The organism is Alkalinema sp. FACHB-956 (assembly GCF_014697025.1).
Taxonomy (GTDB): Bacteria; Cyanobacteriota; Cyanobacteriia; order Leptolyngbyales; family Leptolyngbyaceae; genus Alkalinema.
Genome location: NZ_JACJRC010000023.1, coordinates 1 through 57,671 on the forward strand (window position 1 = coordinate 1; position 57,671 = coordinate 57,671).

Below are 57,671 nucleotides of genomic sequence, written 5' to 3' on the forward strand. Positions count from 1 at the left end.
TACCGAAATCGAGGACGGAGCCTGCGGCATAATGTCCTGATTTTGGCACCGTCTCTCACAGAACTCAGCCACTTTAGCAGGTTGGGCAATTTTCCTCTGCTTCTAATCCTTTAGTCCAAACTCCAGATTTAGATAGTCTACTGATATCAAATAGTCAAAAATAAATGGTAATCCACAAAACGTACAAAGAGTAGAGAGGATGAGAGACGTTGTTAATTATAGAAATTGCAATGGGTGTTAACTGCTTAGATAACGGTTAGGCTTAGAGGGAGTGTGCTCCGGTGCAATAAGAGCTTGTTGGAGAGTGCGTTGATTCTGGAGAAATTCTTCCGAAACTTGGAGATTAATGCCTGTCAGACCAAGTTGCTCGGATCGAAGTTCTTGGGCAATGAGTCCTGATAGACTGCCTATGGCTAATACATAGACACTGTTTCCCATAGAGTTTACCAAGTTATCCATCATGTAGAAAACAAGGACAATTGCAATTGCGGCGGCGGGTGCAATTTTGGGATGCAACCAAGTTTTAGCAGGGTAATAATAGGTCAACAACACAACGGGGAGGAGAATGACAGTAGTAACTGCGGTTAATCCAAACACTCCGGTTGTCCCAAAGGTCATTACCCAAAAGCTATCAGTCACGGAAACATCCAAGCCATATTCGTTATAAACCCGCGATCTCCCCCAACCGGCCCATCCAAATAACATTCGCTGACGGGCTTTAGTAATTAGATTTTTCTCGTTGTCGAACCTAAATTCCAGAGATTGAGCCCGTTCGGGGTTGATAGTACTGGAGACTAACTGCACTAACTGATCGCCATTGAACGCGCCGGTCGTTGCGACATATAGATAGGAAGCGATTGTAGCGACTAAGACTAGTACTAAAAGTGTAGTGCGTAAGAACCGGATAGTAATTAGAATTGCAAATGATAAAAGTAAATATAGCCAAGCTCCAGTGGACTGAATAATAATTACAACCGCCGTTAACCCCCCAATCAGATGGTGAATGGAAATTCTCCAGAGTCGAGTGAGGGTACCAGATTGCCACAGCCAAATACCAATAATAGTAACGAGTGCCATCCAGAGGGCAACGGACAAACCATGAACATTAAATAAAATGGGACGATATCCCCCTTTACGAATGGATTGCATGAATGCGTAGTCATTGACCGGAACCCCATAGAGCATTGTGTGGAGCTGGGGACTCATCCGGAATTCAAAAAGACACAGTGGTGCATAAACCACGCCTCCAGCCAACATCCCGATCGCGAGGGCTTTGAGACCTGCTAGATTACCTAAATAGAGTCGGCCAAAAAAGTAGGGGACCCCCCAATAGGCGATTTGCTCTGAGGCAGCTCGAAATCCATCATAAGCTCCCAGGCCGTTCATCATTGAGGACATAAAAGGGCAAGTACACCAGACCAACATGGGCAAATCGATCAGGCTGGGACGAAATAATTTCACGTAGTACCAATCTAGGAAAATAGCGGAGAATAAAACTGCATAGCAAGTGGCACTCATTTTTCCATAGGCAGGCAGCCCAGGAATGGGATAGGAGTAAACGGGTAAAAAGAGATAGGCGGTGACAAAACTAATAATGAGTGCTCTGTGGGGCGGTAAATGTTTAAACAGAAAAAAAACAATACCCAGCCAGCCAAATAGAACTATCGGAATGAGGATAAACATATAAAAATTAGAATGTGAATTTAAGACATTTCACTCAAAATTTTCCACATGGTATGAGCACGGCGTTCAGCAACTTTGTCATAGGTAAATTGTTGAGAATTTTTCCAGCCTGCTTGCCCCATTTGGTATCCTTGATTGAGATTGGCGGCTAAGGTGCGGAGTGCTTCAATCCAAGCATCCTGCTCATAGGGAGGTAAAACCCAACCGTCAATACCATTACGGACTCCAACCCCTGCTCCCATAGGAGACACTAAAACAGGAAGACCGTGGGCCATAGCTTCATAGGTGACCTGAGGATCCCCTTCTTCCAAGGTAGGAAAAGCAAAGACGTCGGCTTGCTGAAAAACCTCGGTGACATTGTAAGAGAAGGGTAAGCAAGTAATTTTTGGATGGTTCAACAAATCTCGACATGCTTCTGCGATCGCTGGCTCAATTTTACCGCAGAGAAGCAGTCGTCCCTCAATTCCTGACTTGAGAAAGGCTTCCATTAATAGGTGGACGCCTTTGCGTACACAAATTGAGCCCACAAACAAAACGGTAAAGGGACGATTAACAACAGGTTGATAGGGCGATTGTTTCAATAACTGGGCAAAGCGATCAGGACACCAACCATAGCTAGTGGCAACTAGTTTTTCGGCAGGAAACCCTGCTTTGAGAAAGGAGTCTTTAACAAAAGCTCCAGGACAAAATAGTAAGTCAGATAGCTCAACTTTTCTAATCTCATCCTGCACCATTTCGTCAGTAATGCCATGTTGAGGAATCAACCCTAAACGTTGATAGGCATCATCTAAAATCTCCTTGGAAAACCCTTGAAAGCAATTTACTCTTTCTAAGAAAATTGGCTTATTCTGTTTTCGAGCACGCAGAAATGTATTCACAGAAATTGCAGGCCAAATGTAGGCAGCATCATAGTTTTTGAGTTGCTTTAGGAAGTTCTTTTCCGTTACCTTTTGATCAATTCTTAAGCGATAGTATATTCCCTTAAAACGATCGGGAATGGAAGGACGAATGTTTTCTCTCAGAGCATCCTGTTCAGCTATCGCAGAAACAATCCCCGTAAACTCAATGGGAGCTTGCATTCTTGGGCGGCAGAGAGATAGAAAAATGTGGGAAATTCCCCAGTTAGAGAAATAAATTGGATAAGTTGCAGCGATATGGTACCGTTTCATAAATAAAACAAAAGTGATTTATAACTCAAAAATTTTCACCAACAGAAGGCAGATCAATTTTACAATGGTCTTTTCAAATTTTTGGATATTTAGAATACGTCTACAAAATTCAAGCTTAGAATTACACTGCACCATAGGAGTAAGCGATCTGCTCGACATTGAAACAGCCTATATATTCTGGGTAGAGAACAACCGCTCGAGCGGGAAACCTAGCCCAAGAGTATAGCGTAGCCAAACCAGACCAAACAAAGTTACTAAAAAGGTGAGGCTGATTGCCACATCTTGCCAAATGACGTTAAGATTTTCACGCACAAGACCGTAAGCAGTTGCTAGGTAAAGGGGAATATCATTTAAAGCAATCACTACAATTACACCTAGTATTCCCCAGTGTGCAAATCCAAAGGGTAAGCCAAAACCAGTCCAGAGCAATTTCCCAGTATTCCCCCAGGTTTGATACTGTGGCTTCCCAAGAGCAATCAAAATAGGGTGGCTAGATTGTGCTAAGACATTAGGCCACCATCCGAGTGCTAATATCGGTAGCATCCAAGCACCTTCAGCATATCGCTGATCGTACAAAATTAAAATTGGGAGATCCCCTAAGCAAACAAAGGCTGAAAACCCAACAGCAATCGTCAAAAGAAATCCGCGACGGTTTTTCAGAAGTTTTGTTCGTAGCTCCGTTCGTGGCAAACTCAATAACTGAGCAACAGCAGGAAAAATGACCTTATCGGATAGATTAGTAACAACATTTCGAGGAATATCTGAAATCGAAAGAGCTACACCATAGATTCCCAGAACTTGCCAGGAGAGTAGTTTTCCCAATAGGAAGCGATCGATTTGTCCAGCTCCGAATGTGAGAATTGTTGACAGCAGAATCCACTTGCCAAACGAGAGCAACTCTTTCAAATAGAACCGATTCCAGGCAAATCGATTCCGATAGTTAGGAATCAATAAATGGGAAGAAACGGTAAGAACTATCATGTTCAAAAGTTGGCTGAGTACTAATGCCCAAATGTTTCGAGTAAACCAAGCGATCGCAATACTCAACACCGTAACAATCAGTTGAGTCTGGAGGGAATAAAGAGAAAGACGACGAACTTCTAGGTGGCGTGTCAGAGTATAGATTGCTGTAGATCCTAAGCCATCTAGAATGCAACTCAAGCCCATGACTGGTAATAGCCAAACTAGTCGAGGTTCTTGATACAAAGTAGCAGCAGGTTGTGCTAAAAGACAACAGAATACCCAAAGGATACACCCACGCAGAATCTTCACAGTCCAAATGGTATTGAGTAATTCTGGATCGTCCCCCTGTTCATGCCGAACAACTGTTGCATTCGTGCCAAGATCCGAAAACAAAAATAGACCTACTATAATGGTCTGGACAAGACTCATTAAGCCGAACAATTCTGGAAAGAGCAACCGGGTCATTATCATGCTACTGATTAGCCGGATAATAGTGCTCAATCCGTATAGCCCAACACTCCAGAGTGCTCCTTGCAGGACGAGTTGCTTGAGGGAAGATGGTTGTTGGAGCAGAGTACGGATTTTGTCTGTGGCAGCCTTGAGGTAGGAGGTTGACATATCGATTCTTGAGAGTGCTGGGCGGTGATAGCGCGCTGTCAGAGCAAAAGGGCTACGATTAAAGGTAGGAAAACTAATGCTCAAAGCTTTGGAGACTTCGGGGGATCAGTAGTATCTAATTGGGGCAGGGGGGTTTGAAACAGCTGGATCAGATTTTGGGCAATCAATTTAATCTGATGTGCCGCGGCGACGCGGTCAAATCCGGCTTGCCCCATTTGGTGGAGTTGAGTAACTGAAATGGTCAGTGCAGCACGTAAAGCATTGACTAAGGCGGTTATAGATCCCGCCGGAATGAGCCAACCACAAACTTCAGGTTCCACTAATTCTGGAATACCTGCAATGTAAGTGCTAATGACCGGGCGGCCTAAGGCCAAGGCTTCCATGATGACTACGGGTAATCCTTCTGCAAAACTGGGTAACACTAACGCCCGCGACGATTGTAAGTACTGTTGCACCGTTGTACTGCTGGCCCATCCCGTAATCGTTATGGATGCTTGTAGACCATAGCGCTGAATTAAGCTTTCCAGTTGGGGTCGAAGTTCTCCATCCCCCACGAGTGTGAGGTGCAGAGAATAGCCCTCTGCCACTAATTGTCGTACTGCTTCTACCAGTAATAACTGACCTTTGGCAGCGCACAATCGACCTACGCAAACTAGATGGGGCGTTTCAGGAATTGGTGTGATAGCTTGACCCAAAAAATCGGGATCTAGGCCACAACGAATCACTTGAATTTTCGGCCATTGTTCTACAGAGCACCAACGGTAAAGTTGACTACGACTAAAGGAACTAATCGTTGCAACAAATTTGGCCCGCTTGACCTTCTCGGCTAACTTCATTGCCTGGGGTCGATCGAATTCATCGGGGCCATGTACCGTAAAACTATAGGGAGGGCCACCCAAAGCATGGCACAGACAGGCAACCGCTGTGGAATTTGACCCAAAATGGGCATGGACATGATCAATCTTGGCTGCCATCAACCATTGCAGCAGTGTGCAAGCTTCTAAAAGATAAATGAGGTGCCGCAACAGCCCTCGATCGGACTGCCAGCCCAACTGAATTGCAAGCTGTAATGCCTGCCAAAAGCGACCTGGATGACCTAGAAAAACCTGAAAACCTGCAATTAGAATACCCCAAAAACCTTGATTTAAAATGATTCGCGTTTTCTGTAGTTCTTCGAGATCAGCGGGATCAACTAGTTCATTCGCACAGGAACGGATAGAAAATCGCTGTACTTCTAGCCCTGTCGCTTCCACTGCGGCAATTTCCCGCCGAATAAAGCTATGACTCACCTTAGGATACTGATTAACCAAATAGGCAATTTTCATAGGACTTTCACTTCAAAGCAGCAATTGATTTCATAGCCAGCCCTAAAAATCCTTAAGACTTGAACCTCAGAGATGGGAAGAGGGGGCGACATCACTGGAGTCCCGTTGGGTGCGTATCCATTCTGACTGGGGGCGAATCAAGAATTGCAAATAAAGGGGAATTTTCCAAACCAGATAAAGCGGAACGGCCAATAACTGACGGAAAGAAACCATATCCCGACAAAATCGGTACCAGGCAACTAGAATACTTGCCATCAAGAGCCCCCCTCCAGTCCCTAGAACAACCGTTGGCAACCAGAAATTGCCCAACAAACCAGTCAGAACTGACAAAATCAATAAACCAGCCCAAACCATCACCAGGAGTGCCAAGGGTGGAATACTGAGATCGAGGGCGATCGCGGCGATTTCGAGACGGCGTTGACGTAGGGCTGCCTTCAAGAGTACCCAAACTTGCTTCTGCAATGTTTTTAAATGGCCATGCTCCCAGCGAGTTCTTTGGCTCTGGGCTGCACGGCCATCGGAGGGTAGAAATCCAGTGACTTTACTCTGCGAGGTAAACTTCGGTAAATGCCCCGAGATGGCCAAGTCAATGGCTAACTGCATATCCTCTACCAAGTTACCCCGATCGAGAAAGGCATTTTCAATAATGGCCCAGGGAAAGGCCATACCATTTCCTGTTAACAGACAGGGAAGACCCAACCGCGCTAGACCCTGGGGCCGCACCCAGTTCTTGACGGTAAAGGCAAAGGCGGAAATGGCATCCTTGGGTTTGGGGGGATGGTGGGGAGGGTAGAGAAGATAAAGCGCTTGAATGGGGCGATGGAAAGCAATCGTTTGATAGGCTAGCTGATCAATTGTGCCGGGATGGACTGTACAATCGGCATCAAAAATAATGACGGCTTCCGGTGGAGCCTTGGCCATTTCCTGCAAGCCATAATTTAAAGCATAGCCCTTACCTCGTCGTAGGAGATCATGGCGTTCTAGCACGATCGCCCCTTGGGTTCTCGCAATTGCGGCTGTGTCATCATCACAGTTATCTGCTACAACAATCAAGCGATCGCCAGGATAGAGTTGTGCTTGAATCGTCTGTAGGGTTGGGATCATTCCTTCCCCTTCATTATAAGCAGGAATTAAGATATCTAGGGAAGGACGCGATCCTTGCAAGATAGATGAACCCACGGGTTCAGGTAATGAATCCGGCAGAAGCGCTGTAAGACATTCCAGAAAAAGAATACCAATGGGAATGATAATTCCCACAGCACAGCCCAAGAAAATCCAACCTAAGAACTGAGCGACGGAAGGAATGGTCACCACAGATAACACGAAACTGGGGACATCATTTCCAATCAACGATGCCAGCAGCAGGGGACTGTCTACTAACAAAATGGGCTCTCCATATACTCAATTCTCCACTCTTCACTGTGAATGCTTTGCACAGACATCTTAATTTAATGATTCTGAATCCACGGAGTTAACTATCTAGCGAAGGACTTTTCGATCGACGATCGGAGACCCGTGGCTCCGAATGATAAATCGGTCTTTGGTAGCCGTAGGACATTCCCGAAACTGAACGAGGATGATTAGTCACGACACCTAAAACCGGCAACTGAAATTCTTGTAATGTTGTCAAGGCTTGCATAACGATCGATCGCTTGGACGCTCGAATTCCCACGACTAACAACAATCCATCAGCATAGGCCGTCAAAAAGCAGGAATCCGTGATGCCTAAAAGGTGGGGGGAATCGTAGATCACTAAATCAAACTGTTCACCCCAGTCATCAACCAGTTGCTTCATTTGTTGGGAAGCCAACTTACGGGGGGAATCCGCCGAAAAATGACCAGCGGTCACCACCATCAGATTCTTGCTATCCGGGGCCGGTTGGATGCAATCAGCAAGATCTTGTTTTTGTTCCAGAATATCTGCCAATCCTAGGTGATTATCCAATCCCAGGTGAGTATGAACCTGCGGTAGCCGAAAGTTGGCATCTACCAATAATACTTTTTGGCCGGCATCAGCGGCTGTCTGGGCGAGCTGAACAGCAACGGTCGTCTTCCCTTCACCAGGAGATGCGGAACTAATGACCAGCGATCGAATCGGCTGAGTCGCTCCGAGAAACCGTAAACCTGCCAGTAAATTATTAAAAGATTCACGGAATAACGTGTTGTGCATCACACTCAGATGAATGCGATGTAACCAGTTATAGGAATTATCCTCGCTCAGGCTGACCTGTCTGCTATAGGGAATAACCGACACCACAGGAACTTTGACCGCATCCTGCACATCCTCTGTGACATAGAAGATATTCCGGATTTTTTCGAGAAGCACTGCACAGATAATCCCCAGAATAATTCCTCCCACCGCCCCCATGGGTACCTTCTTCTTAATATCCCGGGGCATGGGTACGGGTTGCCCGTTCTTATCCAAGGGCAGAGCGGGTTTCGCTGCAAGTTGCCAAGGAACTTCTTTTTGGGCAGCCTCAACGCTCAAGGTATCGCGTTGAATCGTCAGTTGATTCAACGTCCGTGTTGCAATTTCCAATTCCCGTTGGTATTCGTTATATCGCCGGATAATTTGCGGAATTTGTTCGATTTTTTGACTGGCCTCCTGTTCTGTACTGGCCAAGGCGCGGCTGCGAACTTCCAAAACTTGAATTTGATTCGCTGCATCTGCCAGTTGTTTGATAAGATCCAAGCGAACTGAATTTTGGAAGGCTAGAACTTGGGGATTGTCGGTGTCGCGAGCTTGGGATCGTCCGACAATTCGTTGGGTTTCCTGGGCCAGCAAATTCGCTAAATTGCGTCGTTGATCCTGGAGTGCTAGTACAACAGGACTTTCTTCACTGTATCGAGCATCCTGAATGGCCAGTTGGCTATCAATTTGCTTGAGATCCGCCAGCAACTTCTGGTAGGTTGGATCTTGGCTCAGTACGGAGGCTGCGATCGCTTCCTGGGGCGATAGCTGCAGCTGATTTTGCAGCCTAGCATAGAGAATCCGCTGCTCCTGTAATTCTCGTAGTGCTTCTTCTTTTTGTGTTTTAACAGTCAAGGCTTGCTTGACCAAATCATCACCACTGCTGCTGGGATTGGTCAATTTGTACCGTTCCTGCAAACCTTGCATGGACTTTTGCAAAACCGTGACTCGCTGCTTTAAATCCGGTAACTGACCTTCAATAAATTCCACACCGCCACTAATCCGAGACTTGCGGGCTTCTAGACTATAGGCAAGATATTCCTGGGACAGGGCCTCTAACACTGCCTGGACTTGATAGGGATTATTGCCTTGGTAGGTCACATCAATCAATTTCGTGTTATCCAGCAGGTTGGTTCCAATGCGCTGCACCACTAACTGCTTGGAACCAATGGCTGTCACAAGAGCATCGGTCGTCACCAGAGGATAATCTTTCTTGACCCGTTCCGCTACTTTGGAGAGCAGGGTTGGACTTTGCAGGACTTGCAAAAGGGTTGGATAGTCTACACTAAATGCTGAGGCTTCCCCCCCGCGTGAGAGAACCGAAGGATCAGTGAGCTTGGCTTCTCCCGTAATAGGTTCTACCAAAAGGCGAAAGCCCCCGGAATAGGATCGTGGGGCTTTGAGACTCTTCATTGCGGTAAAAGCAGTTAAGGCTGCAGCAATTCCTGCTACTAGCAACAAATTACGTCGTACCGTTCTGCCTAAGGGACGAAGATTCAGACCGCGCTGGATGCGCTGTAAATCAGAGGGCTGATTGGAGTCATTGGAAATGACCAACTCTAACCGCCCCTTTCCCTCCTTGAGAGAGAGGACTGGTGCTGATTCTCTGAATTCTATGTTCTCCTCGCCCTTCACCATGACTGCCCCCCTTACATTGGATACTAAATTGTGATTTCTGCGTTTCTAGCAATGGACTTTCTACGACCCATGTCTGGCCACTTGCTTGTCACTTGCTTGTCATAACCAGGACTAGCATTCCCAACAGCCCTATAAGCCTAGTAGCTTAAACACGCCGAGTGCTCCCGTAAGTGGGCTGAGGAGAACACTCAGAAAATCAGATGTCCTAGCCAACGCATTGGGTTTGACGACAACGATATCATTGTTGCGCAAGGGTGGGTTTGCCTTATCATTAAGCCCCTCAGAAAAGTCGATCGCAACACTCGTTCGAGTCACAGTTCCATTTAAATTGAGTCGAATTAGCTCCACATCCCGTTTCCGAGCTCGTCCATCTTTAAATCCCCCTGCTGCTAAGATCGCTTGGTTCAAAGACGTATTGGGCGGAAGATTGAGGGATCCAGGTGTAGTCACCTCACCCACAACCCCAACTTTAATCAGTTCTGGAGAAAAGTTACTTTTGGCAACTTCCAATGCCTCCTGGGGCAGGAGGTCTTTTGCTTCAGGGATCAGAATCGAGTCTCCATCCCGCAGTGAAAGATCCTGTTGTTGTTCAGCGGCTTGCAAAAACTTCCATAGATCGACATTGAGCACTTCTTCTTGCCCGTGACGCTGCGATCGTCGCACTTCGATATTACGGATATTCGCCATTTGCGTTACGCCGCCGGCTGCTTGGATGGCTCGAGTGAGGGTTGGCCACTGGCTACCCACATCATTGCCTCCCTGGCGGGTGCTGAGATTGGCGGTGGAACTTTCATCCCCGATCGGTCGAATAATGTAGGAGCCTGGACGATTTACCTGGCCCAGGATGGCAATTTTGAGGGGACGGGGAGACACTGCATTGAGTGTAATAATAGGCTTTCGAATAAACCGAGCATAGCGTTGGGATAAAACCGCTGCTGCCTGGGGAAGTGTAAGTCCGGTCACCGACACTGTACCAACCCAAGGTAAATTCAGGGTACCATCCACCAAGACAGTGTAGCGATCTTCAAACTTAAGTTCTGGCGTATCAAAGCTGTCTATCCGAACCACATCCCCTGCCCCTAAAATGTAGGCATCTCCCACTCCAGGATTTGCATCCACCGGAACGATCGACTGGGTGGCTGGGGTTAAGGGAACGGTAACCGGAGGAAAATTAGGCGGTGCTTTTGGAAGGATACTGGGCCCCACCGGACTGGGCTGGGTATGGCCATAACCCGGCAGTGCTGTGAGGACGATCGCCATTACCCCACCGATCCCGATCGCAGACCGACTGCTGACCGCATTTTGAATCCCGAAAGGAGATCGACTTCGCATTATTTCCCCTATCTCTAATAAGAGCATCAATTAAAAAGACCTAGGAATAACTCCAGTTCCTTATTCATTACTAATTCCCCATTAATGTAGTCAAAAAACATCTGAGTAAACAACAATCTATAGATTCATTGCAAGATTTTCAGAGATTCGTTAAAATTAGCCGATTTTATCAATTTACGTAATCATTTCAAGCTCAAGTGATAAATTTGCCATTTTAAATTTAAAGTGAAAGATTTAAGGTGAAAATTCTCAAATTTAAACTCAGACTGGGTGATAGACCCTTTTTTATAGGAGAAAACTTCAGTTTATTGAAGTTCTACTATGACTTTGTATTCTGTTTTATTGTTTAAGGCATAGTCTAGGTCGTTGAGTAACCTAGGTTGTTTAGTAATCTAGGTCGTTTCATAACCGAGTGTGGCAATCCATGACTGATGAATGCTTGAGTTGGGGGGCAGACTTCTTCCTATCAATATATTCACTGAGAGTGATCTATTCGTTCAGGTTTGAATCTTTCAACATTATGTGGATCGCCCCATTGCCCAATGTTACAGACCACCTTGAGCATGGCGTGAGAGAAATTTTCCCACCCCTTTTCTGCGAAAAAATAGGTGGGAAAACAGTTCACACTGAATCATTGGGACAGGAAGGGGGCAAGGCGTAGACTTATCATTGGGTTGGCTTGAGGCTAGCCTAAGAGACCTTGGCGGATGCAGTGCCGGAGATGGTGTGCTAACGGTTGAACATTGGGATCCTTGAGAATTCCAATATGATCTCCCGGAATATCAAAGGCATCCACGCCTAGCTCCGCAAACCGATCCCAACCGAAGAGGGGATCAACTTCGATCGATTCAAACTCTCCGCGATCGAGGGCACGAAATAGGGTTACTTTTCCTGCATAGGCACTGGGTTGATAATTTTTGCCAATCTGTTGCCGAAATTGTTGCCGTAAATCATCAACCGAGGCAGCCGTCGAGTTCGTAGACCGATCCAGGGTAAGACCTGCATAGCCTACCTTCGACTTGAGTTTGGCCCCTACTTTTTCCAATAAGTAGGTGGGACCCTCTTGCACTAACTTCGCTAAATGCTGGGTCGCTCGTTGGGAACGAGACAGCTTGAGCGAACAGTCTGGAGCCAAAGTATCAAACATCGCTAGCAATGCGACAGTTTCTCCTTGGGCTTGCAGAAGTTGTGCCATTTCGTAGGCTACAATCCCGCCAAAGGATTCTCCCGCTAAGAGATAAGGCCCTGTGGGTTGAATCGTTCTAACTTTTTGAAGATACCGTTCGGCCACCTGTTGCACGGTGCCCAGTTGATCGGCGACTTCAAGGCCCTCCTGCCGCAATAGATCAACTTCTTCCTGCAAATACAACCCGTAGACCGTTTGATCTGCCCCGATCGCCTTGGCGAGATCGTGGTATAGCAAAATGCCATAGATACAGAACAACGGGGGGTTATCGGAAGTCCCTTGTTGCAGAGGGACTAGCCATTCCTGGGGAGGCGTAATGCCGTAGGTACGAATTAATTCCGCCTGTTGCTCAATCGTGGGAGCTTGTAGCAAGGTTGCTAAGGGTAACGCCGTTCCAAAGACGGTTTCAATTTTGCCAAACAGTTGCACAGCTAAGAGGGAATGGCCACCCAGGTCAAAGAAATTATCGCGAATGCCGATCGGGCGAATGCCTAATACCTCTTCCCACAATTGGGTCAATTGTAGTTCTAAATCATCCCGCGAACTGATGAGTGCAATCTGAGATTCTTGGCGCAGTTGGACATCTTCGACGATCGGCAATTGGGCAAAATCGTAATTACCCCGATCGGTCAGCGGCAACTTGGGTAACGTGACAAAGACAGACGGAATCCCGTAGCTAGGCAATTGTTCTTTGAGGAAAGCAACTAAATCGCTGCCTGTGACAGCCTGATCTAGATGGGGCACAAAGTATGTGACAAGATGTTGCTGCCCTTGTCCATCCAATTGTGCAACCACACAAACTTCTGCAATGGCTGGATGCTGGTGTAGCAAATGCTCAATCAAGTGTAGTTGGACAACAAAATCGCGAATCTTAACTTGCCGATCGTAATGTCCCAAGCGTTCCAGTGAACCATCCACCCCATAGCGAGCTAGGCTTGTCGTGCGATAGAGCCTAGCTGGAGCCTTTGGCTGGAAGCCATGAGAAATCACATCTTCCGATCCCCGATCGCCCACTGGAACAACACCCGGGAGTTCAAGGTACAGACGCCCGATCGCCCCTGCGGGCAACGGTTGGTGATGGGAATCCAGAACCATCTGATCTCGTACGCTGGTTCCCGATTCCTGGGAGAGGATCGATCCAGCCTGGGTCAGTGTGACCAAAGACCAATCCACAATCGGCCACTGGGTATTAGGAGCATCGCATCGACGGATTTGGCCGTGGGGTAGGATTTGTAAACACTGCTGCACCTGGGATGGAGTCAGAAAATCTCCCACAACCCAGAGTCGGCGTAGCGATCGCAGCGCTGTAGTAGATGGAGGCAGACTGCTCCATTGGGTCATCCATTGATGGAAACAAGGAGTCGTCATCCAGAGGTCAGAGACGCCAGCTTGATTGATCCATTGGGCAACTTGGGCCGGGTCAGTCTTCAGGGTTAAGTTCTGAGGCAGAACGATCGTTTGACCTTGGACTAAACTGCCCCATAGTTCATGCCAGACTAGACCAGAATCGAGCGGCGACAGGGAAAGCACGATTGCGCTTTCGGTGGATTCCGCCATGGGAGCTAGTAGCAGGGTAAGCAAGCCTTCGTGGGAGAGAGCTATCCCTTGGCAGATGTCCACAATGCAGGCTAGACTGTCCGCTGCGAAATCGAGATCAAGATTACTGGAGGCGTAGGAGGCTAGATCGACTTGCAGGCTATCTAGAGTGAGGGTGGGAACAGGAATTGAGTCCGTGAGGGTATCAGCGGATTGAGTTAACAACCATTGGATATCCGTTGATTGAATATCCGTTAAAGGTTGAGACGGATTGGTCAATGGCTGATTAGGATGCAGCCACAGGAATGCGGCCCCCAGTTTGAGTACCGCAAGGCTGGTAACCATGAGATCGATTGATCGTGGGCATGCCACAGCCACTCGATCGCCTGCCTGCACACCGATTTCCTGTAAGTGACGAGCCCGTTGATTCGCCTGTTGATTCAGTTGACTGTAAGTCAGCGAGATTGCCTTTGCGTCTTCTACGATCGCGATGGCTTGGGGGTAACGTTCTGCCTGAAGTTCAATTTGACGATGGAGTAGGGCTGGTTGCTTAGATGGGGCCAAGGCCGCCGAGTTTAAGTCACAAGCCTGGGTTACCAGGGCTAACCGTTGGGCTTGTTCCTCCGGTGTGAGCAATGGCAACTCTGAAATTAGTCGATCGGGATTCGCCACGATCTGTTCTAACAGGGTTTGGAAATGCCCCAACATTTGGGCGATCGTAGCCGCATCAAACAGTTCTGCGTTGTAGTCAAAGACTGCCCCCAACCCTTCATCCTGTTCCCGCATCACCAAGATCAGGTCATACTTGGTTTGACCATGATAGATGTAGCCAAACAACGAAGTGATTGTTAAATCGGGTAGCTGGACAGATGCCATACCACGCCCATTCGACCAAGGTGGATTCAGGGCAAATTTCACCTGAAACAAGGACAGTAAATTTTGTCCCTCGGGCTTGAGTTCTTCAATGATTTTTTCAAAGGGAACATCCTGATGGGCATAGGCTTTTAACGTCGCTTGGCGCACTCGATCGAATAATTCACGGAACGTGGGATTACCGCCGCACTGGGCTCGCAAAATCAACGTATTGGAGAAGAAGCCCAGCAGTCGCTCGGTTTCTACCTGGCTACGCCCACCGCTGGCAAAGCTAATCAGCATTTCCTCTTGCTGGGCATAGCGATAGAGTAATAATTCAAACGCTGCCAGCAACACCATGAATAATGTGCCACCCAACCGTTGGCTCAGGGCTGTTAACTGGTCGTTCAGTTCCTTTGGTAACATCCGAGCACTGCGATCGCCCTTATAAGTCCGAATGATGGGGGGACGTAGTTGGTTATAGGGAAGATTCGCAATGGGTAAACTGCCTGACAGTTGCTGTTTCCAGTAGCTCAATTGCCGATCGAGCACTTCACCCTGGAGCCAGTTGCGTTGCCAATGGGCAAAATCGGCATACTGAATCGGGAGCGGGGCTAATGGAGAAGGTTGTCCCGCAATCAAGGCACCGTAAATTGTGGTGAGATCTTGATAAAACACATCGGAGGATGCACCATCACAGACTAAACAATGCAAATTCCACAGTAAAAGATGCTCATCCGTACTCAACCGCAACAACAACAGCCGCAACATGGGACCATTATTTAAATCGATCGGGTAATGGGCTTCATGGGTGGCGAGGCGATGGGCTTCGGCAGTTCGTTGCTCCTTCGGTAGATGTTGGAGATCCACGATCGGCAGCTTGATCTGCACCTCTGGATGAATCACCAAAGTCGGCTGACCCTTGACTGCCGGAAAAGTTGCCCGCAGAACTTCATGGCGGTTGACCACTTCCTGAAGACTCTGCTCCAACACCGCAACATTTAAATGACCGGTGAACCGTACCACCACGGGCATGTTATTGGACGAGCTCTGCGGCTCAAACTGTTGCAACATCCAGAAGCGTTGCTGGGCAAAGGAGAGCGGTAAGGGTTGCGATCGATCCAGGGTTGCGATCGTAGGCAAATGCGCATTTGCGCTAGCGATCGCCTGTTGTAAAAACTCGATCAGTTCCGCTTTGCGAGCTTTCATTGCCGCTAACAGATCTGCTGACAGGACATCCTTGGCAGCACGATAGCGTAGCCGATCGCCCTCCAGCCACAATTGCACCTCCCGTTGACGTAACTCCGATAGGAGTTGATCTAGCGTTGCAAGTCCCATAGTTTCAAATCTTCCCCTTAGCTAATGACCTAAAGTAACGAACGAACTGCGGCTGTAACGAATGGCCATTCTGCTACAGTTCGCCCTCTTCATAGTCTTCAGCACCGTCTGCGATCGATGCATTATCTGACTGAGTAGCCCAACGCAAGGCTTCTACTCGATTGGCTAGCTCGGCCACCGTGGGTAAATCAAACAAACTAGGTAAGGGAATTTCAACTTGGAGCGCAGGACGCAAGCGGGACACAATCTGAATGGCTAAGAGGGAATACCCGCCCAACTCAAAGAAGTTATCGTGAATCCCCACCCGATCAAGACTCAAGACATTGGCCCAAATTTCCGCGATTGTTTGTTCCACCGGTGTGCGAGGTGCAACATAACTTTCGATCAAATCACGACGGGTCGCATCTGGCGCGGGTAAGGCTTTGCAATCGACCTTGCCATTGGGGGTGAGGGGTAGGGCATCCAGTACCATAAAGGCATTGGGCACCATATAGTCTGGCAGCTTCCCCTTGAGGAACTGGCGCAGGGTTGCCGTGAGATCCGTGCTGCCTGCCTGGGGCACCACATAGCCTACCAAGGTTTTTTCCCCGGAGGTTTCTTCGCGTACCGTGACAACGGCTTCCTTTACCCCTGCCGATTGCAGCATGGTTGATTCAATTTCCCCCAATTCAATGCGGAAGCCCCGCACTTTGACTTGGTTATCAATGCGTTGTAAATATTCCAAATTGCCATTGGGCAGCAGTCGCACTAAATCCCCAGTCCGGTAGAGACGGGCGGGCGGGGTACTCAGAAGATCGGGGATAAACCGTTCCGCGGTCAACTCAGGCCGATTCCAATAGCCTCGTACAACGCCTGTGCCGCCAATATACAGCTCGCCAGGGACGCCGATCGGCACTGGCTGTTGTAATTCATCCAGCACATAGACCTGGGTATTGGCGATCGGGCGACCAATTAAAACATGGGTGGCATCTTGGGGCACAGGATAACAGGTAGACCAAATCGTAGTTTCCGTTGGCCCGTACATGTTCCAGACTTCTTTTACCCGCTGGGTAAGTTCCTGGGCTAAGGGTAAGGTGAGAGCTTCCCCACCGCAGAGAATTTTCAGATTGGGGGCGCTTGTCCACCCCGATGCCAAAAGTAATCGCCAAGTGGCAGGGGTGGCCTGCATAATCGTGGCCTGCGATCGCACCAAGGTTTGCAACAGGGCTTCCCCATTCATAGCCGTGGCACGACTGACTAGGACGGTACTGGCACCGACGGTGAGCGGTAACAGCAATTCCAGCACCGCAATATCAAAGGACAATGTGGTGACGGAGAGGAGAACATCCTGGGCCTGGATACCCGGTTGTTGTGCCATGCTTTGTAGGAAGTTGACGACTCCTCGGTGGGGGACCTGTACGCCCTTAGGTTTACCCGTGGAGCCAGAGGTGTAGATGACGTAGGCCAAATGATCGGGCGTGACTGGAGAAACAGGTGCTGCACTGGATTGTTGAGCGATCGTGGGCCAATCGCGATCGAGTTGCAGGGTGGGAATATCACCGGATGGAACCTGATGGGCCACGGTGCCCTGGGTGAGCAATAGGGTTAACTGGGCATCAGTCATCATGTAGGCGAGCCGATCGGTCGGATAGCTGGGATCGAGGGGGACGTAGGCTCCTCCTGCTTTCAGAACACCCAGCATCGCTACTAAGAGATCCGGCGATCGCTCTAGACTAATGCCCACCAACGTATCCGGCCCCACCCCCTGGGATTGCAGATAGTGGGCTAGTTGATTGGCACGACGATCCAGATCGCCATAGGACAGGCGCTGCTCTTCATACACCACTGCCGTGGCCTCTGGCGTGGCCGCAGCCTGCTGGGCTACTAGGTGGTGAATGCAGGCATCGGACGCATAGGACGCTTGGGTTTGGTTCCATTGCTGGATCTGTTGCCACTCGTACTCAGGCAGCAGGGGCAACTGCCCGATCGCTTGGTCGGGATTTTGCACGATCGCGCTCAGTAGCGTTTCCAGTTCCGCCATCCGTTGCCGAATTGTTGCACCGTCAAATAAATTCGTGTTGTATTGGCATTCTAGGGTCAGCCGACCATTCAATTCCGTTGCATTGACAAACAGTTCAAAGTTCTCATAGGCGCGAGGATTGGAGAAAAACTCGACGGTTAACCCATTGAAGGGCAATTGACTACTGTCTAACCCTTGGTCAATGTTCAGCAAAATCGGTGCAAGGGGGATGCGGCTGGGATCCCGGGGAATGCGCAGCTTCTGCACCAGGCTACCGTAGGTAAATTGTTGGTGATCGTAGGCATCGAGAATGGTGGATTTCCGAGCCGCTAAATAATCCCGAAAGGATTGCTGGCTGTCCACCCGACTGCGCATTGGCAAGAGGCTCACACAATGACCCACAAGGTTATATAACCCGCTGGCTGCTTGGCCTGCCGCCAACACCCCGACCACGACATCAGCCTGTTGCGTCAGTCGAGCTAACCAAGCTTCAAACCCTGCAAGCAGGACGGACATAAAACTACAGCCTGCGGTTTTGCCTAATTGCTTCAGATCGGCGACCAATTGCGGCGAGAGTTCATAGTCTTCCCGATCGGCGTTGAAGGTGCGGAAGGATGGGCGCGTTCGATCCGTCGGAAAATCCACAACCGGTACGGAATCCGCAAATAGTTTGAGCCAATATTGCTCAGAGGCTTGAGCGTCTGGACTCGTAGCTTGATCGGCTACCTGCTGAGCATAGTCGCTAAAGCGATCGACCGGTTCAAGGTCTGGAGGGGTTCCTGTTTTATGGGCTGAATAGAGTTGTCCCAGATCATTCATCAAAACTGCCCAAGACCAGCCATCGCAAATAATGTGATGGGCCGTAACGATCGCAAAATGCTCCTCTGGTTGCAAACGATATAGTTCCACCCGAACCAAGGGGCCATGTTCCAAATCAAACGGCTCTTTGACAGCCTGCTGGCGGCGTTGGGCCATCTGATCGGCTCGATCGGCCTCTGACAAGTTCGACCAATCTGCTCCTGTGATCTCCAGAACCAGATCATCGTTGATGCAGAGATGTTGACCATCAGGACTCAGGGTCGATCTCAATGATTCATGGCGCAATACTAGAGACTGAACCGCTTGTTCAAAGGCTTTGCGATCGAACAGTCCCTGCAACCGCAAGGATTGGGATTCGTTATAAGCACAGTTGGCTTCCTGGCCCATCCGCACGGAAGCCCAGATTTCCTTTTGAGCTTCCGTGGCAGGTGCAGTTAACAGAACTTCTCCACTAGCAAAGGGGTCAAAGTCAACCGCATTCACTGTGGGATTGAGGTTAGGATATGCTGAAACCATAATTGAATGATGCAATGACAGGAGGAATGAATTGGCGAAGTCGATGGCAACAGGTTTATCTAGCTCAGAACGAACTGTGAATAACAATAAACGGATCTTGCAGACAGCTTGCTGAGTGTATACTGATCAGTTTAGAAATATGAACTGAAAAGGTAAAGCCAAAGATTAACAACAAAGTTGTTGAAAGATGATTGCAAATTTAAGTTTCATAATTGCGGCAATTCTCATCTCTGTAAAGTAAATGGTTCAAAGTTTAAGTGAATCAGAGGCTTTTGCAAAAAATGTGAAAGTATGGGCCATCTTGGTCGCTATCCCACGCAAGCGACGAATTCCTGAATAGAGAACATCACTTTTGGTTTTGGGAGAGCGATCGCTGAATAAACCAATCAATTTGATTTTAAGCGAATCTTTGAATGCCGATTGACCAGGAGGTGTGGGCTTTAAGCCTAATTTACGTAAATAGTAATTTGCTTGATGAACTCTTGCTCGTAGATCGTCGGATTTGAAATCAAAATGTATCCCTAGGGCGATGGAATATTGTTCTCTATTCTGATACCAATGGGGAGCGCAAACGGGATGGTGAACCCCTTTTCCTGCCGTGATGGGATAGACGTAGGCTTTGGCTTGCTTTGCATCGCTATAGGTTGCTGCGGTTAAATCACCGATGTAGAAGTTTTCTAATTCTTCGTCTGTTAAAATGCTGCGATCGTTGCCATCGAAAAGATTAGAAGTCCGATCGCCATGCATTTGCATGAGGAAAGTGGATTCGTGGTCAATGTGGTAGGACGTTACAGCGCAGGGAGACGCAATAAAAATATAGGCATCCATCCAAGACATTTCCTGCCGCAGGGGTTGCCCCGTCAACTGTTCCAGTTCATCAATGATTTGGTCTACTAGAGCACGATATTCCGGATCGCGCTGTACGCTGTAGAGTAATAGCCAAGATTCGGAATGCTCAATGTTAGCAATAAATTCCGGCAACTTTTCCTGCAAATCCTCCTTAAGCGTGGCATCCGTCCATTTCAGATGTTTTGGCATTTTGCTGGCCTGACAACGGATGCTTCCTGGGCCATACTGAATCAAGGTATTCGCCAACTCCACTAAACGGGGCAATTGCATCAAAGGATGATCCGCCAAATAGTGGGAATACATAAAGGGCAAGCGATTAAACTTATCCCGAAAATCCGGTGACGGTTCAAAAATTCGATCAGGTCGTAATACAGATTGCGATGCAGATTGCGATGTAGAGGGGGTATCTGTTTGAGTCAATGACATGGCAATTCTCCCAAAATACAGGTGCATTTATTGATGCAAGTTGATGCAAGGGTTAGTGATGCATAGTTACGCAAGGGCTACCAAACGGCTACTTATGCAAATGATCCCTAGCCTGCGATCGCCTGACGGAAATAAAATCCTTGGTAAGCCTCGACAAAGCGATCGGGATGAAAGGGAATCGTACAGGTGCGATCGATGCACCAGCGATCGACGAGTTGATAGCCTAAGGCTGCCAAGTCCGCCACAAACTCCCCCTCGTTCTGAATCTTATAAGGCGCGTAGGAACCCCAAAGATTTTGCAGCGTGATGTATTGAGCACCGCGATAGAACGGAACGTGATTAATAATCAAATGGCGGGGTTTGACAGCTAAGGGACGCAAAATATCCGCCAGGGATGGTTCCAAATATTGCAACGTACCGCAGGTCAGCAGAATTTCCTGTCCGTCGGCTGCTTCAAAGCCACTGGTGTAACTCAGTCCAGGGCTAGGAATCCGCTGGATTAACCCCTGGCCCACCTTGACCTTTTCTGGTACATCGCAGACCTGCCACTGTAACCCTGCGGGGTAGGGAATTAAGCGGCGGTAAGCATAGTAGCTTTGCCCTAAATTCCCGCCCAAATCAAACACCGTCTTGCTATCGGTAAAGGCATCCCGTAACCAGACTAAGACCGGATAATCGATCGGCTGAAAGGTGTTTAAATCCTCTAGCTTCAACGTTTGAGCCTGATCAACCCCATGTAACGAGGCATGGTTATAGCCTGCTTGTATGGTTTTAGGAATCGCCTGCGTTGCCTCGGCAAAGGAGGAAAAGACCCCCCGATAGGCATTGGCGGTTCTGGGAAATACCCGGTGGTAAGCATAATAGTCCGCCACGATCGGGAGCTTACTCACTAAGGTTTGCAGCGCCGCCTTGACCGAAAAGGTTCGACGATGGGAATAGTGGGCGCGAGGCTGCCCCGGTACTGAGCCAACGGTCATGATTACACCCCTTGTAATTGCAGATATTTACCAGGCCGCTCCGGATCGGGCACAAACCAGGCCGGATTGCCCTGGGGATCGCGGCCTAGGCGCGCACCGGGCTGAGGCGGTTGGTTGCGATCGCCTTGCACGCCTGTTGTTCCCGGTAAAAGCCCTGCCGCTTGCAGTTCCGCAATACTGTCCTTAAAGGCACGGGTCACAAATTCGATCTCTTCATCGGTGTGGGCCAGGGTGAAGAAGCAGGGCCGATGTTCCCAAATGTGCACACCCCGTTCCCGCAGTAGGTAGAACAACAAACTACCGTAGGTGGCTTCGGGGGCGTAGGTGACGTAGAAGAACGAGCTAAAGTGGGCAATTTTAATCGGAGCTTGGACGCGATCGCAGTATTGTTGCAGATGGGTTGCAAAGCGATCGACCTTCGCTGCCAGCCCCTGTTGCAAACTGGGACCTGCTGCTTGCAGCCGTTGCAGCACGACTTCCGCCGCCGCCAACGCCATGGGGTGCCGCACAAAGGTTCCCGCAAAGAACGTCACACCCACTTCCGGGAAGGAAGCATCGCCAAACTGCCATTGCCCCCCATCCAATGCATCCATAAATTGCGATTTACCCGCCACGACGCCAATGGGTAGCCCACCGCCAATCACTTTGCCATAGGTCGCTAAGTCCGCCCGAATGTCAAAGTAGGCTTGGGCACCACCGGGATGCACTCGGAACCCTGTCACCACTTCATCAAAAATCAATGCTGTCTCCGATGCCTCCGTCAGCACGCGCAAATCCTTGAGAAATTCTCGGGGTTGCAGTTCAGGGCGACGGCTCTGCACGGGTTCCACTAGAATCGCAGCCAAATCATCGGCCCGATCGCGGAGGATTTGTAAGGATTCCGGGGTGCCGTAATCGAGCACCAGAACATTTTCAAACATCGAGGGCAGAATCCCAGGAGCCGCAGGCAGCGATCGCAGTTTTGGCCCACTGCGAACAATCACTTCATCAAAGGTGCCATGGTAGCCCCCCGCAAACATGGCGATCGTGCTGCGTCCGGTGACAGTACGGGACAACCGCATCGCCGCCATCACCGCTTCCGACCCGGTGTTACAAAAGGCCACCCGCTCCATGCCCGTGATTTCTGTGACCATCTTGGCCACCCTACCCGCCAGCGGCGTTTGCGGGCCAATTTCAATCCCGGCATCCATTTGCGCTTTGACGGCATCGGCCACAAAGTCCGGTGACCAGCCAAAGAAGTTCAACCCAAAGCCATTGGTCAAATCAATATATTCGTTACCATCCACATCCCAGAGCTTGGAACCCTTGGAACGATCGGTGACGATGGGATAGACAATTTCCTTCAACAGTGGCATAAAACCGGAAACCGTACGCGGGTCGGCTAAATAACGACGATGTTCTTGGGTTTGTCGTTTGGATTCCACGGTACGACGAACATAGCGCTGGATGATGCGATCGAGGGCGGCCTGCTGCTCGGCAGTAAGGGTATGATGACTGGTTTTTTCGATTTTGGCCCCTGGCCCAAAGTTTTTCTTGGGTGGTGCTGTCTCTGCTGCTGCGTCTTGGCCATTAGCAGATCCCTGGGTAGCAGCTTGGGGGAGAACAGCGTTTACATGCCCGTTAGAGGTTCCATTGGGACTCCCATTCGTCCTGCCGTTGGTCGCATTTTTCCCAGAGTCATGACTCGCGCCATTCGTTATCCCAAGGGGCGAGGAAATTGCCCCATTCGTGACTGGCCCATTCGTGACTGGTCCATTGCTGACGGGAGGTTGAGCGATCGCACCCGCACTGCCTACTCCATTTAAAATGTGCAATTGCTGCGCCATGATTTGTAACTGTTGGGCAATCACCGCTTCGATCGCGCGGGTTTGTTCCGGAGAGGTCGCCGCGCTCGGGCTGTAGGAACCATTGCCGTTACCATGACCATTACCGTTGCCATTGCCATTGCTAGGGTTGACCACAGGGGCAAAAGAAGTGATTGGTAATCCAGGAACCATCACTGGCGCGGATGGAACTGCAGGAGCCAGGGTCGGTGTTGGGGTCGGTTCCTCAACCGTCGTCGGAGCCGGGAAAGCATCCACAGATAAGAAGCGATCGAGGTGTTCCGATAGACGAGCTAAGTTGGGGTAATCCTCGAGTAGGTTGCGGAAGGTCAGTTTGACTTTGAACTTTTTCTGCACCGCCAACGCCACCTGGGTCAAGGTCAACGAATCCATACCCAAATCTAGGAAGGTACTCGTCAAATCTTCGCTATCCAATTCAAACCCAGAGGTTTCTTCAAAAACTTCTTGTAACAAAGGAATCAAACGTTTAACACGGGGTTCAGCCATAGTAGAAATCACCTCAGGTGGGACGGCAGGAGAACTCAATAGAGAAACTACAGGCAAAGCGTCTATGCCAAACTCGGCGGCAGCCAGCATTGGCTCCGGCCCGATCTCAGCGGGGGAATCCACGGGAACGGCTGGTTTGGGATCAATCCAGTAGCGTTGCCGCTCAAAGGGATAGGTGGGCAGAGGCACCCGGTGACGGTACTCATCGGTATAGAAAGCAGCCCAATCGATCGCCACCCCCGATAACCACAAATGCCCGATCGCTTGCATTAAGCTGACCCATTCCCCCTCATCGTCGGCACTGCTGCCCAGGGAGGGAATGGCGATCTGCCGCTTGAGATCCTTGGCCTGCTGGCGAGCCAGGGTGGTTGCCGTCGTCCGGGGACCCACTTCCAGCAACACCCGTTCTGGCTGTTGCCACAGGGTTTGCACCCCCTCCGTAAACCGCACCGTTTCCCGTAGGTGGCTAGCCCAGTAGAGCGGATCGGTGGCTTGCTCATCCCGAATCCAATCCGTCGTCACCGTGGACACAAAGGGAATCTGGGGCGGGGAAAGCTGGATTTGTTTGACCAGTTCTGCAAAGGGCGCAACCACTGGCTCCATCATGGGGGAATGGAAGGCGTGGGAGGTGTGCAAGGGTTTACAGATAACGTCCTCCGCTTCCAATTCCGCTTGCAATTTCGCCACCGCTTCCGTCGGCCCTGATACCACACAGAGGGCGGGGCCATTAATCGCCGCGATCGCCATGTCTGCCGTCAACCGAGGTGCAACTGTTTCCGCTGGCAGCCTGACCGAGAGCATGGTTCCCGGCGGCAACTCCCACATCATCTGGCCTCGGGTGGCTACCAGCTTCAGTCCATCCTCTAGGGAAAACACCCCCGCTAGACAAGCTGCCACAAATTCACCAATGCTATGACCGATCAAGGCGGCTGGCTGTACCCCCCAACTAATCCACAGTTGGGCCAGGGCGTATTCGATCGTGAATAGGGCCGGTTGGGTGTACAGGGTTTGTTTGAGCCGTGCCGCTGCCATTTCCGCGTCAGCTTCGGCGGGGTAGAGGATTGCCCGCAGGTCGCAGCCCAGCAAGGGTTGGAGAATGGCAGCACAGCGATCGACCGTTGCCTGAAAGACGGGTTCCCGCTGGTACAGATTTGCGCCCATGTGCAAATATTGCGAGCCTTGGCCGGGGAACATGAACACGACTTCCGGTGGAGATGGCTGTGGGCTACGGGTGGCCGGACGCTGGGTTTCGCTGGGTGTTAAGGCCGCGATCGCCGATGCTACATCACGACCGATGACGAAGCGCCGATGCTTCCAGCCTTTGCGTCCCTGTTGCAGCGTATAGGCCACATCCGCCAAGTTGACTGCCAAGTTCAATTCGGTCGCTTGCGAGAGAAAGTCCCGCAGGTTGTCCGTTGCCCGATCGAGGGCCGTGGGCGTTTTGGCGGACAGGAGCAACAGTTGCACCGGACGGGAGGGGCCAGAGGGCGGTACGATCGGGGCTTCCTCCACAATCACATGGGCATTGGTGCCGCCCACCCCAAAGGAACTGACGCCGGCCCGCCGGGGTGACTCACTGCGCAGCCAAGCTTGGTTGTGGGCATTAACGTAAAACGGGCTCTGGGCAAAATCAATTTGCGGGTTGGGGGCCGTAAAATTCAGGCTGGCGGGTAGTTGCTCGTGGTAAAGGGCCAGCGCCGTTTTCATCAACCCGGCCACCCCTGCCGCTGCCACCGCATGGCCAATGTTACTTTTAATCGACCCGATCGCGCAGAATTGCTGCCGTTGGGTTTGCCGTTGGAAGGCTTGGGTCAGGGCTTCTACTTCGATCGGGTCACCTAAGGGTGTTGCCGTGCCGTGGGTTTCCACATAGCTAATGCTTTCCGGATTCACCCCCGCCATGGTTTGGGCCTGGACGATCGCCCTAGCCTGCCCTTGGACACTGGGGGCGGTAAAGCTGACCTTATCGCTGCCGTCGTTATTCAGCCCCACACCTTTGATTACCGCATAGATGAGATCGCCCGCTTCCAAGGCATCGGCCAACCGCTTCAGCACGACAATGCCCGCCCCGCTATTGAACATTGTCCCCTGGGCCTCGGCATCAAAGGGGCGACACCGGCCATCGGGGGAGAGCATACTGCCTTCCTGGTAAAGATAGCCCGTATTCTGTGGCGTGGTGATGGAAACGCCGCCTGCCAAGGCCAAGTCGCACTGGTGACTCAGTAATCCCTGTACCGCCTGTCCCACGGCCACCAGGGAGGTGGAACAAGCCGTATTGATGCTGACGCTGGGACCTTGCAGATTGAGTTTGTAGGCAATGCGGGTGGTGACAAAGTCCTTTTCATTGGCCAGCATGGTCTGGAATGCCCCGATGCGATCGATGATTTCTGGCCGCCCGCAGAGATGCCGTTCAAAGTAGGTATTCTGACCAGACCCAGCATAGAGACCGATCGAGCCGGAATAGGTATCGGGATGATAACCAGCGGTTTCCAGAGCTTCGTAGGCCAGTTCCAGGAAGACCCGTGCCTGAGGATCCATCACTTCCGCTTCCCGGGGGCTAATGCCAAAGAACGCTGCATCAAAGTCTTCCGCGCCAGAGATCGTCCCCCTAGCCCGGACGTAGTTGGGATCATGGCGTAGTTCGGGGTCAACACTGGGGTCGATCTCGTCTGGACTAAAGAAGGTAGTCGATTCAACGTTATTAACAAGGTTTTGCCAAAACTCCGCGATCGAATTGGCACCCGGAAACCGTCCGACCATCCCCACGATCGCAATGCCTTCGACTGCGGTTGAGAGGGATGACGGGCGCTGTCCTTGGGGCGATCGTTGCAGGGGATGCTCCCAAGGGCTGCCCGACTTCTGTTGCAGTTGCACCAAATACGCCGCTAGTGACCGTATCGTTGGGTATTGGTATAGTTTGACCGCACGCAGATCAAGATTAAATTGCTTCTGAATACGGGTCACCAGTTGTAGTCCTAGGAGCGACGTGCCACCCAGATCGCAGAAATTTTCATCCACGCTGACTTGGGACAGTCCTAGAATTTCGCTCCACAATTCCACCAGCTGCTGTTCCGTAACATTTTTCGCACGCACCAGAGAGGACACAGGGGTCGATCGCTCCGGTTTGGGAAGAGCCCTGCGATCGGCTTTCCCGTTGGGTGTCAGGGGAATTTTATCGAGAATTACGATTGCCCCTGGAACCATGTAGTCTGCTAACTGGTTTTGCAGGGCTGCTCGGATGGTTGGGATCTCTAATATTTGCTGGGGCTGCGCCGTCAGGTAGGCAACTAGTTGTTTATCACCGGGTCGATCCTCCCGTACCAGCACGATCGCATCCCGCACCCCCGGTTGCTGACTGAGTACCGTTTCAATTTCCCCTAGTTCAATGCGGTAGCCACGAATTTTGACTTGGTGATCAGTCCGACCGATAAACTCCAAATTACCGTCAGATAGATGGCGTACCAGATCGCCAGTTTTATAGAGTTTGGCTTGGGGATCAGCCTGGAATGGATTAGGAACAAAGCGCTCTGTAGTCAGGTCAGGTCGGTTGAGATAGCCGCGCGCTAAGCCATCACCGCCGATGTACAACTCACCGACCGCCCCCATTGCCACCGGCTGCATTTGGTCATCCAAAACATAGACCTGGGTATTGCCGATCGGGGTCCCGATCGGGATGGAAGTCCAAGCGGGATCAAGGGGGCGAGGAATACGGTAGCAGCAGGTAAACGTCGTACTTTCCGTGGGGCCGTAACCGTTGATTAGCTGGGTGTCCGGCAGCAAAGTTTGGGCTTGGCGAATGTGGGCAACGGATAGGGCTTCCCCTCCGGTCAGTAGTTCCTTCACCCCTTGCAAGGTTTCCGGCGCTTCCGTGACGATCGTATTAAACAAGGCTGCCGTTAACCACATTGTTGTAATGCGATAGTCTCGAATGATCTGCCCTAACGTCTGGGGATCGGGCAGACCATTTTCGGGATAGAGCACACAGCGACTCCCGTGGAGCAGCGCTCCCCAAATTTCCAACGTTGCCGCATCAAAGGACACAGGAGCCAATTGCAGGAACGTTTGCTGGCCATCTAGGGGCGTATAGGTTGCACCGAATACTAACCGCAACACGGCGCGATGGGGAATGGCAACGCCCTTGGGTCGGCCTGTGGAACCAGATGTGTAATTAACGTAGGCTAGATTTTCAGCGGCGATCGGGACTTCTGGAGCTTGGGAATTGGGGGGTGCATCAACTCCCCAGCCAGCATCCAGACAGAAGATCTGAGCCTGGGTCGGAGGGAGCCGATCTCGCAAATGGGATTGGGTCAGCAGCACTGGAGCCTGACTGTCTTCCAGCATGAAGGCCAAGCGATCGGTGGGGTAGGCGGGATCGAGCGGTACATACACCCCTCCTGCTTTCAGGACACCCAAAATTGCCACCATTAATTCGATCGATCGATCCATTGCGATCGCTACAAAGGTTTCGGTTGTCACACCTAATACTTGTAGTTGTTGTGCTAAACAATTGGCACGATCGTTCAGTTCACGATAACTTAAATGGATCTCATCTGATTCTGTAGAGGATGGTAAGATGACTGCAACAGCATCGGGTTGGTGTCCGACCTGAGATTGAAAAACATGATGAATACAGCTATTGGAGGGATAGTCAATATTCGTCTGGTTCCAAGGGAAAGAAGCGCATGAATAGCTGGATTCCAAAAGATTTCCCATGTTCACTGTCCTAAAAAAAATCTTGAGCAACTAATTGGCTAATATTCAATTGAGTGATTAACGGGTATAGAGCAAGCAGTACCAAATATTACTGGTGATTTTGTTCTACATAAAACAGTGTGAACTATAAAAATAGAATGTGATTGTTTTCACAAATCACTATGTCGCAAGCCGATAGCAGTTTGGCTGATGGTGGTTTGATTGATCCTGAAGTTAGAGAGGATTCTACTTCATCCATCTCTCAACCGTGTTCCACCTATATTTTTAATATCAATTTATATATCCATACAGCGACGTTAGTGCAGTATTGTTGACGTCTTGTTATCTAGTTGTCATTCAATGATGTCAACGTAATGCCATCGGTGTAATTGTGCTAATGCTATGCCATTAATGTGATACAGTCAATTTCATTTATAGATATCTGTCTACGCGATTCAACCGAATTGTACTTAACCCATGTATAGATGCGGATTGGCTAATAATGCGAATAAATTGACATCAACGACATCTAAACCATGGATATATGTCTTAACGCTAAAAGACGCTCCCAAGGCTAATGATTAGTCATTTAGGAGATGCAATCACTCATGGATGCCATAGTTCTCCGTTGGATTACAATCATCACTTAAAAAATCCTTCGTTGCAGAGTTAATCCTCGCAAAATCTATCATCATAGAGTGCTTGATAAATCAGTATCTAGGTTTTTTCGACTAAAAAACAATCTCCTTCTTTTTATCTTTTTATCTTTCAAGTAATTAAAAGATAGTGGATATTAATCAATGTGAGTCAACATCCTCTAGATAGATCAGCGATATACTCTATGCAATAGCCAACTAAAAAAGAGAAATTTCCTTGGAGAAAGTCAGGAACAAACTAGGTATCTCTCATGTCTACAGTGAAAGATATGGATACCAAAGAAAAGTTGGTTTAAAGTTTCATCCTTCAGAATCAATCAATCAAGATAACCAAATTGAGCAGGAAAGCAGGAGCAAAACTATTAGACTCAGGAAGAATTCTAATAGTAGTAAGAAAATAACATTCTTGCTCCTATCTTTGTAGCGGTCTCTTAGAGAGATTCATCTAATCTTCATGCACCTTTGGACACACTCAATCAAGTTCAACAACCAAATTTATTCAAAAAACGCTCTATTTTAGGAAATTATCCCGTTTCAAAGCCCTATCATCTGTACTTTTTGAATGATTATCCTGAAAATAAAATCAACTCAAAGTTAACTCTTTTTTTACTCGCTAATAGAAGAATATGAATTTATGTTTGTCAAATTTTTGATGCTCTCTTGACTCCATCTCGAGGGTGATTTTTTGTTTCTATCTATCCCCAGGAAGATGTAAAAAATAAATTTTGAATCGAAATTTTGAATTCATAATCATAGATTTGATACCTCTTGTCATCAGCTTAACTGGGCTGTCCTCCACGTGATTTCTAGTCCTGATGTGAAGAATTAATCTGACAAGTTAAAGGGGTATAGCTACAGCAATCCAATCTGATTCATGAGCCTATTCTGGCTCAAAGTATTGCAGTTTCTGGAGGATTCACCCACAATTTTTGTCGGATATCTGATGCTAAATGAATTTTGATAGATCACGCTGAAATTCTAGCAAGGTGTACATCATCCTAAGGGCATAAATTAAAATTGAGCAAACCAATCTAAATCAATTTCTATAAATTTTTGTTCATTGATTCAGTAATTTTCCCCTTGTCATTTAGATTTGTCCCTAAATAGCGGTAAAAGAATGGTGGTCGAAGTGGAACCCATTACAGTTCCACTATCAACTCTTTCTGCCTCAGACAACGAAAAGAATACTATCGCTGGACGACGTACTCCTGTGACAGACCTTCTGGGGCTGCATACACCTGTTGGTAATAACGCTGATAATCCTCCGATAACAGCGGTTGCCACCAGTCACGATTGTGTAAGTACCACTCGATCGTGTGTCGCAATCCCTGTTCAACGGTCACTTGGGGCATCCAACCCAACTCTCGCTGAATTTTGCTGGCATTGATGGCATACCGTCGATCGTGCCCTGGGCGATCTTGGACAAAGGTAATCAAGTTTTCCGCAGGGCTGACGGGTAAATCAGGGCCCCGTTCATCCATGACTTGACAGATCAAGCGTACCAGTTCGATGTTTTTCACCTCATTGTTGCCACCAATGTTGTAAGTCTCGCCCGGTTGTCCCGCATGAATGACCCGATCGAGTGCCGAGCAGTGATCCCCCACGTACAGCCAATCCCGTACATTCTGACCATCGCCATATACAGGTAACGGTTTACCGAGCAAAATATTGATGCACATCAACGGAATCAACTTTTCGGGGAAGTGGTATGGCCCGTAGTTATTGGAGCAATTGGTAATCAGCGTCGGCATCCCATAGGTGTGGAAATAAGCACGGGCAAGGTGGTCGCTGCCTGCTTTGGAGGCCGAATAGGGACTATTGGGTGCGTAGGGTGTGGTTTCACAAAAGGCGGGATCTTCTGGGGCAAGGCTACCGTACACTTCATCAGTGGAAACATGCAAAAAGCGATAGCGATCGCGCCCCACTTGGGCTACATCGGTTTGCCAGTGGTGCCGAAATGCTTCTAATAACGTAAACGTCCCCACCACATTGGTTTGGATAAAGCTGCCTGGGTTGAGGATCGATCGATCGACGTGGGATTCCGCTGCAAAATGGGCCACGGTATCGATCGCTTCTTCCTGCAACAGGTTTTGTACCAATACTGCATCGCAGATATTACCCTGAACAAAGCGAAACTGCGGTTGATTTTGTAAAGCAGCTAGATTATTGAGATTCCCCGCATAGGTTAATGCATCCAGTACCACCACGCGATCGTTGGGATATCGCTTACACCAATGATGCACAAAATTAGAGCCAATAAAGCCTGCCCCTCCAGTGATCAAAATCCGGCGATCGCGATGGGAAGAAGATTGAGAAGCAAGGGGTTCCTTTGACATAGCAGACTCCAGGTCACAGACTCCAGTAACAGACTTCAAGTAACAGGCTTTATTACAAGTAACAGGCTTCAAGTAACAGGCTTCAAGTAACAGGCTTTATTACAAGTAACAGGCTTCAAGTAACAGGCCCTAGGACTATACCAACTCCACATGGGAATCATCGCCAATCATAAAACGCAGCGCTTTGGGACGGGATGGCGCTTCCGTTAGCTTGGCTCGCTGCCCAATCACACTATCCACAATCCGTTGATGAATGCCCTCCACCTTAGCGCCTTGAAGTAACATACTATGTTCCAAGTCTACCTCCCGTAGGATGACGTTATCGGCAATGCTACTGTAAGGGCCAATAAAACTATTTTCGATATGGCAATTTGCACCAATGGCAACGGGGCCGCGAATGGTGGAGTTAATAATACGGGTACCTTCGCCGATCTGCACTCGACCTAGGACTTGGCTACGATCGTCTACGATCCCGTTCACGACCTTTGTTAAGCGGGTATCTAAGAGAATCCGATTGGCTTCCAGCAAATCATCTTTTTTTCCAGTATCCAACCACCAGCCTTGGAGTTGCCGCGCTTCGATCGATCGCTGGTGGTCAATCAGGTCTTGGATGGCATCGGTAATTTCCAATTCACCCCGAGCCGAGGGTTGAATCCGCGCGATCGCCTCATGCACGGCTGCGCTGAAGAAATAGATGCCCACCAGTGCCAAGTTAGAAGGTGGGTTTTTCGGCTTTTCCACTAATTTCAGGACGCGCCCTGCACCATCGACCTGCGCCACCCCAAAAGCTGTGGGATCACTAACTGCCCGCAGCAAAATTAAGGCATCTAAGCTACGTTCCTTGAATACATTGGCAAAGTCATGGAGCGGATCGGGAATCAGGTTATCCCCCAAATACATAACAAAGGCTGAATCACCGAGGAAAGGCTGAGCGGTTTTCACTGCGTGGGCCAGTCCTGCTGCTTGCTCCTGGAGAATGTAGGTGATATTGGCCCCAAAACGATCGCCGTTGCCCGTTTTTGTCCGCACTTCCTCGCCGGTTTCGGGGCTGATGATAATGCCAATGTCCGTAATGCCTGCAGCCACGATCGCTTCGATGCCGTACCAAAGCACAGGTTTGTTAGCAACGGGAACCAGTTGTTTTGCCCCCGTATAGGTGAGCGGACGCAGACGAGTGCCTTTACCACCGGATAAAATTAGGGCTTTCATAGGGTCTCCAAAATGGGATAACAAATCGGTTTAGGCGTCAGATGAGGAATCAGAAGATGCGGTCGGGGCTGCAATCATCAAGGAATACTGCTGGAGCATCGATCGCAGGGCCTGTCGCCAGTGACGAGGGGGACATCCTAGAATGGGCCACAATGGGCGGTGATCGAGCACCGAATAGGCAGGACGACGGGCAGACGTGGGGAAATCCGCAGTAGTAATAGGTAGAATACGCTTGGTCAGAACCGGCAAGCCTAGGGCCTCAGCCTCTTCCAGAATCGCTACGGTAAAGTCATACCAACTGGCGACCCCGCTATTGGTGAAATGGAAAGTCCCTTGAACTACAGGTCGATCGTATTCAGGTGCGCCAGTTCTGTTTTCTGCGCTAGGGCTAGCTCTGTCCCGATCCCAGGTAATCAATTGACCTAAGGTCTGGGCAATATCTGTGGCCCAAGTGGGGCTGCCAATCTGATCGGCCACAATACGCAACTCTTCTTGGGTTGAACCAAGGCGTAGCATCGTTTTAACAAAGTTAGTTTTACCATGAACCCCGTAGACCCAAGCGGTGCGCAGGATCACATGACGATCGCCCACTTGCCGAATTCCCATTTCGCCAGCTAGTTTCGATTGACCATATACGCTCAACGGCTGTGTCGAATCCTCCACGCGATAGGGGCGATAACTATATCCATCAAATACATAGTCGGTGGAGAGATGTAGGAGCAATGCATTGAGTGCTTGGGCTTCTTGTGCAATTACTGTTGGCGCGATCGCGTTAATTTGGTTGGCTAATTCCGGCTCACTTTCTGCTCGATCGACCGCTGTGTAGGCTGCAGCGTTGACAATATAGTGGGGTTGCCATTGACGAATACTTTGCCGAATCTGCTCGACTTGGGTGAGATCGAGAGTCTGGCGATCGAGGGAAATCATTTCCCCGAGGTTAGGCAATATTGCTTGTAGTTCCTGTCCGACTTGTCCTGCTGCGCCGATCAACAGAATTCGGGTCATGTATCCACCTCTTCTGCGTAGACGTCTGCGGATTGAAAGGACTGACCTGCTTGATCTTTAGCAGATAAGATCGGATCTCCAGAAAAAGGCCACTCGATCCCAATCTCCGGATCATTCCACAGAAGGCTGCGCTCATGCTGTGGTGCATAGTAATCTGTTGCTTTGTAGAGCACTTCGGCCACTTCAGACAGCACCACAAAGCCATGGGCAAACCCAGGGGGTACCCAGAGTTGGCGGTAATTGTTTGCACTTAAATGACAACCGACCCACTGGCCAAAGGTAGCTGACAATTTTCGCAAGTCCACCGCCACATCATAAATTTCCCCCACTACAGCCCGAACTAATTTACCTTGGGGTTGTTGAATTTGGTAATGCAATCCTCGTAGGACGTGTTTTCCTGATCGCGAGTGGTTATCCTGTACAAACCGGGTCTGAATCCCGGTTGCTTCATGGAAGACTCGTTCGTTATAGCTTTCTAAAAAAAAGCCGCGATCGTCACCAAAGACTTTAGGTTCTAGAATCAGAACCTCAGGAATCATTGTCGGAATCACCTGCATAAAGTATTCACACTAAAAAAAAGACCCAGAAAGTAGGAAAACACATAAGTCAAGTGCAAGAAGCAAGTTCAATCGGCAAGTGCATCTGACTTTCCCATTGTTAGGAAGGTGTCTAACCCAACGCCTCTAACGCAATCAGACTACAATTTTTTTTTACTCAATTGTTCAAATCTAAGTTTTTAAATTCAATTTTTTACACTCTTTGGCATCCAAATGATTTGATAGATAAAATCTTGGACATTATTTTGATTGGCAATCATCCTGTCTAGTTTGATTTATGCAAATCATCTATCGTATGACATAAGTTAATGGGCTTTATTGAAAATTTGTAGATCCCCTAGATTGACTGACGCTTTCATGCCTGGGGCTTGCAATTGCGATCGTGGGCAGAATCATATTTTGGCTAAGGCATGTCTTGCAACAATCATGTCTTAGCCAAGTTATGTCTTAGCCAAGCCATGTCTTAGTCAAGTCATGTCTTAGCTAAGTCATGCTGACGATCGGCCAAAACCCATGGGCGGTCAGCCAATCTTGGAAAAAGAATTCCCACGATCGTCCGTCTCCCGTTGGCCGTCATCCACCCATAGATTCCCCCTAAAATTGCCCCTTCACACAATTGCGCAAGGACATTGGGCATTATGCTGGTTGTCAGTCCATCTGCGACCAGCGCCCCTAGCATCCATCCCACACTACTCCAGATAATCCACCAGCGCAGCTGTCGCAAGAATTTCCAGGAACGTCGGACGGAGATGATTTGAGTCATCGCTAGAATGGCACCCATGAATGCGCCGGCGATTGCATCTGCACTATAACGACTCATTCCCCAAACGACAGCTAGCGGAAGATAGGGAAATCCAGCAAGATTGATTGCACCATATATCCAATGGCAGAGAAGTAACGAAATTCCACTAGCCAGTAGCCAGCCGAAGGCGGTCCCTAGCATCCAACGTAGCCAAGCACTTACTCTAAAACGACTGGGAGGCTGGCTAAGCGAGGGCAATCGATCTCGCTTACCTCCTTGAGATAGCGCCCAGCCTTGCATCCCCCCTAGGCAGAGTCCTGTGATAGTTGTTCCCCCTAGCCAACCCAATAACCAAAACCAACTCGTTCCTCCCAAATCTCCGATCGTGCGATGGAACATCTGCCCTAAGGGTAAACCCATCGCCAAGGCCATCATGCAGGCTACACTCCATGGGAGTAATTGGGGCGATCGTGACTGTATCTGTTGATTCATACTTGAGGCACTCCGAAGAACATATAGAGCATTTCCGGGAAATATCTGGGAAATATCTGGAGAATCTTGGAAAAATACCAGAGGAATTAAGAGAAAACACAGGGAACGCATAAGTGGCAACACTGTGGAAGCTGTTGCAGCAAGCAATCATCGCTCTAGGACTCTTTGTAGGCATGGGCAGGCAAGTTGATTGATGTTGCCTGGGGCTGAGTCTGGGGATCAAACACAACAGTGGCTAAGGGATCACCCAGAACAATATCGCGCCACCCGATAAACCGAATCGATCGGTAAAACGCTGTGGCCAAATTTGCACCGGAAAAATACGCCTGAAACAACACTGTGGGGGAGCCGATCCCTTGGCGTTCCGGTTCATCGACGTAGCCCCGTGCGCCCGTCAGGCCCTGGGAGTCCCGCAGCAAATCGCCAATCAACGACTGTCCAGTTCGGGTCGGAAAAAATGTACGTCCGCTGCTGGACACTAACGTATCCGCGATCGCCCCCGATCGAAACTTGAGACTCTGGTAGTTCTGGCGATCGAAGGATTCATCATTAGTCCCCCAGGAGGCGTAGCCCAGCAAATTTTCCCCCGTGATAAAGGACTGCTGAGGGGCCATGGTGACTTGCAGTTGGGGAAACTGCTGTTGAATCTGGATTTTTGCTAACTGGAGATCGTTATTGTAATCCTTGTCAAAGGATTCCCAACTGCCCTTCGGCTGCAATTGGCACTGGGTCGGACGATCGAATCCGCAGGACTGGGGATCGAAAATATCAATGACGTTGGACTCCCCTGTACTTTGGTTATGTCCGTTGGGATCTAGCAAAACAGTGCCATTCAATGCAGGGCGGGATTGCAAAGCGCGATCGACCAAAGCCAGCGCATCTTCCTCCCGATAGCCATCCAGCCGAGTCACTAAATACCCACCGGTTAGCCGATGCTCAAAGGAATAATTTTGTCGCCAATATAGATTCGGGGTCAATAAACCGAAAATGGTTTTACCCGTTAATTGTCGGTATTCTGTATCTCGAAATTCGATCGGGGGAATTTTGTAATCCAACGCCGCGATCGTTGAGTCGAGGGATTGATTTTGGCGAAGAAACTGACCTTCTACTTCTCGGTAAGGCACCTCTTTAATTCGTAGCGGGACTCCCTTGGTTAACACAATGTACCGAATTTGATCCTGCCAATGCCTCCGTGCCAAAAATTGTCGCAGTGGGACTTCGACTTTTTGTTGGTAGGTTGCGTGACTAATGGATTCAAACACCGGCAAAAGGGTGCTATCAGGTAAATCTAGGGTCAGGAGATGATCGCGAGGAATCCGTCGCCGATGCATATAGTACTGAGCCACGCGCAAGGATGTGGGACTATTGCGATTCGCTACGACCATCACCCGATCGACCTCTGGATGGATCCACCCCATGGGATTCGCCCTAGACTGCGCAATGCCCAACCACAGTAATCCCATCCCTAAAACAAGGCATCCCAACAGACTGCCTAAAGCTGCGACGATGCGCCGAAGACGTAAATAAGCCATCTGAATCACTCATTCAAAAGTAGAAAAAACAAAGGTAAAAATCAGTTGGACAGTGACCGCCCTGCTTTAATCCATTCGCTAGGGCAACCCATTGACTGACCCGCCGTCCAATCCTGGATTAGGGAGTGCAGTTGCTTTCAGCCAAGCCGCTACAAAATCGCTCGCTAGGGCTGAGGGCTCTAGGGGAATCGTTGTGAGCCAGAAGCTCCAAGCTACGCGATCGGCTGCGGTCAATGGCTGCGCCATCACAACATTGGTCAACCAACTATTGAGGGATTGACCCGCCGTTGGGAGTTCGGAGCTGCGTTGGTTCAACCATTGCCGACTCCAATCCACAACCCATTGAGAAAAATCAGTGGGATCGACTGGCGGTGGGGTGGGAGGCGCAGCGAAAACGAAGGAGCCGATCGTGGCCGCAGCAACAAAGTTGTTCTGACGATCGCTGACTTGTTGAGGATTGATGCGAATATTGTAGGTACCCACCGCCGCTGCATTCCACAGTCCGGCTGGAGCCGTAATGCGGTAGATCCCGGTCACTACTTTATTGTCAGGACTGGGCACAATACTCACCACGTTTGCTAACTGTGTAAAGTTATTGGGCCCTGTTACTGTAATATCTTGATTTTCGATCGAGCTCAATAAAATCCCGCTCGCATCCCGATAGGTCACGGCAAAGCTGTAATCCTGAGTACCCAATTCGATCGCCGAAGTCAAGAGTTTTAAGGTCGCGGTTGGAGCAGTCAGATCAACCTGTAAAGCCCCCAGGGCGATCGCTCCCACCCGGTTTCCCAGCACATCACTGACTTGATTAGCTTGTAGATTCAACCAATACTGACCTGAATCGGCCTCATCCCAGGTGCCGCCGGGTGCATCCCAACGGTATGTTGCGACTAGCGGACTACCATCAGTCGCTGAACTCACACTAATGAGCTTTGCCGGTTGCAGATCTCCCTGCGGCCCCGTCACGACAATATTCCGATCGCCCAAGGTCGTTCGACTCACCCCGGTCGCATCCCGATAGGTCACCGTAAATTGGTAACTAGTACTCCCAGCGCTGACAGCAGCCAAGGGATCTAATTGAACCGTGGGTGGCAGAAAGTCTACGGAGAAATTGGCCAATGTTCCAGGACTGGTAAAGTTACGATCGAGATCGCTCAAGGTTTGGGGTTGCAGCACGATCGCATAATTCCCGGAGTCGGCCATGTCCCAACTGCCCCCTGGCGCTAGGATGCGATAGGTCGCTGTAATGGTTTCGGCATCCCGATCGCGACGGAAGCTTAGCCACTGTACAGGAATGGTTGTGTTATTGGGGCCAGTGACAAGCAATGCCTCATAGAGCGAGCTTTGCTTAACGGCCAAGTTGTCCCGATAGGTCACGGCAAAGCGATAGTCATTCCCCCCTGCAACGATAGGGGCTAACCCATTGACCTGTGCCGTCGGAGGCGCAAAATCAACACGAAAAGTTCCTAGGGCACCCGCCGGAATGAAGTTACGATCAATATCACTGACTTGATTGGCTTGTAGGTTCAGGAAATAGATACCTGTATCAGCCTCATCCCACAAACCACCAGGTGCATCTATACTGTAAGTCGCAACGAGGATCCCACCCGTGGCGTCTTGGCTCAGATTGACGACCTTGGCTGTTTGAGCGTAATTATTTGGCCCTGTTACAACAAGGTTATCATCGCCAATTGTGCTGCGCTTGACTGCTGTCGCATCTCGGTAGGTCACACTAAAGCGATAGTCGCGATCCCCAAGTTGAGTGATGCTTGCTAAGTCGGTAGAAGCAGTAGGAGCGGTTACATCGGGGAGTAAGAAATTGGATTGCGGAATAATGTCCTTGGCTTGGGTCGGACTAGACCACAACAATTGTACGATCGCCCCACCAAAATTTTCATAATACTCTAGGCGGATATCATACTTTTGTCCTGCAACCAGTGTAATAGTTCCCTGATCTTCTGTTAGGGCGTGTTCCGTCCAATTGTTAATTAACAGTTGACCATTCACCCACAACCGAATTCCATCATCGGATTTTGTATAAAAGGTATAAGTCTCGGAGCTGTTAGCAATCACTGAACCTGACCAACGCACTGAAAACAAGTCGGTCGCCAACGCTGAATCCGGAGAGCCTCCCCCCCAATCAAAATTAACGGTAGAATCCGATCGCGTTAACTTCAGTTGCTCAAAGTTAGATCCGGCATAATACTGTCCTAGCAATCCACTCAAAGGAAGAGATTCTGAGGCCAAAATGGATGCATTGGCGGAAAGGCTAGGCGATAGGCTGGATGATAGTGGTGGGCCTAATAGCGGTAAAGATAATGTTGTTAATCCCTCATTGCTGCTGGATGAATTACCGAAAGAACTGGAATTCAAAAAAAATCCGTTTGTGGAAAAATCCCGATCGCTACTCACCATAGTTCAATCTCTTTTGGAATGAATCCTTTGTAATTTGTGCATACTCTGGAGATGCCCTGAGCATTCATTAAATTCAAAAAAATCTATCTCAAGATTGAGGAATTTTTCAGAAAAACATCCAACTAAATAGGTTTAACAGACTTTATTTCGAAGATGGATTGATGCATCTCTGCTAATTCAAATAAATGAAATAAAGTCAATAATTCTAGCTGGTGATTTCCGGGTTTGGTAGCTAACAAATCTAATGGTTTCAAGCACGTTTTTAGAATACTGTATTTTGAATAAATTCGAACTGCTTTCATGTTTAAAATATTCTATTGCTATTTTGAAAGATGCCATTTTGAATGCGGATCTATTTGAATGCGGATCTGCAACCGCCTAACAGATTTGTTGGATGAGCTGATACAAGTGTCTTGTACTACGATCGGGTTGCAATCAAAGTTAAAAATCGAGAATCGAATCTAATGTAGTACAAGACGGATGAAGTGGAACCGTATATTGGAAATTATTGGAAATAGTTGAATGCTCTCTGCAACAACAAAGCTCGTAACACCGCAAATCTCAGCCAATTACGATAGAGCAAGATTAATATAGAGGCTGACGCATAGCCTCAATACTCCCATGGAGCAGCACCGATCCCAACTTCTCTCCTTCAGACTGCCCTGCTTCCTCAGCCTAGGTTGTTTAGTCCCTCTAGGTTGTTTGATCCCTACTGTCTTGTTTAATCCCGCTCCTGCGATCGCCCAGGTTTGTCCGGTGCAATTGGATAGCCAGGTAAAATCCGTCCTAGGACGCATTCCCAATGGACGGTGGGGAATTCTCGTACAGACCCAAGCCCCCGCAGGCCAGCGGCGCAACCTGGTCAACCTCAATGCCAGCACGCAACTAATTCCTGCATCCAACGCCAAAATCTTGACGACTGCCGCGGCCTTACATCGTTTGGGGGCAGACTATCGCATTCAAACCATTGCAACCGGCAACGCGATCGGCCCTAACTTAGCAACACTACGAATTATGGGCCAAGGCGATCCAAGCCTGACAACCCAGCAATTATCCGCTCTGGTAACCCAGCTTCAGCAGAAGGGCATTCGGCAAGTGGATCGACTGATTGGAGATGAAACTTATTTTCAAGGACCAACGATCAACCCAAATTGGGATGCAGAGGATATCGGTGAAGCCTATGCCGTTGCCACTAACGCCCTGATTTTAAATCAGAATGCGATTAACCTTACCCTATTTCCCCAAAAAGTGGGGCAGCCTTTACAGGTGCAGTGGGAAGATATCACCGATCGCTCGGATTGGACGTTGGTCAATCGATCGAAAACCGTCGGAGCCAATGCCGGTGAGTTTGCCAATGCTTACCGCAAGGGGTCTAGCATCGTCATTGATGCAGCGTTACGTGTGGGGTCTGACTCAGAATGGGTTGGGATTGCCATTCCTAATCCTGGGAACTATTTAGTCCGCAAGTTTCGGAATTTGTTAACGCAGGCGGGCATTCAAGTGAAAAGCTCCACGTTGGTGCAACGGAAAATGGCACCTCCCGGCGAAGTTACCTTGGCAACAGTCTCTTCTCCGCCCCTCTCAGAACTGCTCTATGAAACGAATCAGGAAAGCAATAATACCTATGCGGAAGCGCTGCTGAAAACCCTAGGAAAACAAAGCCATGCTAGTTCTAGAACAATTTCCGGTAATGCAACGCAGGATGGTATTGCAGCAGTCAAGACAAGTCTTACGGCCTTGGGGGTAAATGCTAATCGATATAGCTTAGTGGATGGTTCAGGATTAGCTAGGGGAAATCGAGTCAGTCCCGAAGCCTTGGTCCAAACCTTACAGGCGATCGCACAGTTACCCACAGCGGAGATTTACAAACGATCGCTCCCCATGGCAGGCATGACTGGTACCCTAAAAAATCGCTTTCGAGGGACCCCAGCCCAAGGGGTTGTACTGGCTAAAACCGGAACGATCTCCGGTGCAGTTTCGCTCTCAGGCTATATCACGCCCAAAAACCATCCCCCTCTGGTTTTTAGCATCCTTGTCAATTCCGCTGCCGCACCTGCCACGGTACGTCAAGCGATCGATGATGTAGTTGTCCAATTATCTCAGTTAACGACCTGCGATCGCTGATGACAATTGCTAATCACAATTGCTAATCACAATCGCGGGTCGTCATTTCTGATCATAAGTACCGATCACAAGTACTGATCACAAATACTGATCAAGAGAGGCATGATCGATCGATTGAGATAAGTGCTCAATGATCGATATGATTCAACCTTCTATCAGCAGCATTTCTACAGCAATAGAGATGCAATCTCAGAATTAGTAGGGACGAATGTTAAACAACCGATAATTTACAAAATAAATTAACGAGTTTGACTTCCTCCAGGGTAGAACACATCGTTTGAGCTAAGAACGGACTCCCCACGACTAGGGATAAACATTGAGCACGGGAGATGGCTACATTTAAGCGGTGCCGATTGAGCAAAAACTCCAAGCCACGGGGAATGAGATTGCCCCGACTGGCACACATCGACACAATCAAGACGGGGGCTTCTTGGCCTTGAAACTTGTCTACAGTGCCAATTCTAGCCCGATCGCGTAGCCGACTTTGGAGCTTCCGTACCTGCAAATTATAGGGCGCAACGACCAAAATATCCTCCGGCTGAAGGGTGTGCTGCCGTTTCCCCCGATCGCTGACAAACGATCGACCCAGTAATTGATTAATCACTTGCTCAATGACTTGGATTTCTTCCTCACTCGCCTGTTGATTGCCTTCATGTTCCACGGGGATAAACAAAATCCCATGGCGCTGCGGCTGGATGATTGGATTTACGCCTTGGCCCAGTAACCAGTCCTCCACTTGATGGGATTGGGTTTGTCGATCGGCCTTTAGGCGACCTTCGTAAACCGCATCGGAAATGAATCGACAAATGCTCGGATGCATCCGATAACTCGTATCTAGAAAAATGCCTAAATCATGGGGAATCGTCGCACGACCATTGAGAAAATAGTTTAAGGCTGAGAGACCACTTTCGCCGGGATGGGTGCCTTGGGTGGGTTGCTCTAATTGCATCGGATCGCCCATTAAAATGAGATTATCCGCACAACGGGCGATCGCGACCAAATTGGCTAACGATAGCTGCCCCGCTTCATCGATAAATAGGTAATCAAACTGACCGATCGCCGCTTCACGGCTCAATTGGTAGGCCGTTGCTCCCACCAGTTGATACTCCGGCGGCAGGGTGGTATCAACCTTTTCTTGAAACCGAATCGAGGCCGCTTGAAAAACCTCATCGGTGCGATCTCCACCAATTTTGGCCCCTTGCAACAGCAGCCCCTCCGCTTCCGCCAGTTTTGCCACTCGTGCCAGGAGATTGGTGATGACTTTATGGCTATTGGCACAGATCGCGATCGATTTACCCAAGGCCAGTAGCTTGACAATCACCTGGGCAGCGGTATAGGTCTTGCCACTGCCGGGGGGGCCTTGAATACAGAGGGTGCTGCTTTGTAGGGTGGTCGCAATCCGCAGCGTCCCTTGGAGTAAAGTTTCATCGGAACGCAGAAGGGGTTGACCCAGAATATGACCTGGAATACGCGGCGGTTGACGCTGGAGAAAATGCTGCAATGCAGGCGGCAGTTGCTTAGAGTTAGCCCATTGTTGAACAGTTTGCAAAACCGACTGGCTTAAGATAGTGGAATCGATAAAGTTACAGTCGATAAGACTGGTGCGCTGCGGTGGACTCCAACCAGGGGCAGACTGTTCCAACTCCTTCAAGCGTTTTTCTGAAATGCTAATGGTTGCAATCCCGGTTTCCCGACCGAGGCTTTCTAACTTACAGTTCCGCAAGGCTTGCTCCGGCGCAAACCAACAGGTTCCTGATTCTAGTTTAGTTTCCTGATTAGGATCAAAGCGATATTCATAGGCCAGCGATCGACTGCGTGGGCTGGGTTTAAAGGGTGGGCGATCGGTGCGTTCGAGTCCGGCTAAGCAATCCAGCTCATCATATAAATCAGCTTCATCGGCCACCAGCCAACTAAACCGTTGCCACCAGAAGGGTTTGCCTTCCCGTTGATGAAATTGCAGCAAGTGTGCCAGTAGTCTCTGAATGCAAGCTTCTTCTGAATCATCCTCATCCGATAGCTGGGATAATAACGACTCTGCCAACTCAGCGGCTGTAGCTCCGCGATCGTTGGGGTTTTCAGCTTCTTTTGGAAGACTTTGATTTTGATTGTTCACATAACTAATTTGCTGTTGATTTTGCAGTTCTCGTAACCAATCTACTAAGTATTTAGTCGATTCACAATCCGTCCGGTTGTAGTCACGAATGTCCTGCAAAATCTTGGAGTCATCTGGGGTATGACCATCCTGGCTCTGCGTCCAATAAAAATACTGGAGAACCGAGTCATTGGCGGTTTGCACTTCTCCCGATCGCTGACAGTGATAGAGGGGCTCTAACTTTTTAATGGAATAGCTGGGCTGACCCACGCGGAGACTTTGGCGCACAATCTGATACAGATCAACGAAAACGCCCGATCGTAATAAATCATCGACTTGCGCTTCACGGGTCGCATATTTTCCCATTAAGCGTTTGAGGGCGATCGTTTCGTAGGCGGCATAGTGATAAATATGCATGGACGCATCCCGTTGCCAGCGATCGTACACCCAATCGATGAATCCTTCAAAGGCTTGCTTTTCCTGGAAATTGTTATGCGCCCACCAGTCATAGAACTGAAGTGTTACCTCCGCAGGGTGGGCTCCACAGGTATCCGCATGACTGGCTGCGGGGTTTGCTTCGACACACACTGCGCCGAATAAATATTCCAATCCACCGGGTGCTAAGGGATATCCCTCCATGTCAAAATACACATCCAATGGACTTTGGGGGGGCAGCAAGGCCAGTCCTTGATTGGGTTGATCGGGTTGGGGCTGAACTAAACAATATTGGACTTGACCTATTTTTAACGTGGCTTTCTGTAATTGTGCTTGTGTAACTAGACGCGATAATGCGAGTGGATCTAAATTAGTGATTCTTTGCGTCTGATCTAGGTTAGCCAGTTGTTCGACAGTGGTAATGCCTGCCGCTTCTAGTTTACGAATTTGACTACCAGTAATATTTGCCACGAGGGATAGATGATCTCGATCGTGCAGGATGTGTTCTGCATAGTCTTGCCATCGGCCATGGCGATCGTCCCCCGGTTCGGGAATGGGCGGTTGGTCTGGGTTAAATCCATCCATAAATTGCAGGAAGGATTGCCTCACCCGTTTGTAGTAGTAGAAAAATTGTTCTGTGGGATAGGAGGCAATTTCGCCACTGCCTAACAACAGTCGAAATTCCTGGGGGCGTTTCCCTTGAATGGCCTCTAATAAATCGCAATAGGTACAGGCTTGCAGCACAAAATCGGGCTTAGGATTTAGCGCTAACTTACATTCCAAGGGCACATAGCTCCAACTGCCCAATGGGGAAGGCTCCTCCACCCGAATCAGAAAATCGGCATAGCCCAGGAAGCCATCCCCTCGCAGGGCCGCTTGGTAAATATAATTTCGTCCAGCTTTCATGGCGGCTAGAGTGGCCTCAAATCCCCCCTGATGGTGAACCATGCAAACGTCCGCGCCCGTTGATTGCAAAGACTGCAAAAATTTGTTTTCGTGGGCTTGGCCAAGTTGGCGCAGGACGGTGAGGAACTCGTCTTGGGTCGCCGGAGCAGGCAGAGCCTTGGGTTGCGCTAGGGCCAAGCGATCCATCCAGCTAGCAAATTCACTTTGGTGATATTGGATTAAGTCTGCTGGTGAATAGATGAGTTGATGATTGTGATATTGCATCGGAAACCGACTACTTGAAATCGCGTATCCTAGCAATGTTAAGCGAGAAATAATCGCCTGAACATCTTTTTAGGCTGTGTCAAAAGGTCAGTATTGAGCTTAAGCTGAGCCCAGTCATATCAACCCATTGGGCCTTCGCAGCGACCGATCGCAGATCCCTCGCCAGCCATGGCAAGCTATTGAATTTGTGCAATCCAGCCTTCTACATTGCTAGAGTCAGTTCTATCAAATGCCGCCTAACTGTCGCATGGCTTGATCGGTTGTCAAAAAGAAATGATCTCGACCTAAATAGTCTACAAATCCCACTTTTTCTAATTTATCCATCACCGGCCCTTTGACCTCAGATAGATATAGTTCAATGCCCGATCGCTGCCACTCTGCAATCAAACTTTCCAAAACTTCCAACGCACTCGCATCGATGAGGTTAATGGCACTACACACCAGAAGAACCGTTTTGACCGCAGGCTGCTGGGCGATCGTTTTTAGCAGAAAATCTTCTAAAAACCGGGCATTGGCAAAATACAAACTGGCATCCATCCGCACCGCCAAAACCGTTGGACAGGTGGTCACAGGATGGCGTAGCACATTGCGGAAATGCTCCGTTTGTCCCAAGCGACCGACGATCGCGATATGGGGACGGCTTGTGCGCCACAGATGCAACGATAAAGCCACCAATGCCCCAAAAATCACCCCTTTTTCCACCCCAACGCCCAACACGGCTGAAAACGTGACCAACCAGGCGATCGCGTCGGCTTTGTCGTAACTCCACATGCGGCGCAGGGTGGCGAAATCAACCAGCTTATACACCGCCATGATGATAATGGCAGCCAAACAGGTTTGCGGCAGGAAATAAAACAACGAGGTGAGAAACATGACCGTGATCGTGACAAAAATCGCAGTCATGATCGAAGCTAACCCCGTGTTGGCCCCTGCGGAAAAGTTCACAACCGATCGGCTCAATCCTCCCGTCACGGGATAGCCTCCAGCCAGGGCAGCCCCCCAGTTCGCCACGCCGAGGGCAATTAATTCCTGGTTAGCATCCACTTTTTCACGGCGTTTGCTAGCCAGGGCCTGGGCGCTACCAAATCCTTCCATATAGGCCACAAGGCTAATCATCAGCGCAACGGGTAAGAGACTTTGCAGCGTTGAACCAGAAACGATCGGAACTTGGAAACTGGGTAAACCCGCTGGAATCTCCCCCACGACCTTGATGCCTAGGATTTGATCTAAGCGCAAGGCCCAAACGACGATCGTGCCCACAATGACTACGAATAATGGTGCGCCCTTCGAGAGTGGAAAAATCGTTTGCTCAGGCCAGCCGCGCCGCTTGAGTTGCTGAACTAAGGGCTGCCCACAGTACCAAAGGATTACTAAACTCGCGAGTCCTAACCCTAAGGTACTCCAGTTGACTTGATTAAGTTTGCCAATCAATAGGGGTAAGAGTTCTAGAACCGTTTCCGTATGGGGAATTTTGAGGCCCAGCAAATGTTTCGCCTGACTCAAGCCAATGATGAGCGCTGCACCACTAATAAATCCGGAAATGACCGATCGACTGAGGAAATTGACTAAAAATCCTAAACGAAAGATGCCAAACAAGACTTCGATCGAGCCAACTAAGAACGCTAAAAGGGTCGCCAGTAATAAGTAATCCGCGCTACCTTGGGGAGCGAGTTTACCAATGGCAGTTGCAACCATAAGAGAGTCAACCGCCACTGGCCCCACTGCCAATACAGGACTCGTGCCTAACAACGGATAGAGAATGGGGGGTAAAAGGCTGGCATAGAGCCCAATGTGGGGCGGTAAACCCGCCAACAGCGCATAGGCCATCGCTTGGGGGACTAACAAGCTGGTAACAATAATGCCTGCTGTCAGATCCCCTACAAAATCTCGCCGATGATAGCGCGGTAACCAATTGAGAACCGGGAAGTACTGTTTCAAGGTCATAGAAGCCAATTCATAGAAGCCAATTCATAGAAGCCAATTCATAGAAGCCAATTCATAGAAGCCAAGGTTACCCCACCGTCGCTACTTGGCCACAGGCTTGATTGGCAGGAACTGCTTCCATGATTTTCTTGGGATCAGGAAGATTGAGATTCTTCATGAAATCAATGAATGTTTCCCGAGTGCGCCCCACAAAGCGAGGATTCCATTGCTTCTCTTCACCGATCGTGGAAACGGCGTGGCCGCGATAGTCATGGCCGGGATAGACCAACGTACTATCCGGTAGTGTAAAGAGTCGCTGGGTGACCGAATCGTACAGTGCCCCCGCATCTCCACTCTGGAAGTCCGTCCGTCCACAGCCGCGAATAAAGAGGGCATCGCCCGTTAGCAAATGTGTACCGTTCACCAGATAGGCCATATGACTATCGGTATGGCCCAGGGTGGCGATCGCTTGAATTTGCACCTCTCCCACGGTTAGCATTTCGCCATCTTGAATTTCTCGATTGGCACAGGCGACCGCTGCATGTTCAGGGACAATGCCTTCGCAACCGGTGAGTTCCCGCAGCTTACCTGTCCCGGTAATGTGATCGGCATGGACGTGGGTTTCCAGGCAATATTTCAGTGTCAAACCCAATTCATTCAGCAGTTTGAGATCCCGTTCCACTTGCTCCAGCACCGAATCGACTAAAACCGCCTCCTGAGTCCTGGGATCGGCAATGAGATAGGTATAGGTCCAAGTATCGCGATCGAAGAGTTGACGGAATAGCATGGTTTTTCTCCTTGAAAATTTAGTGAGGCGATTGATCTCAGACAAAGGATCTCAGACAAAACTCTGACGCACTCATCATCCGTGGAGAAATCCGACGACTCGTTTCTAACGCCGTTATTGCTAATTTGTCGGGTTAACGAAGTTGTCGAAGTGTGGTCAGCTGTTGTAATTGCTGACTTTGTTGCTCCATTTGGAGAGAGAGAGCATCACAAACTAGGTCGCAAAGTTCAAATAAAAACGGATTGGCAATGCTGTAGTAAACACAAACCCCTTGCTGTTCACGGGCAACAATTCCCGCCTGAGTCAGCATTTTGAGATGTTTAGAAACGTTTGCTTGTCCTAATCCCGTTTCTTCAATGATTTCAGTAACATTCTTAGCCCCCTGTTTCAAGCTACAAACAATTTGTAAGCGACTCACTTCAGACAACACTTTAAAAAATTCGGCCATGAGCCCCAATGCTGCTGGTGACAGCTTTGAGATACCACAGTCATCGTCTAAGGTAACCTTACCTAAGACAGCATTACCGGATACTGGCATCGATAACGTTGGTTGAGTTAACGGTTGAACGATCGCTTTACGGGGCATAGGGATTCAGGGATGCAAAGGGATACATAAGGAATATAAGGAATCTAGGGAGTTGAGCTGGTCAACTACTAATTTCATTATATTACCAAATAGTATTACTTTAGTCACCTCCTGATGTTCGCCGGGATTCGATGTTCTGTGTGCGATGTTCTGTGTGCGATATTTGGCGTGTGTATTTGGCGTGTGTATTTGGCGTGCGATGCTCTGGGGCTGCAATATCATCGAATCAATCTTGCCTAGCTTTGAGACACTGGCTATTTCTTGGTGTGGGATAAGTCTGGAAGGGGTGGATGCCCGATCGCCGTTAACCCTTTGTAGGCTAGGGAACCGATTACAAAACTCAGCATAAAGAGAACGGGATTCCAGATGCCCAGTACCCAAGCGGTAATGCCGGGGCCTGGACAATATCCAGAAATGCCCCAACCCACGCCAAAAATAGCGGCCCCTAAAACCAGCGGCAGATCGATGTCTCGTTTGGTAGGGAGGTAAAATTTTTCAGCAAACCAGGGATGGGGAAGTCTTAATACAAAGCGGAAGGCAATGATTGTGACACCCACTGCCCCTCCCAACACAAAGAGTAATGTGGGATCCCATCGCCCTGCAATGTCCAGAAACCCTAACACACGATCGCGATCGATCATTTGCGAAAGCCCTAAACCTAACCCAAAGAGAAGCCCTGAAATTAATGCAATGCCATTTTGTTTCACAATGCGTCTCCGTATGCGTCTCCGTATGCGTCTCTGTAGCTGTCGTTGAAGTGTGTTCATGGTTCAAGTTATACAACTTGTTAAATAATAGAAAACCGATGGATGCGCTCGATTGACCAGCTCACATTACTAGTACGCATTACCAGTTCACTAAATGCCGGGTAATACATGTTGGGTAATAAATACCGTGATGAAAGCAGTGGTCAGAAACGTCAGAACTGCCACGAGCGATCGACCTGATAGTCGCCCCAAACCACAAACCCCGTGGCCACTGGTACACCCACTGCCCATGCGAGTTCCCACCCCCACTAACAGTCCCCCAATCCCCATCGCCCATGGTGCAAAGCTAGAAGTGGGTGTGGGGTGAGTTGCCAACCCATACTCATAAAGAGCACCTCCGAGGAGCATTCCCAGCAGAAAGAGCGATCGCCAAGCTTCCTTTTGGGGAAATTCGATCGCGCCATTGACCATGCCACTGATCCCTGCAATGCGCCCATTAAAGGCCAGTAAAATCGTGCTGCTGCCCCCAATCAGCAAACCACCGAGTACCGCTGTTATCCAATTAAAGTCTGCCATCATGATCTTGATTCAGGGTTCTAATTTACGGTCTAGCACTGCACAACGTTCATTCACTGAGATCCATCCAGCTTGGGTCGCCGCAGAGAGTTCTGCTACCCCTGAGAATTGACCTACCTTATTTAATAGCACATAAAATCTAATTTTACAACCATCTAGTTATATTACTAATTAGTAGGATTTTGAGAAAGAAGTTGCTGATTGTCAGTTATTTATGTCATCTGTCCTAGATTGGCTGAAGACTGTGGCGATGCTAGGAGAAAGGAGCGCTACAGGTGGCGATCGTAGAGGCAATTACCGACCTAGGAGCCGCGATCAGAGAAATCGAGCCATCGGCGTTACGCTGCCAACTAGAAGCTTGGACGAGCAGAGGTTGGGTGGTGGGAATCTGAGCGACGGTTGCTTGCCCCTGGCGATAGGCGGAGAGATCCCGGAGGTCATGCCAAGGGCGATCGCTGGCTGCTTCTTGATTTGGATTTTTGGGAATTCCACCCCGCCCTGTTGCTACAAACTGACTTCCTTGGTTACTGGAACAACCCGTCGCGATTTTCTGGCTTGGATCAGATGTATTCATTGGCAATTCGGTTAATCCAGAATTGGGGTCTGTACCGATCGTATTCACCCGCACATTCCCACTAATCCCAAATTCAGAACTGGCAGTGATATCATTTTCCGGCGTTAGCGAGCTACGATACTTGAGCCCAAGTATCCCTTGCGTTGTAATTTCAATATTCCCCCCCCGCCCCTGAAATGCATTGGCAACAATATCACTATTTTCTAAGCCTACGATGATGGGCGAGTCGATCGTAATATTGCCTCCATTTCCTTGTCCCCCCGCCGTTGCAACAATGCTGTTCCCCTGGCGCATCAACAACAGATCCCGCACTTGCAAATCAATGTTACCACCCTCGCCGGAAAAAGCAGCAGCGGTAATACTACTCTGATTGCTGAGAGAAATCACATTTGCATTAATCCAAACATTGCCGCCAATTCCTGGGCCATCATTTCTAACGCTCACCACAGCGCCATCGGCGATGCGTAATATAGGAGTATTAATCGTCAGCGAGCCTGAATTACCCGAAGGAATGGCGGGTAATCCAAATGCGGCTTGAGACTCAGGACTCAAGATTTCAGCCGTGGAAATAATACGGGAAATACTGCCAATGCCGTTTCCTTGGGTCGCTTTACCTTGAATCTCGATCGACTCGGAAGCATTCACCAAAACGCTCCCAGCGGCCCCATCCGCCACCGTAGAAGAACCCAGCGAGGATCCCCCTTGAATGAGTAATCTCGCAGTGTTGATAGTGGCATCCTTCGCATTTCCTGCCCCCTGGGTAAAGGTAGACAGTGTGCTTTCTCCAAAGGCCAAGGGGTTGTAGCCTGCAATGGTCATTTGTCCGGTGGCATTGACTTGAATCGTGCCCGTGTCGCCCGATCGAACGGCTACTGAAATAATATTGCCTGAGTCTAGTACGTTGAGATCCTGGGTAGAGATGGTGATGTTGCCGCCGCTTCCACGCCCCGCTGAGAAGGTGGCAACTCCTGAATAGAGAGCTGGATTGTTAGAGTCGAAACCACTGATTTCACTCAGACCCTGCACGGCAATATTAATGTTGGCACCCGCCGCTTGACTCCGGGTTCTAGAGAAAATTCTGGCTCCATCATATAGTGATAGATTAGCCGCAGTCACATTGATATCTCCAACAGCTCCTGATCCGAAGTTGTTACTTTGGATCAGACTGCCCAATTCTCCATTGCTTGTATTGCCAGTCAAGCTTAGGAAGCCTCTGGCATTGACTGTAATGCCTCCAGAAGATTGGGAGGTTACTAAATTTTGCAGCAGTAGAGCTGATCCTTCCGACAAGCTAATATTTTGGCCTTGTAGTTGGATGGAGCCGTTACGACCACTGGCGTTCAGCATTGAATCCTGCGCTAGAGAAATATCGTTAAATTGCGACACAGCGCTGTAATCCCCTACCCACCCGGTCGGCGTAGCCGTAAGTCCCACCATTCCAGCTTGGACGCTACCGACTTCCAGATGTCCACTGCCTTGGATAGAAGCCACCCCACCTGCAAAATTAACGGTTCCCCCAATCAACGCTAAGGTCTGATTCGCGCCCGCTTGTAATCCATCGGGGCTATTCATGGGACTCGCTTGACCGAAACCCGTGATGTCGATTAACTGATTGCCTATTCCCTGTACGGTAATGGCCCCTGGATTTTGCCCCATTTGCAAACCGATCGGTGCACTCATCGTCAGCAAAGGCGGATGACTTGGATTGACTGCGCTAAATTCTGTTCCATCCGCAAATTTAACGCTACTGGCTGTTGTCCCAATAAAAGATCCCCCGATATTCAATGAGGCATTCGGCCCAAATAATATGCCACTGGGATTGATTAGGAATAAACTAGCAGAACCATTGGCTTTAATCAGTCCATCAATGTTGGATACTGTTCCACCCGTCACCCGCGCAAAAATATTCTGCACGTCCAAGGCATTGTTGAAAACCGCAGAGCCGCCCGTGGGGACTGAAAATTGGCTGAAGCTGTGAAATAAATTGCCGCCCGATCTCCCCCCTCCATCGATCGTGAAGTCCAGCCCATTAGGACTACTCACCGCACTGGGTAAGCTTCCATCTGGACTCACCTGAGCAATGGAGGACTCCATCCCTACGACCATGCCAGCCACTAAACCGATAACCGTAGCGATCGAATGTTTTTTCATAGGGCGATTTTATAGACATTCGCCCTAGATTACCCATCATAGAATCTTTATATTCTCAGTAAAGTCCCTGAAATTTTCTGGTCAGACCTTTGAGAATTATGGAGATGAGAACCCTGGAGAGCACCTTGAATTGAGAGCACCTTGAATATTGAGAGCACCTTGAATTCAGCCGTCTTAAGAACGCACCAATGAGCTTACTTTTAATGAGCTTACTTTTGTCGGTGTACCGCTACAAGTGGCGATCGTCGGAGTAGCTACAGACCCAGGAGCCGCGATCAGCGAAATCGAACCATTGGCGTTACGCTGCCAACTAGAAGCTTGAACAAGTTGGGGCTGAGTGACCGGAATCTGAGCGACGGTTGCTTGACTACTACGATTGGCAGATAAATCCCGGAAGTCCTTCCAGGTATGATCGCCCACGACCTGTTGACTGGGATTCTGGGGAATGCCACCCCGCCCTGTGGCGACAAATTGACTGCCTTGATTGAAGTTGCAGCCTGTTGCAATTTGCTGGGAGGAATCTGTGACGTTGCTGGGAAGTTCAGTTAGACCTGCGTTGGGATCTGTGCCGATCGTATTGACTTGCACATTGCCACTCACGCCAAACTCTGAACTAGCAGTGATGTCATTATCAGGTGTCAGTTGATTGCGAAACTTAAGTCCTAGAATTCCTTGGGTTGTAATACTAATATTACCTCCGCGACCTTTCACAGCATTAGCAATAATGTCACTGTTTTCTAACCCTAGAATGATTGGCGCAGCGATCGTGACATTTCCTCCATTGCCTGTTCCTCCTGCCGTTGCGCTGATAACGCTACCATGACGCAGAACTAAAGTATCCCCTGTGATAAAAATATTGCCTCCCTCCCCAGAAGCAGCGGCAGCTGTAATACGACCTTGGTGATTCAGAACCGTGGAACCCGCATTAATCCGAACATTTCCGGCACTGCCTGGGCCATCAGCTTTAACCGTTACAAAGCCACCCTGGGTAATCCGTAAGCTCGGCGTATTAATTGTCAAAGATCCTGCATTGCCATCCGGAATGGCTGGTAACTGCAAAACGGCTTGAGTCATCGGATCGAGAATCTCAGCGGTAGATGCAATTCGGGCCGGAAGAATCGATCCGGCGGCTTGACCGCTCACGTCAACGGATTCAGAAGCATTCACCGTCACATTACCCGCTGCGCCTTTAGCAACCGCACTCGAGCCTAAAATACCACTGTCGCGAACGACTAACCGAGCTGTATTAATTACGGTACTCCCTGCATTGCCTGTACCGCTTGCAGAACCAATAATACTACTGGATAAGGTGGTCAAGGGGTTATTCCCAGCAATTTCTACTAGATTTGTTGCATCAATCTTTAAGACACCGCCATCTCCAAGCCCTGCCGTCAGAACACTAATACTGCCACCATTCACCACTTTTAAGCTATCCGCTGAAAGCGTTAAATCTCCTGCTTTCCCAGAACCCAATGTGATGGAGGTAATGGAACTGGAAATAACTGGATTCGCTGGAACAAAACCATCAACCTCGATCGTGCCTGTGACCTTGGCATGAATGTTTCCTCCTGTAGCGGGCGTAAATGTCCAATTGTGGAGATTCGCACCATCTTTCAGTAATAACTGTGCTGCTGAAAGATTAATATCCCCCGTGGGTGTTAAGCCTAGGTTGTCAATTTGAATAAAACTGTCTAATAGACCATTAGCTGTTGTACCCGTGAGACTAACGGTTCCCGTTGCATTAATCTGAATGCCTTGGGCGGGTTGCTGAAATCCCAAGTTTTGTAGCAAGGCTGCCGAACCATTCGCAAAACTGATGTTCTGACCCTGTAACTGGATGGAACCCCCACTACCACTAGCATCTAGCAAGGATTGGTGGTTGAACAGAATATCGTTGAATTGCTGAACGGCTGAATAATCGCCCACCCATCCCTGAGGGGTAGAATTCAGCTTGACTGTACCATCGCTGACACTACCCACTGCCAAATGTCCGCCTCCCGCCGTAGTCATCAGCCCCCCGTCAAAGTTGACCGAATTGCCAATCAACGCCAGGGTTTGTCCGGCTCCCACTTGTAATCCGGTGGGATTTTGGCTGCGATCGGCAGGCGCAAAAAAGCCAATAGTCACCTGATGGCCCGTATTTTGTACCGTAATGGGCCCTGAGTTTTGGCCGAGTTGTAATCCAACGGGTGCACTCATGGTGAGTAACGGTGTTCCAGAATTCACGGCACTAAACTCGCTGCCATCAGCAAATTTAATACGACTCGCTGTCGTTCCAACGAATGACCCTCCCAGATTTAGCGAGGCATTAGGCCCAAATAAAATGCCATTGGGATTCAATAGGAATAAATTTGCTGCACCATTTGCTTTCAGCAGGCCATCGATATTCGATGCAGTCCCACCGGTGACGCGCGCAAAAATATTTTGTACATCTACGGCATTGTTGAAAAAGGCAGAACCCCCCGTCGGCACTGAAAATTGGCTGAAGCTGTGAAATAAATTCCCGCCCGATCGCCCGCCTCCGTCGATCGTGAAATCGAGATGATTGGGAGTCGTCACGGTGCTGGGCATTGTCCCATCCGTTACGACTTGGGCCAAGGTCAATCTTGCGCCGCAGAGAGACAATCCGAAGGCGAACCCTAAACTCTTGACAACACGTCTACCCATAATTTCTCTCTAGGACTCAAGATTGTTTGCGAAAGAACATTTAACACCCAATTCCTTTAGTGTGCCCGGACTGGAATTGCCCATAACGGTTTTACTGAACTTTCGAAGTGTCTTAAAGTTTTGTAATATGCACTATCCAGGCAATCAGCTAGGTAGCCAGCGATCGACGGCATTGGATGATTAAGGAAAAGCCTGTCTCAGCTACGATCGTGCATTTCTAAACATTCTAAACATCGTGCATTGCGACCTATAAAAAAACTCCCCCAATGTTGGGAGAGTCATGGTGGGGAGAGTTTTTTAATCAAGTTGACCTATTCAAAGTCACACTGTTCATGAAATGGATTGGAACGAACCGGGTCTGTAGTCATGCCAGTTCAGTCAACAAGTTAGGCTATCTCAGCCATCACAGGCTTTGCATTGACCTGGTTCAGCAATTGGTGCAGGGCTTCCCCTTCAATGACCTCCGTTTCCAGAAGTTGCTGGGCGATCGATTCCAGTAATTCCCGATTCGTCCGCAGAATATTCAGCGCTTGTTCATGGGCCGTTTCCACAATTTCCTGCACTTCCCGATCGATGGATTGCGCTGTTTCTTCGCTCATGGGTCGGCGAGGATTGGGAGCGCCGTTATTGAGGAACATCGATTGTCCACCCTGCTGGTAGGCCAAAGGCCCCAAGACCTTGCTCATCCCGTAGCTAGTGACCATGCGTTCCGCCAAATCCGTGGCCCGTTGCAGGTCGTTGGATGCGCCCGTGGTGATATTCCCGAAGACGATTTCCTCTGCCGATCGACCGCCTAATAACGTCGCAATTTCACCGCGTAACTCATCCTCATTCAACAGGAAGCGATCTTCCGTCGGCAGTTGCAAGGTGTAACCCAGCGCCGCCATGCCCCGAGGGACGATCGAGATTTTTTCGACTTTGCTGCTTCCCGGCATGGCCGCACCTACAATCGCGTGCCCCACTTCGTGATATGCAACAATTTTCTTTTCCGTTTCGTTGAGAACGCGACTCTTCTTCTCTAGACCCGCTACAACCCGTTCGATCGCTTCCGCAAAGTCCTGGGTTTCCACTGTGGCCCGTTTACTGCGAGCGGCTAGTAAGGCGGCTTCGTTCACGAGGTTCGCCAAATCTGCCCCTGCAAATCCGGGTGTCCGGGTTGCGATCGCTTTGAGATTCACATTTTCGCTCAATTTAATCTTTTGAGCATGGATGTTCAGAATCGCTTCCCGCCCTGCAAGGTCAGGCCGATCGACCAAGACTTGGCGATCGAAGCGACCGGGGCGAAGTAACGCTTGATCCAACGTTTCCGGACGGTTGGTGGCGGCTAGCACAATCACCGTGGCATCTCCCGCTGCAAACCCATCCATTTCCGTCAGCAATTGGTTCAGCGTTTGTTCCCGCTCATCGTTACCACCGTAGAAACCGCCTGCACTGCGGGATTTCCCGATCGCATCCAATTCGTCAATGAAGACAATACAAGGCGCTTGCTTTTTGGCCTGTTCAAACAAGTCCCGTACCCGTGAGGAACCCACGCCTACAAACATTTCCACAAATTCTGAACCGGAAATGCTAAAGAACGGAACCCCGGCTTCCCCAGCCACAGCCTTGGCCAGCAAGGTTTTCCCGGTTCCGGGAGGGCCAACCAGCAGTACCCCCTTGGGAATTCTGGCCCCAATTTCCGTGAAGCGAGCAGGCGTTTTTAAGAAGTCAACAATTTCCACCAATTCGGTTTTTGCTTCTTCAACACCCGCCACATCTGCAAAGGTGATTTTCGCGGATTCCCCTTCGACGTAAACTTTGGCCTTGCTTTTCCCGATCGACAACGCACCTTGGGGCGCACCACCATTGTTGCGATTGGCGAAGAATTGCAGAATACCCACAAAGATCAGCGGCGGAACCACCCAGCTTAGAATCGTAAAGAACCAATTATTTTTGGGAGCGGGTGCTGCGGCAAATTCCACGCCCTTAGATTCCAGCAACTTGGGCAGTTCCAGATCAAAAATCGGTGTCGTTGTGTAGACGGCTCCCGGTTGGTCGGCCTCTCCCTTCAGTTGGTAACGAATTTGATTTTGACCAATGGAGACCTGGGAAACCTGGCTTTCTTCGACCTGATGGATAAACAGGCTGTAGGGAACACCGGGGACGCGAGGCCCAGACAAACTAGGAATCAAGACATTAATGAACAGAAAGACGGCGGACACCGCAACCACAATGTTGGCGATAATGCTGGCGCGTGAGGGCGTGGGACGTTCTTTAATCGGCATAAACAATCCTCAAAATTAAAATTACGCGGGGAATCAGAACAAAACCTCACAGGAGAAATCCAACAGAATCATCTAGCCAACAGAATCATCAACGGTTAAGCCAGTGTATGAGGTCAGTCTGTTCTTAGAAAAGGTCTACCCATTAGAGATGGCTGAGAAATCCAATCACACCGTGGCCCGTCAGGATTTCTAGCCCAATCATGCTGACAAATCCAATCATGGCTAAGCGTCC

General features: G+C 49.4%; 31 protein-coding genes (1 of these 31 running past the window's edge). 2 read left to right on the plus strand and 29 right to left on the minus strand.

What is annotated here, in order from left to right; all coding sequences use genetic code 11:
* Positions 1–237 precede the first annotated feature (237 nt).
* The 19 genes from H6G21_RS19630 to H6G21_RS19720 form a co-directional block, all read right to left on the minus strand.
* The gene (locus H6G21_RS19630; protein ID WP_190575113.1) at positions 238–1,683 is read right to left on the minus strand and encodes an O-antigen ligase domain-containing protein; all 1,446 of its coding nucleotides are present in this window, start codon (positions 1,681–1,683) and stop codon (positions 238–240) included.
* 20 nt (positions 1,684–1,703) lie between these two features.
* Positions 1,704–2,762 carry a glycosyltransferase family 4 protein gene (locus tag H6G21_RS19635; RefSeq protein WP_190575114.1) on the minus strand — a complete coding sequence of 353 codons (1,059 nt, stop codon included), beginning with the start codon at positions 2,760–2,762 and terminating at the stop codon, positions 1,704–1,706.
* A gap of 258 nt (positions 2,763–3,020) precedes the next feature.
* The gene (locus H6G21_RS19640) at positions 3,021–4,433 is read right to left on the minus strand and encodes an oligosaccharide flippase family protein (RefSeq protein WP_190575115.1); all 1,413 of its coding nucleotides are present in this window, start codon (positions 4,431–4,433) and stop codon (positions 3,021–3,023) included.
* 80 nt (positions 4,434–4,513) lie between these two features.
* Positions 4,514–5,758: a glycosyltransferase family 4 protein gene (locus H6G21_RS19645; RefSeq protein ID WP_190575116.1), complete on the minus strand. Its 1,245-nt coding sequence runs from the start codon at positions 5,756–5,758 to the stop codon at positions 4,514–4,516.
* A gap of 66 nt (positions 5,759–5,824) precedes the next feature.
* Positions 5,825–7,141 carry a glycosyltransferase family 2 protein gene (locus H6G21_RS19650; RefSeq protein ID WP_199307338.1) on the minus strand — a complete coding sequence of 439 codons (1,317 nt, stop codon included), beginning with the start codon at positions 7,139–7,141 and terminating at the stop codon, positions 5,825–5,827.
* An 88-nt stretch (positions 7,142–7,229) separates the two neighbouring features.
* On the minus strand, positions 7,230–9,506 hold the full coding sequence (locus H6G21_RS19655) for a tyrosine-protein kinase domain-containing protein (RefSeq protein ID WP_190575117.1): 2,277 nt from the start codon (positions 9,504–9,506) through the stop codon (positions 7,230–7,232).
* A 210-nt stretch (positions 9,507–9,716) separates the two neighbouring features.
* Positions 9,717–10,919 carry a polysaccharide biosynthesis/export family protein gene (locus tag H6G21_RS19660; RefSeq protein WP_190575118.1) on the minus strand — a complete coding sequence of 401 codons (1,203 nt, stop codon included), beginning with the start codon at positions 10,917–10,919 and terminating at the stop codon, positions 9,717–9,719.
* A 685-nt stretch (positions 10,920–11,604) separates the two neighbouring features.
* Entirely contained in the window at positions 11,605–15,831 is a 4,227-nt protein-coding gene (locus tag H6G21_RS19665) for a condensation domain-containing protein (RefSeq protein ID WP_190575119.1), read from the minus strand.
* Between the two features lie 73 nt (positions 15,832–15,904).
* The gene (locus tag H6G21_RS19670) at positions 15,905–19,165 is read right to left on the minus strand and encodes a non-ribosomal peptide synthetase (protein WP_190575120.1); all 3,261 of its coding nucleotides are present in this window, start codon (positions 19,163–19,165) and stop codon (positions 15,905–15,907) included.
* Positions 19,166–19,411: 246 nt separating this feature from the next.
* Positions 19,412–20,440, minus strand: coding sequence for a hypothetical protein (locus tag H6G21_RS19675; protein WP_190575121.1), 1,029 nt, complete (start codon positions 20,438–20,440; stop codon positions 19,412–19,414).
* A 107-nt stretch (positions 20,441–20,547) separates the two neighbouring features.
* Positions 20,548–21,417, minus strand: a complete 870-nt coding sequence (locus H6G21_RS19680; RefSeq protein ID WP_190575122.1) for a TIGR04325 family methyltransferase — start codon at positions 21,415–21,417, stop codon at positions 20,548–20,550.
* Positions 21,418–21,419: 2 nt separating this feature from the next.
* Complete coding sequence (locus H6G21_RS19685; RefSeq protein WP_190575123.1) at positions 21,420–28,460, minus strand: polyketide synthase; 7,041 nt, start codon at positions 28,458–28,460, stop codon at positions 21,420–21,422.
* 1,822 nt (positions 28,461–30,282) lie between these two features.
* Positions 30,283–31,431 carry a dTDP-glucose 4,6-dehydratase gene (gene rfbB, locus H6G21_RS19690; protein ID WP_190575124.1) on the minus strand — a complete coding sequence of 383 codons (1,149 nt, stop codon included), beginning with the start codon at positions 31,429–31,431 and terminating at the stop codon, positions 30,283–30,285.
* A gap of 135 nt (positions 31,432–31,566) precedes the next feature.
* Entirely contained in the window at positions 31,567–32,640 is a 1,074-nt protein-coding gene (locus tag H6G21_RS19695) for a glucose-1-phosphate thymidylyltransferase (RefSeq protein ID WP_190575125.1), read from the minus strand.
* 30 nt (positions 32,641–32,670) lie between these two features.
* Positions 32,671–33,645, minus strand: a complete 975-nt coding sequence (gene rfbD, locus H6G21_RS19700; RefSeq protein ID WP_190575126.1) for a dTDP-4-dehydrorhamnose reductase — start codon at positions 33,643–33,645, stop codon at positions 32,671–32,673.
* On the minus strand, positions 33,642–34,202 hold the full coding sequence (gene rfbC / locus H6G21_RS19705) for a dTDP-4-dehydrorhamnose 3,5-epimerase (RefSeq protein WP_190575127.1): 561 nt from the start codon (positions 34,200–34,202) through the stop codon (positions 33,642–33,644). The genes rfbD and rfbC overlap by 4 nt, the downstream gene beginning before the upstream one ends.
* A 472-nt stretch (positions 34,203–34,674) precedes the next feature.
* Positions 34,675–35,436: a hypothetical protein gene (locus H6G21_RS19710; RefSeq protein WP_190575128.1), complete on the minus strand. Its 762-nt coding sequence runs from the start codon at positions 35,434–35,436 to the stop codon at positions 34,675–34,677.
* A 155-nt stretch (positions 35,437–35,591) separates the two neighbouring features.
* Positions 35,592–36,968, minus strand: a complete 1,377-nt coding sequence (locus H6G21_RS19715) for a TIGR03790 family protein (protein WP_190575129.1) — start codon at positions 36,966–36,968, stop codon at positions 35,592–35,594.
* A gap of 78 nt (positions 36,969–37,046) precedes the next feature.
* On the minus strand, positions 37,047–39,185 hold the full coding sequence (locus H6G21_RS19720; RefSeq protein WP_190575130.1) for a PA14 domain-containing protein: 2,139 nt from the start codon (positions 39,183–39,185) through the stop codon (positions 37,047–37,049).
* A 31-nt stretch (positions 39,186–39,216) separates the two neighbouring features.
* Between H6G21_RS19720 and H6G21_RS19725 the strand changes: the two genes are divergently transcribed.
* Both H6G21_RS19725 and dacB read left to right on the plus strand, forming a co-directional pair.
* A complete protein-coding gene (locus H6G21_RS19725; protein ID WP_190575131.1) occupies positions 39,217–39,405 on the plus strand; it encodes a hypothetical protein in 189 nt (62 codons plus the stop codon).
* A 695-nt stretch (positions 39,406–40,100) separates the two neighbouring features.
* Positions 40,101–41,507, plus strand: a complete 1,407-nt coding sequence (gene dacB, locus H6G21_RS19730) for a D-alanyl-D-alanine carboxypeptidase/D-alanyl-D-alanine-endopeptidase (protein ID WP_190575132.1) — start codon at positions 40,101–40,103, stop codon at positions 41,505–41,507.
* Between the two features lie 211 nt (positions 41,508–41,718).
* Here the strand turns inward: dacB and H6G21_RS19735 are convergent, their stop codons facing one another.
* The 10 genes from H6G21_RS19735 to H6G21_RS19780 all read right to left on the minus strand — a co-directional run.
* The gene (locus H6G21_RS19735; protein ID WP_190575133.1) at positions 41,719–45,204 is read right to left on the minus strand and encodes a TM0106 family RecB-like putative nuclease; all 3,486 of its coding nucleotides are present in this window, start codon (positions 45,202–45,204) and stop codon (positions 41,719–41,721) included.
* A 225-nt stretch (positions 45,205–45,429) separates the two neighbouring features.
* A complete protein-coding gene (locus H6G21_RS19740; RefSeq protein WP_190575134.1) occupies positions 45,430–47,148 on the minus strand; it encodes a solute carrier family 26 protein in 1,719 nt (572 codons plus the stop codon).
* A gap of 67 nt (positions 47,149–47,215) precedes the next feature.
* Entirely contained in the window at positions 47,216–47,914 is a 699-nt protein-coding gene (locus H6G21_RS19745; protein ID WP_190575135.1) for an MBL fold metallo-hydrolase, read from the minus strand.
* 133 nt (positions 47,915–48,047) lie between these two features.
* Positions 48,048–48,452: a metalloregulator ArsR/SmtB family transcription factor gene (locus tag H6G21_RS19750; RefSeq protein ID WP_199307339.1), complete on the minus strand. Its 405-nt coding sequence runs from the start codon at positions 48,450–48,452 to the stop codon at positions 48,048–48,050.
* A gap of 302 nt (positions 48,453–48,754) precedes the next feature.
* Positions 48,755–49,207 (minus strand): DUF6691 family protein, encoded by a 453-nt coding sequence (locus H6G21_RS19755; RefSeq protein ID WP_347278044.1) that lies wholly within the window; start codon positions 49,205–49,207, stop codon positions 48,755–48,757.
* A gap of 150 nt (positions 49,208–49,357) precedes the next feature.
* Positions 49,358–49,783, minus strand: coding sequence for a YeeE/YedE family protein (locus H6G21_RS19760; protein ID WP_190575156.1), 426 nt, complete (start codon positions 49,781–49,783; stop codon positions 49,358–49,360).
* A gap of 253 nt (positions 49,784–50,036) precedes the next feature.
* The gene (locus H6G21_RS19765; RefSeq protein WP_190575138.1) at positions 50,037–52,508 is read right to left on the minus strand and encodes a filamentous hemagglutinin N-terminal domain-containing protein; all 2,472 of its coding nucleotides are present in this window, start codon (positions 52,506–52,508) and stop codon (positions 50,037–50,039) included.
* 174 nt (positions 52,509–52,682) lie between these two features.
* Complete coding sequence (locus tag H6G21_RS19770; RefSeq protein ID WP_190575139.1) at positions 52,683–55,175, minus strand: filamentous hemagglutinin N-terminal domain-containing protein; 2,493 nt, start codon at positions 55,173–55,175, stop codon at positions 52,683–52,685.
* 386 nt (positions 55,176–55,561) lie between these two features.
* On the minus strand, positions 55,562–57,439 hold the full coding sequence (ftsH4, locus tag H6G21_RS19775) for an ATP-dependent zinc metalloprotease FtsH4 (protein WP_190575140.1): 1,878 nt from the start codon (positions 57,437–57,439) through the stop codon (positions 55,562–55,564).
* Positions 57,440–57,581: 142 nt separating this feature from the next.
* On the minus strand, positions 57,582–57,671 hold the 3' end of the coding sequence (locus H6G21_RS19780) for a chlorophyll a/b-binding protein (protein WP_190575157.1). 123 nt of this gene lie beyond the right edge of the window; 90 of the gene's 213 nt are visible here — the last part of the coding sequence; its start codon lies beyond the right edge, outside the window; its stop codon occupies positions 57,582–57,584.

Excerpts from the sequence above, each read along its gene's own strand:
- H6G21_RS19630 (WP_190575113.1), bottom strand. The coding sequence starts at position 1,683 with ATGTTTATCCTCATTCCGATAGTTCTATTTGGCTGGCTGGGTATTGTT.
- H6G21_RS19635 (WP_190575114.1), bottom strand. The coding sequence starts at position 2,762 with ATGCAAGCTCCCATTGAGTTTACGGGGATTGTTTCTGCGATAGCTGAA.
- H6G21_RS19640 (WP_190575115.1), bottom strand. The coding sequence starts at position 4,433 with ATGTCAACCTCCTACCTCAAGGCTGCCACAGACAAAATCCGTACTCTG.
- H6G21_RS19645 (WP_190575116.1), bottom strand. The coding sequence starts at position 5,758 with ATGAAAATTGCCTATTTGGTTAATCAGTATCCTAAGGTGAGTCATAGC.
- H6G21_RS19660 (WP_190575118.1), bottom strand. The coding sequence starts at position 10,919 with ATGCGAAGTCGATCTCCTTTCGGGATTCAAAATGCGGTCAGCAGTCGG.
- H6G21_RS19665 (WP_190575119.1), bottom strand. The coding sequence starts at position 15,831 with ATGGGACTTGCAACGCTAGATCAACTCCTATCGGAGTTACGTCAACGG.
- H6G21_RS19670 (WP_190575120.1), bottom strand. The coding sequence starts at position 19,165 with ATGGTTTCAGCATATCCTAACCTCAATCCCACAGTGAATGCGGTTGAC.
- H6G21_RS19675 (WP_190575121.1), bottom strand. The coding sequence starts at position 20,440 with ATGTCATTGACTCAAACAGATACCCCCTCTACATCGCAATCTGCATCG.
- H6G21_RS19680 (WP_190575122.1), bottom strand. The coding sequence starts at position 21,417 with ATGACCGTTGGCTCAGTACCGGGGCAGCCTCGCGCCCACTATTCCCAT.
- H6G21_RS19685 (WP_190575123.1), bottom strand. The coding sequence starts at position 28,460 with ATGGGAAATCTTTTGGAATCCAGCTATTCATGCGCTTCTTTCCCTTGG.
- rfbB (WP_190575124.1), bottom strand. The coding sequence starts at position 31,431 with ATGTCAAAGGAACCCCTTGCTTCTCAATCTTCTTCCCATCGCGATCGC.
- H6G21_RS19695 (WP_190575125.1), bottom strand. The coding sequence starts at position 32,640 with ATGAAAGCCCTAATTTTATCCGGTGGTAAAGGCACTCGTCTGCGTCCG.
- rfbD (WP_190575126.1), bottom strand. The coding sequence starts at position 33,645 with ATGACCCGAATTCTGTTGATCGGCGCAGCAGGACAAGTCGGACAGGAA.
- rfbC (WP_190575127.1), bottom strand. The coding sequence starts at position 34,202 with ATGCAGGTGATTCCGACAATGATTCCTGAGGTTCTGATTCTAGAACCT.
- H6G21_RS19710 (WP_190575128.1), bottom strand. The coding sequence starts at position 35,436 with ATGAATCAACAGATACAGTCACGATCGCCCCAATTACTCCCATGGAGT.
- H6G21_RS19715 (WP_190575129.1), bottom strand. The coding sequence starts at position 36,968 with ATGGCTTATTTACGTCTTCGGCGCATCGTCGCAGCTTTAGGCAGTCTG.
- H6G21_RS19725 (WP_190575131.1), top strand. The coding sequence starts at position 39,217 with ATGGATGCATTGGCGGAAAGGCTAGGCGATAGGCTGGATGATAGTGGT.
- H6G21_RS19735 (WP_190575133.1), bottom strand. The coding sequence starts at position 45,204 with ATGCAATATCACAATCATCAACTCATCTATTCACCAGCAGACTTAATC.
- H6G21_RS19740 (WP_190575134.1), bottom strand. The coding sequence starts at position 47,148 with ATGACCTTGAAACAGTACTTCCCGGTTCTCAATTGGTTACCGCGCTAT.
- H6G21_RS19745 (WP_190575135.1), bottom strand. The coding sequence starts at position 47,914 with ATGCTATTCCGTCAACTCTTCGATCGCGATACTTGGACCTATACCTAT.
- H6G21_RS19750 (WP_199307339.1), bottom strand. The coding sequence starts at position 48,452 with ATGCCAGTATCCGGTAATGCTGTCTTAGGTAAGGTTACCTTAGACGAT.
- H6G21_RS19760 (WP_190575156.1), bottom strand. The coding sequence starts at position 49,783 with ATGGCAGACTTTAATTGGATAACAGCGGTACTCGGTGGTTTGCTGATT.
- H6G21_RS19765 (WP_190575138.1), bottom strand. The coding sequence starts at position 52,508 with ATGAAAAAACATTCGATCGCTACGGTTATCGGTTTAGTGGCTGGCATG.
- H6G21_RS19770 (WP_190575139.1), bottom strand. The coding sequence starts at position 55,175 with ATGGGTAGACGTGTTGTCAAGAGTTTAGGGTTCGCCTTCGGATTGTCT.
- ftsH4 (WP_190575140.1), bottom strand. The coding sequence starts at position 57,439 with ATGCCGATTAAAGAACGTCCCACGCCCTCACGCGCCAGCATTATCGCC.